This window comes from Mycobacterium sp. NGS29, from assembly GCF_059812965.1.
This window is the reverse complement of the sequence record NZ_JCALDR010000013.1, coordinates 1-56353: the sequence shown is the minus strand read 5'-3', so window position 1 is coordinate 56353 and position 56353 is coordinate 1. Positions and strand designations below refer to the sequence as shown.

Here is a 56353-nt window from a genome sequence, read left to right as displayed (position 1 = left end):
TGTCCCCCAGGTGCTGGGCCACCTCGAGGGTGAGCGTCTTCTTCATCGCCTCGTACTCGATGTCGGCGTGCAGCGCGTTGAAGAGCTCCGGGACCGAACCGCGCGGGAATTCGACGTCGACCACAGGACCGGTGATCCGGACCACGCGTCCGTTGGTGTCGGAGCCGCCCGACTTGGTGTCGTTCTTTTCGTCTGTTGCGGTCATAACTTCTATCGCTTCCTCGTGGGGGCTTACTTGGCGGCGTCGGCGAGCGCGTTTGCGCCACCGACGATTTCGCTGATCTCTTGGGTGATCTGGGCCTGCCGCTCGCGGTTCGCCTGCAGCGTCAGGTCCTTGATCAGGTCGTCGGCATTGTCGGTGGCCGACTTCATCGCACGTTGTCGCGAAGCGAGCTCGGAGGCCGCCGATTCCAGCAGCGCCGCGTACACCCGAGTGGTCAGGTACCGCGGCAGCAACGCGTCGAACAGCGTCGTGGCGTCGGGCTCGAAGGTGTACAGCGTGTGCGGTTCGTCGTCGTCATCTTCGACGTATTCCACCACCAACGGCGCAATCCGGTGTGCCGCAGCCTGTTGCGACATCATCGACTTGAATTCCGAATAGACGATGTGCAATTCGTCGACGCCTTGCACGTCACTGTCGATGTCGGAATCGTCGTCGTCACCGGCGCCTTTCATGAAGGCGTCCACCAGCGTGTCGCCGATCTCGGCGGCATTCTCGTACTGCGGCTGCTCGGAGAAGCCCGTCCAGGACGCCTTGATGTCCCAGTTGCGGAACGAGTAGTAGTTCTGCGCTTTCCGGCCGACCGTGTACAGGATCGGCTCCTTGCCTTCTTCCCGGAGCAGCGAGAACAGTTCCTCGGAGCGACGGAAGATGCTGGAGTTGTAGGCGCCGCACAGTCCGCGGTCCGACGACAACACCAACACGCCGGCCCGCTTCGGGTTCTCCCGCTCGACCAACAGCGGGTGGTCCAGCGCGGCTTCGGCGGACAGCGTGAGCAGCGTCGTGGTGATCTGGAACGCATAGGGCCGTGCGGCCTGCAGCCGGGTCTGCGCCTTGCCGATGCGCGACGTGGCGATCAGTTCCTGGGCCTTGGTGATCTTCTTGATCGACCCGGCCGAGCGGATCCGGCCACGTAGTTCACGAAGAGTGGCAGCCATGGCTAGCTACTTCTCGTTCTTCTTGGCGCTCTTCTTGGAGTCCTTCTTCTCATCCTTCGGCTTTTCCTTCCGGACCTTCACCGACTCCTTCTCGACGTCGTCCTCGTCCATGGCCTCGACGTGCTCGTCGGGCACCACCGACTCGCCGCTGCTGGCCGCGAAACCCTTCTTGAACTTGTTGATGATGCTGGTGAGCTTCTCTTCTTCGTCGTCCCCGAACTTCCCGCTCGAACGGATGGTCTCGAGGAACGACTCCTCCGAAGCCCGCATGTGGTCCAGCAACTCGGCCTCGAAACGCTTCACGTCCTCCACCGGCACGGAGTCGAGTTGACCCCCGGTGCCCAGGAAGATCGAAACCACCTGCTGCTCAACGGGCATCGGCTCGTACTGCGGTTGCTTGAGCAACTCCACCAGGCGCTCGCCACGGGCCAGCTGCTTCTTCGAGGTGTCGTCGAGGTCTGAGGCGAAGGCCGCGAAGGATTCCAGCTCGCGGTACTGCGACAGATCCAGACGCAACGACCCGGCCACCTCTTTCATGGCCTTGATCTGCGCCGCGCCACCGACGCGGGACACCGAGGATCCGACGTTGATGGCCGGGCGCACACCCTGGTTGAACAGGTCGGACTCCAGGAAGCACTGACCGTCGGTGATCGAGATGACGTTGGTGGGAATGTAGGCCGAGATGTCGTTGGCCTTGGTCTCGATGACCGGCAGCGCGGTCAGCGAACCCCCACCGAGATCGTCGGAGAGCTTCGCGCAGCGTTCGAGCAGCCGGGAGTGCAGGTAAAACACGTCACCCGGGAACGCCTCGCGGCCGGGCGGACGACGCAGCAGCAGCGAGATGGCACGGTAGGCGTCGGCGTGCTTGGTCAGGTCGTCGAACACGATCAGCACGTGTTTGCCGGCGTACATCCAGTGCTGCGCGATCGCCGAACCCGTGTACGGGGCAAGCCATTTGAAGCCGGCGGATTCGGAGGCCGGGGCCGCGACGATGGTGGTGTAATCCATCGCCCCACCCTCTTCGAGGGCCTTGTGCACCGCGGCGATGGTGGTGCCCTTCTGCCCGATCGCCACGTACACGCAGCGAACCTGCTGCTTGTCGTCGTCGGTCTCCCAGTTCTTGCGCTGGTTGAGAATCGTGTCGACGCACACCGCGGTCTTGCCGGTCTTGCGGTCGCCGATGATGAGCTGACGCTGTCCGCGACCGATGGGGGTCATCGCGTCGATGGCCTTGATGCCGGTCTGCAGCGGTTCCTTCACCCCCTGCCGCTGCACCACCGAAGGCGCCTGCAGCTCGAGGGCACGCCGATCGTCGGTCTCGATCTCGCCGCCGCCGTCGATGGGATGTCCGAGGGGGTTGACGACGCGGCCCAGGAAAGCGTCGCCGACCGGAACCGACAGCACCTCACCGGTGCGCTTTACCTGCTGGCCCTCTTGGATCCGGTCGAAGTCACCCAGCACCACCGCACCGATCTCGTGCTCGTCGAGGTTCAGCGCGACGCCGAGGACGCCACCCTCGAACTCGAGGAGTTCCTGGGTCATCGTGGACGGCAATCCCTCGACGTGGGCGATACCGTCGCCGGCGTCGACCACGGTGCCGACTTCCTCCCGGGACGTGTCGGACGTAAAGGAACTTACGTACTCCTCGATTGCGCTCTGAATGTCATCAGCGGAGATTGTCAAGTCGGCCATAGCTTTTCGTCTTCCTCGTTCGGGTTCTGCTGGCTAGTTCGTGGTTTCGGTCAGGCTTGGCGGTCAGTCGGGGAGCTGAGCTTCGGCGGCTGCCAGACGAGACTTGAGCGTGCCGTCGATCACCTCGTCGCCGACGGTGATCAACAGTCCGCCGAGCAACCCGGAATCGGTCTGGACCTGTGCGGCCACCGGATGTCCGTAGATGCGGCCGAGTATCTCGACCAGGCGTTCGTGCTGGGCGTCGGTGAGCTCGGCCGCGGCACTGACTTTCGCAACCAATTCGCCGCGGCGCGCCACTGCCACCTCGGCCAGGAACAGCACCGCCTCGTCGGCCGGCTTGCCCCTCAGCAACTCGATGGTGTGCGAGAGCAGCGCGATGGTGACGGGGTTGACGCTGCCGCTGGCGCCGTCGAGCACCTTGCGCAGCAGGTCGACCCGGCCTTCGACCGGCGTGCGCTGATCACCGAGCGTGATGGCCAGCCGGGGTTGGGTGTCCAGGATCCGGGAGAACCGGAACAGCTGGTCTTCGACTTCGTCGATGTTGTCGTCGTTTTCGGCGACGGCCAGCAACGCCTGCCGGGATACATGCTGGATCGCGTCGATGAGATCGCCGTTGGCCGACCACCGTTCCGACACCGCGGTGCGCAGCAGTTCCAGCGTGGGATCGCCCACCTTGCCGTCGAACAGGCGCTCGACCAGCTTGACCCGCGGCGTCGAATCTTCCGATGGCACAGTCAGATACCGGGTGACGACGACTTCGCTGTCGAGCACCTTGGCGACCGAGACGAGCTCGTCGGCCAGCGTCGTCAGACCCTCCGTGTCGAGGTCCTCAGCCAGCGAGTCGAACTTCTCCACCGAGTTTTTCAGTGCCAACCGGCTCGCCGACCGCATCTTGGCCGCCACCGGGGACTCGACGTCGGCCGGCTCAGGAGCCATGTCGTCGAGTTCGTCGAGGAAGCGGTCGACGGTGGCCGACTGTTGTTCCTTGTCGGCGACGAACGTGCGCACCAGTTCCCCGGCCTGGCGCACCGATTCGTGGCCGAGTTCGAAACGGAGCTGCCGGATCAGCTGCGCCCGCAGCACCCCGATCTGACGCGTGCCCTGCGCTCTGACGCGCTCGGCGTCGGACTCGGCCTGCGCCTGCAACTGTTCGGCGATGCGCGCGGAGTCGGCCTTGGCCTCTTCGATGAGACGTTCGGACTCGTCCTTGGCGGATTCCACGGCCCTGCTGTGCGCCCGTTCGGACCGCTCGACCCGCTCGGCCGCCTCTTTGGCGTCCGCGAGTTGCTGACGCACCATCTCTTGTCGAGCGGTCATCATCCGGCGCACCGGGGGCACGACGTACCGCCAGACCAGCAGCACGATGACCGCGAATCCGACCAGCTGACCGATAAATGTCTCCATAGGGTGGCTACCTACTAGTCGCTTCCGAAGTCGTCGCGGTGGGGGTGACGTCGACGCCGAGGATCCGGCTGGCCAGCGTGGCGGACATGGCGCTGATGTTGGCGCGCAGGTCCAACTCCACGGCGTCACGTTCCCGCTTCAGTTGCTCGTTGGCCTTGGCGAGGGTGTCCGCCACGTCCCGGTCCGCCTCGGCCCGCGCCTCTTCGATGACCTTGCGGCCTTCGTTGCGCGCGTCGTCGCGGTAGGAGCCCGCTTTGACCCGGGCTTCCTTCAGGGCTTCCTCGTAGTCGGCCTCCGCAGCGGCGAACTGCTCCGACGACTTCTTGTTGTCGGACTGCGTCTTGGCGACCATGGCGTCGCGTTCCTTGAGCACCTTCAGGATCGGCGGCACGACCCAGGTGCTGATCACCCCCAGCACCACCAGGAAGATGGCCAGCACGAAGAAGAACGTGCCGTTGGGGATGAGGAAGTTCTTTTGGCCTTCTGCTACGAGGTCGACAGCCGAAGCAAGAAGGCGCCCATCGCCTTCAGGACCCATCACAGCGGATTACTGGGCACCCGGAGTGGCGAAGACGAACAGCGCCATGAACGCCAGGTTGATGAAGTAGGCCGCTTCGACCAGACCGACGGTGATGAAGAACGGCGTGAACAGCCGTCCCTGCGCCTCGGGCTGGCGGGCAACACCGGCGATCAGTGCGTTACCGGCGATACCGTCACCGATACCCGCGCCGATCGCGCCGCCGGCCATGATGAGTCCGCCGCCGATGAGAGCGCCTTGAAGAATTTCGGGAGCTGCTGGCATTTCTTATCCTCCTTGATAACTGGTAGCGGTCTACCAGGATTTTTCTAGTGGTGGTCTTCGTCGAGTTCCATCGACTGGCTGAAGTACAAGACGGTCAGCAGCGCGAAGATGAAGGCCTGGATCGCGCCGACGAACAAGTCGAATGATTTCCAGATCGCATTCGGCAGCCACAAGATGTAGGGCGGGAACATTGCGATCAGCCCGACCAGGATGCCGCCGGCGAAGATGTTGCCGAACAGACGCAGCGACAGCGAGATCGGCTTGGCCAGTTCTTCGACGATATTGATCGGCGCCAGGATGGCGACGTGGCCCTTGACCACCTTCATCGGGTGTCCGATGATGCCGCGCCGCCAGATGCCGGCCGCGTGGTAGCAGACGAATACGAACAGGGCCAGCGCCAGTACGTAGTTGATGTCCGCCGCTGCCGAGGAGAGAAATTCGCTTGTCTTGCCGGTCTTTTCGTCCTTGTACTGCAACGGCAGGACTGACAGCCAGTTGGAAATCAGGATGAATACGAAGATGGTCACCGCGAGCGGCAGCACAAAGGGTGCGATGCGCATCCCGATGGCACTTTCGACCTGGTTGCGCATCTGAATGGTGACGGCTTCGAAGAACAGTTGCACGCCGCCCGGCACGTCCGACGAAGTGACCTTCGATTTCAGCCAGAAGGCCAGCGCGAGCACGATCACCGCGGCGATGGCGGTGGAATAGATCGTGTCAGTGTTGACCGTGAGACCGAACCAGGTGGCCTCGTGGTGTTCGCCGACCTCGATTTTGGCGGCAGCAAGGATCGACTCATTCATCGCCGGCTGCTCTCCCTTCCGTCCCCTCCGAACCGGTCAATACCCCGTTTTCCGGAATTTGCGACCCACCGGCCCGCAGTTTCTTCCAGACCGGGAGTGCTGTCGACAACACCAGTAACACCTGGAACAGCGCCAGGCCGAACACCACGCCCAGACCCTGCGGCCGGAACACGTACGCGATGATCAACGCCAGGATGGTGATCACCGCGACGCGCGAGGCGGAATTGAGTGCCATCGAGCTCTTCAAGGGGTGTTCGCGCGCGGTGATCGACTCCACCGAATGCCGGACCAGCAGAGCGTTGAGCAAACCCAACAGCAACCCGACACCGAATAACACCCCGATCATCGGGTGGCCGGCGTAACCGGCGACGGCCGTCACGACCGCGGTCAGCACCAGGCTGATGACGAACAGACGGACGGGTCGGAAAGCAACAGCGGGAAACACCAACGGCGCGTCCTGCGCTGGTGTCGTCACTGCAGCACCTCAATCCCAGATTGTTAGAGCGTGAACCACATCACCTACTGATCGGTGGCCCGCCGAGCGTATCGCAACGGTCATGCTGGAATTACCCAAGGGGTAGCTCCCTGTATCGGTCATCGGTCGGCCCACTGGAAAACGGCTCCGACGGGCCGGTGGTGCGGTAGCCCGCGAGGTTCATTTCGGGGCTCTACCAGGACCGTATCACAAGTCAGCGGTAACTACTACCAACTGTCGTAGTTCCCCGTCAGTCTTCGTCCCAGTAGTCGTCGCGCCGCCGCAGCAACGGAATCGCGGTCGCGATGCCGGCGAACACGATCGCGCCCAACATCACCGCAGCGGTGTGGCGCGGGTCGAAGAAGATCGTGCTGGCCGCGCCGAACGCCACGATCCCCACCCATAAGTAGATGAGCAGGACCACCCGCCGGTGCGAGTGACCGATCTGCAGGAGCCGATGATGCAGGTGCATCTTGTCCGGGGTGAAAGCGCTGCGACCCGCCCGGGTACGACGGACGATCGCCAACAGCAGGTCCAGCATCGGCACGAACATGACGGCCACCACCAGCAGGAACGGCGACAGCAGAGCAAACACATCGCGGGCGCCGTAAGCGTTCTGCGAGATCGGGCCGGCCGCCGTGGTGGACGCCGCGGCGAGCATCAAGCCGATCAGCATCGATCCGGAATCGCCCATGAAGATCCGGGCCCGGTGGAAGTTGTGCGGCAGAAAGCCCAGACAGGCACCGGCCAGGACCACCGAGATCACCGCCGGTGGGTAATAGAGGACATCGCCGCCGTGGTCCCGCAGCAGTCCCACCGAGAACACGCAGATCGCCAGCGCGGTGATCAGACCCAGGCCGGCGGCCAACCCGTCCAGCCCGTCGACGAAGTTCATCGCGTTGACGATCGACACCGTCAGCGCCAGCGTGAGCAGGATGGACGACGCCTGGTCCAGCACGATCGTCCCGACCCCGCCGACCGGGATGTAGAGCACGCTCCAGGCCACCCCCATGGTGACCATGACGCTGGCCGCGGTGATCTGGCCGGCGAACTTGGTCAGCGCATCCAGGCCCCAACGGTCGTCGATCAACCCGATGCCCATGATCGCCGCACCGGCCACCAGCACGGCGGGCATGCCGGTGGAATAGACGAAGCCGCGGGTCAGCGCCGGCAGTTGGGAGGCCAGGAACACCGCGGCGACCACGCCGAGGAACATCGCCAGCCCGCCCATCCGGGGGGTCGGGGTCACGTGCACGTCGCGCTCCCGCGGGTAGGCCACCGCACCCAGCCGGGTGGCCAGCACACGCACCGGTCCGGTCGCGAAATACGTGATGATCGCCGCGGTGAGTCCCACGAGCGCGAGCTCGCGCAGCGGGACGCCGGCACTGCGCGGTGAAAGGGCGAACAAACCACCGGCAAGGCTGGCTACGTCGCTGGACACCACGAGACCGTACGTCACCAACCTGAGTGCCTCACGTGCGCTACGCGGTCAGGCTCGCCGCGTCCACCCCCAGCACCTCCGCGATGCGCTGGGTGCTGATCGGTCCCTCGCGCAGGATGCGAGGGCTGTTGCCGCTCAGGTCGAGGATCGTGGAGGCGGCTTGGCGCGCCGCCGGCCCGCCGTCGAGGTAGACGTCGACCAGATCGCCGAGTTGGCGGCGCGCTTCCGCGGCGTCGACGGCGGCGGGCTGGCCGGAGATATTGGCGCTGGACACCGCCATCGGCCCCACCTCACGCAGCAGCTCGATCGCGACGGGATGCAACGGCATCCGCAGCATCACCGTCCCGTACGCATCGCCGAGATCCCACTGCAGCGACGGCGCTTGGGTGACCACCAGACTCAGTGCCCCCGGCCAGAACGCGCGAACCAGGTCGCGCGCGCCGTCGGGCATCCCGTACACCAAACCCTCGATCGTGTGCCAGGAGCCGACCAGGACACCCACCGGCATATCGCGGCCCCGACCCTTGGCTGCGAGCAGCGCGTCCACCGCCTCGCGGTCGAAGGCATCTGCCCCGATCCCGTAGACGGTGTCGGTCGGCATCACCACGAGTCGGCCGGCTTTGAGCGCCCCGACCGCGGCTGTGAGTCCGCGGGCGCGCCGGTCGGGGTCGGCGCAATCGAAGACGTCAGTCATGCTGCCTCCTGCGGGCCGTCACGAACCGGGGTCGCCCGGCCAGGTCGTTGCGAGCCACGATGTCGTCGAAAAGGCCTGTGCGATGGACACATTCAACCGTCAGGGCCGACGTGGTGTCGTCATGCTCCACCGCGAACAGACCACCGGGACGCAGCCACCGGCCGGCCAGTCCGGCGACGGCAGGGATCAGCGCCATACCGTCCGGGCCGCCGAACACTGCGTGCGGCGGATCGTGCTGGGTCACTTCCGGATCCAGCACAGCCGCGTCGGGAACATACGGCGGGTTGGCCACCATCAGGTCCACCCGCGCGTCGAGTTCGGTGAGCAGACCGGGAGTGCCGACGTCGGCCAGCACCCATTGCACGTCCGCGGAGTTGCGGCGCGCATAGCTCAGGGCGATCTCGGAATCGTCGATGCCGACAACCCGGGCGTCCGGGCGGTGCCGGGCCAGGGCGACGGCCAGTGCCCCCGACCCGGTGCACCCGTCGACGATCAGCGGCTGGGCCGAAAGTGGTTGCGCCATAGCCCATTCCAACATCGCTTCGGTCTCCGGACGCGGGATGAACACACCCGGACCGACGTGCAGCAGCACCGGTCCGAACGCGGCTGTCCCGAGCAGATGCTGCAACGGCACCCGGTGCGCACGCATCGCGACCACCTCGCGATAACGCCCGAAGAAGTCCGCGTCAGGGGCATCGAGCAAGGCCAACCGGCCGCGGTCGGTACCGGCCACGTGCGCGGCGAGTTGCTCGGCATCCCAACGCGCGGAATCGATTCCCGCTTCGGCCAACAGCGCCGCGGCGGAGTTGATCGCGTTGCGCAAAATCATGTCGCCTGTTGCAGCCGGGACTGTTTGTCGGCTTCGCTGAGCGCATCGAACAGTGCGTCGAGGTCGCCGTCGAGCACCTGGTCCAGATTGTGCGATTTGAAACCGATCCGGTGATCGGTGATCCGGTTCTCGGGGAAGTTGTAGGTGCGGATGCGTTCGCTGCGGTCCACCGTGCGGATCTGGCTGGCGCGGTCGGCTGAGGCGTCGGCGAGTGCCTGCTCCTCGGCCAGCACCTGCAGCCGTGCGGCCAGCACCTGCAGCGCGCGGGTCTTGTTCTGCAGCTGGGAACGCTCGTTCTGGCAGGTGACGACGATCCCGGTGGGCAGGTGAGTGATGCGCACCGCGGAGTCGGTGGTGTTGACTCCCTGCCCGCCTTTGCCTGAAGACCGGTAGACGTCGATGCGCAGGTCAGACTCGTCGATCTGCACTTCCCCGACTTCCTCGGGCTCGGGATAGACCAGCACGCCGGCCGCCGAAGTATGCACCCGCCCTTGCGATTCGGTCACCGGCACCCGCTGCACGCGGTGCACGCCGCCCTCGAACTTCAGCCGCGACCACACCCCGTCGGCGCTGTCGCCCTTGCTGGCGATGGCCAGCGTCGCGTCCTTGTAGCCGCCCAGATCCGAGGTGGTCTCCCCCAGCACCGTGACCGTCCAGCCATGCCGTTCGGCGTAGCGGATGTACATCCTGGCCAGGTCTGCGGCGAACAGCGCCGATTCCTCGCCGCCTTCACCGGATTTCACCTCGAGCACGATGTCGTCGGCGTCGTGCGGGTCGCGCGGCGCCAGCATGTCGGTGAGTTGGGTGTCCAGCTCGGCGACCCGGGCCTCCAGTTCGGGGACCTCGTCGGCGAACGACGCATCGTCCGCGGCCAACTCGCGCGCGGTCTCGAGATCTTCGCGCGCCGACACCAACTTGCGGTGGGTCGCGACGATCGGGGCCAACCGGGCGAATCGGCGGCCCACTTTGCGCGCCTCGTCGGCTTTGCTGTGCAGTTCGGGGTCGGCGAGCGCCTGTTCGAGCTCCGCGTGCTCGGCGAGCAGGACGTCGATCGTCTGCACCGGCTGCGTCATCTCACCTCCCTGTCACGGGCTTTACCCCAAACGCGAACCGACGCCCGGCCTGTGCCGATAGTGCACAGGTGACGGGCGTCGGTGATCCAGCTACTTGTCGCCGGTCTCGGTCTTGGTGCGCTTGCCGTACCGCTTCTCGAAGCGGGCCACGCGGCCACCGCTGTCGAGGATCTTCTGCTTGCCGGTGTAGAACGGGTGGCATTGCGAGCAGACCTCGGCGACGATGCGGCCGCCCGGCTTGGTGCTGCGGGTAGTGAAGGAATTCCCGCAACCACACACGACGGTGGTTTCTTCGTAGGCGGGATGGATGTCAGTTTTCATGCTGTCCTCTTCGATCGTCGGCCGCGGCCATTATGCCAGGTCAACCACTATCACCCCAAAACAACCAGGTGCGCGTGGGCATTCCCGGTGCGCTAGTCGTTGTCCATGCCGCCCGGTGTCGTCTTGGACACCTGGACCAGGAATTCGTAGTTGGTCTTCGTCTTGCGCAGCTGCGACATCAGCAGGTCGATGGCCTGGTGGGAATCCAGACCGGACAGCACCCGGCGCAGCTTGTGCACGATCGCGAACTCGTCGGGTGACAACAGCAGCTCGTCCTTGCGGGTGCCCGACGGGTTCACGTCGACCGCGGGGAACACCCGACGCTCGGAGATCTTGCGGTCCAGCTTGAGCTCCGCGTTACCGGTGCCCTTGAATTCCTCGAAGATGACCGTGTCACCGGTCGAGCCGGTCTCCACCATCGCGGTGGCGATGATCGTCAGCGATCCGCCGCCCTCGATGTTGCGGGCGGCTCCCAGGAAGCGCTTCGGCGGGTACAACGCGGTGGAGTCGACACCACCGGACAGGATCCGGCCGGACGCGGGCGAGGCGTTGTTGTACGCGCGGCCCAGCCGGGTGATGGAGTCGAGCAGCACCACGACGTCTTTGCCCTGTTCGACGAGGCGCTTGGCCCGCTCGATCGCCAGCTCCGCGACCGCGGTGTGGTCGGTGGGCGGCCGGTCGAACGTCGAGGCGATGACCTCGCCCTTGACCGAGCGGGTCATGTCGGTGACCTCTTCGGGCCGCTCGTCGACCAGCACGACCATCAGGTGGCATTCCGGGTTGTTGCGGGTGATCGCGTTGGCGATGTCCTGCAGGATCGTCGTCTTACCGGCCTTGGGCGGTGACACGATCAGCGCGCGCTGGCCCTTGCCGATCGGCATGATCAGGTCGATCACGCGCGTGGTCAACCGATCCGGGGTCGTTTCCAGACGCAGTCGCTGGTTGGGGTACAACGGCGTCAGCTTGCTGAAGTCGGGTCGCTTCTTGGCGTCTTCGATCGAGCCGCCGTTGATGGTGTCCAGCCGCACCAGCGGGTTGAACTTCTGCCGCGGGTTCTTGTCGCCGCCTTCACCCTCGCGGGGCACCCGGACGGCACCGGTGACCGCGTCGCCGCGCCGCAGGCCGTTCTTGCGGACCATGTTCATCGAGACGTAGACGTCGTGCGGTCCGGCCAGGTAGCCGGAGGTGCGCACGAACGCGTAGTTGTCCAGCACGTCGAGGATGCCGGCTACCGGCTGGACGACGTCGTCTTCGCGCAGTTCGGTTTCGGTGCCACCGTCGCCAGTCCGCTCACCGCGGCGCCTGCGGTCGCGGAACCGGCGGCCCCGGCGACCCTGCCGGTCGCCGTCGTCGTCCTGCTGATTGGAGTTCTGGTTCGAGTTCTGGTTCGAGCCGCCGCGCTGCTGACCGCCGCCGCCCTGCTGGTCGCCGCTCTGGTCGTTGCCCGAGTCCGCGGAACGCTCATCGTTCTTGGCTGACTTCTGGTCACGCCGTTGGTTGGCGGTGTCGTCAGCACTGTCCTTGGTGTCGGCCGCACCGGATTCCCGGGAAGCACCGCGACGCTCCCGGCGCGGGGCGTCGTTCTTCTGGTTGTCCTGAGCAGCGCCGTCGGCGGGCGGTGCGTCCTGGGCGGGTGCGCTCTGCGCGGCGGCCTCCGGCGCCCGGTCGCTCTGTGCGTCCTGCTGCGGCGGTGCGTCGGCCTTATCGGCCGCTGCCGGCGCCGTGTTCTCTGCTGCTGCTGGAGCCTTCTCGCCGTCCACCTGCGCCGTAGCCTTGCCCGACGCGCCGTTGGCCCGTCCGCGGCTTTCCTGGATCGCGGCGATCAGCTCGCTCTTGCGCATCCCCGAGGTGCCCTTGACTCCGGCCTGGTTGGCCAGGGCCCGCAATTCGGGCAGCACCATGGTGGCCAACGAACCCGCCGGCGCGTTACTTTTCGCGCTCGGGACGTCGGTCTTGACGTCGGAGCCGGCGGGAGAGTCTGTGGTCACGGCGTTCGACAGCTTCTCGCCGTCGGTGCTTTCGCCAGCCGTGATGAGGTCCGTATCAGTCACGGATTTCCTTTCTTGCCCCGCTGATCAGGTCAAACGGGGGTTCCTGCATGGACGAATATTCAGGCAAAATGCCGAGGGCGCCCAATCATCGACTCTGAAACGGTGATCGCCTGGGCGACGAAACTGCGAACCTCGTCTGCGAGAAGAATTGGTGTTGTCTTAGCGTCAAGGCAGTCTATGCAGATGCAGATGCTGCGATTGCTGGACGGCTCCGAGAATAACCCGCTTCCTGACGGGAAGCAAGAAACCTCGCCGCCACCCTGTGGATCATCCTGCGGCGGCGACCCCCGGCCGCCAGCGAACTCCCTCGCCCGGCGTCATCTTCTTGATGGCGAATCCGTTCGCATTCCCGTATTCCACTGCTTCACCTGGCAACTCCGGGTCCGTGACGACCATGATCAGCGACGGCCCGGCCCCGGAAAGCGTTGTCGCAACATTAAGACGCCGCAGGAGCCGCAAATATTCCGCCGACGACGGCATCGCCGCAGCGCGTTGCGGTTGATGCAGAACATCTGCGGTGGCAGCCATCAGCAGATCGGGTCGTTCGGTGAGGGCGACCACCAGCAGCGCAGCGCGACTGATATTGAATCGTGCGTCCGCATGACTGACCTGCGCGGGTAGCAGCACGCGCGTTTCCGCCGTCAACGATCGCTCGTCGGGAATCGCGGCGAACAACTGGATGTCGGGATGCAGGTGCAGCGGGACTGCGGAGTAGACCGGCTGACCACCGTGGTGATCCACCCAGGAAACCACCGCGCCGCCCAGCACAGCGGCCGCAGCATTGTCCGGGTGACCCTCGAACTCCGAAGCGAGTTGAATCAGCTGGGCTTCGCTCAGCGGCACTGAATCCGTTTGCGCGACAAGACCATTCGCCGCGGCAAGGCCGCCCACCACGGCTGCCGCCGAGGAGCCCAGACCGCGGGAGTGCGGAATGTCGTTGCGGCAGCGCACCAACAGACCGGCGGCCCGCACATCCGCCGCCTGCAGACCGCGCTGGATCGCCCGCACCACCAGATGCTCGGGGCCCAGCGGCACTTGTCCGGCGCCTTCGCCCTCGACTATGACGACCAAGCCGGAATCCGTTGTCTGTACTGCGACCTCGTCACACAGCTGCAGCGCCATTCCGAGGCTGTCGAAGCCCGGGCCGAGGTTGGCGCTGGACGCCGAGACCACGGCAGTGGCGGCCAGGCCGGCGGGCAGCGACTGAGTCACCGTGTCACGGCCGTCCGGTAGCGCCCCGCTGCGCTGGCGAACGCAACTTAACCGAGGCCTAGTTGTTCGACCACCAGCACCGGATCGACCGGCAGCGCAGCGACTTCCGGCATACCTTTGAGTGCGGTGTCGGGATCCTTGAGACCGTTACCGGTCACCGTGCACACCACCGTCGAGCCGCGCTGCACGAAGCCGTCCTCGACGGATTTGAGCAGACCGGCGATGCTGGCCGCCGACGCCGGTTCGACGAAGACCCCTTCCAGGCTGGCCACCAACCGGTATGCGGCCAGGATCTCGTCGTCGGTGGCCGCCAGGAACCGGCCGTTGGACTGCTGCTGGGCCTCGACGGCGGCCGTCCAGGAGGCGGGTGCGCCGATACGGATCGCGGTGGCGATGGTCTCCGGATTCTTCACCGGTTCGCCGTGCACCAGCGGCGCGGCGCCGGCGGCCTGGGTGCCCAGCATCCGGGGCAGCTTGTCGATCAGCCCGTCGCGGTAATATTCGCTGTAACCCTTCCAGTACGCGGTGATATTGCCGGCATTGCCGACGGGGAGCGCGTGCACGTCCGGGGCGAAGCCGAGGGCGTCGACGATTTCGAACGCCGCCGTCTTCTGGCCTTCGATGCGGACCGGGTTGACCGAATTGACCAGCGAGATCGTCGGGAAGTCGGCGGTCATCTTGCGGGCCAGTTCCAGGCAGTCGTCGAAGTTGCCGTCGATCTGGATGATCTTGGCGCCGTGCATAACCGCCTGGGCCAGCTTGCCCATCGCGATCTTGCCCTGCGGAATCAACACCGCGCAGGTGATGCCGGCCCGGGCGGCGTACGCCGCGGCCGAGGCCGAGGTGTTTCCGGTCGATGCGCACAACACCGCCTGCTGCCCGCGGGCCAGAGCGTCGGTGACGGCCATCGTCATGCCCCGGTCCTTGAAGGAACCGGTGGGGTTGAGTCCCTCTACCTTCAGATGAATTGTGCAACCGGTCTTTTCGGACAGCCGCGGCGCGGGGATCAGCGGCGTGCCACCCTCGAACAGGGTGACCGGGGTCCAGTCGTCACCCACCGGCAGCCGGTCCCGATATGCCGCGATCAGACCCAGCCAGGGCTGGTGCACGGCTGTCTTCGGGGCACTCATAGATCGGTTCCTTCCAGTCGCAGCACGCTCGCCACACCCAACACCACGTCCAGGTCGGCAAGAGCGTCAACGGTTTCCGCCAGAGCGGCGTCGGTTGCCTGGTGTGTCACCACCACGATGCGGGCGCCGACCCGTTGGCCGCCTTCGCCGGTCACACCTTCCTGCCGGACCTCGGCGATGCTCACCTCGCGTTTCGCGAATTCCGCTGCCACCGCTGACAACACGCCCGGCTTGTCCGCGACGTTCATGCTCACGTAGTAGCGGGTCTCGATGAAACCCATCGGCGCGACCGGGAGTTGCGCATACTTGGACTCGCGCGGACCGCGACTGCCGAGCACCCGGTTCCGCGCAGCCATCACCAGGTCACCGGTGACCGCCGACGCGGTCGGGGCACCGCCGGCGCCCTGCCCGTAGAACATCAGCCGACCGGCCGCCTTTGCCTCCACGACTACCGCGTTGAAGGCGCCGTTGACCGAAGCGAGCGGATGCGACAGCGGCACCAACGCCGGATACACCCGGGCCGAAACGCGTTGTTGACCTTCGTCGGTGGTGATGCGCTCGCAGATGGACAGCAGTTTGATGGTGCAGCCCAAGGATTTCGCGGACTCGAAGTCGGCCGGAGTGATCTTGGTGATGCCCTCGCGGTACACATCGTCGCCGGTCACCCGGGTGTGGAAAGCGATGGATGCCAGGATCGCGGCTTTGGCGGCGGCGTCGTAACCCTCGACGTCGGCGGTCGGGTCGGCCTCGGCGTAGCCGAGCGCACTGGCATCGGCCAGCGCCTGTTCGTAATCGGCTCCGGTGCTGCCCATCTCGGAAAGGATGTAGTTGGTGGTGCCGTTGACGATGCCGGCGACCCGCAACACGGTGTCCCCCGCCAATGACTGGGTGAGCGGGCGGATCACCGGGATTGCGCCGGCTACCGCGGCCTCGAAATAGAGGTCGACGACGGCGTTTTCGGCCGCCTTGGCCAACTCGCCGGTGTAGGTGGAGAGCAGGGCCTTATTAGCGGTGACCACGGACTTGCCGTGCTCGATTGCGGCCAGGATCGCCTTGCGGGCCGGTTCGACCGGTCCCATCACCTCGACCACGATGTCCACGTCGTCGCGCGAAACGAGTTCCTCGATGTCGTCGGTCAGCAGTTCGATCGGCACCCCGCGGTCCGCCGCCACCCGCCGCACCCCGACGCCGCGCAGCACCAACGGTGCGCCGATGCGACCCGCCAGATCCTCGGCGCTCTCCTCGATGATGCGCACGACCTCGCTGCCGACCACACCCAACCCGAGTACCGCTACGCCGACGGCCTTTTCGTCCTTGACGTTATCGGGCACGGTCACCTCACCTCCAGACTCAACAGATCGTCGACCGTTTCGCGGCGCAGGATCAACCGGGACTGTCCCTCGCGCACGGCTACCACGGCGGGACGGCCCACCATGTTGTAACGGCTCGACAGTGAATAGCAGTAGGCGCCGGTCGCGGCCACCGCGACCAGATCGCCGGGCCGGATGTCATCGGGCACCCAGGTATCACGCACGATGATATCGCCGCTCTCGCAATGCTTTCCGACGAGGCGGGCCTGCGCGGCGGGGGCGTCGGACAGGCGCGAAACCAACCGTACGTCGTACTGCGCGTCGTAGAGCGCGGTGCGGATGTTGTCGCTCATACCGCCGTCGACGCTGACGTAGCGTCGGTTCGCAGTCGAGCTGACATCGACATCCTTGACGGTGCCCACCTCATACAGCGTGATCGTGCCCGGCCCGGCGATGGCACGGCCGGGTTCGACCACCAGCCTGGGTGTGGGCAACCCGACGGCAGCCGACTCGTTGCCCACGATCACGCTCAGCTTGGCCGCCAGATCGGCGATCGGCGGTGGATCGTCGGACGGCTGGTACGAAATGCCAAGGCCGCCACCGAGGTCGATGGTGGACACCTGCGAGGTCTTGTCGACCCCGAATTCGGCGACGATTTCCCGCAGCAGGCCGATCACCCGGTGTGCGGCGATCTCGAAGCCCGCGACGTCGAAGATCTGCGACCCGATGTGGCTGTGCAAACCGACCATTCGCAGGTGGTCGGTGGCGAAGACCCGCCGGACCGCGGCCATCGCCGCACCACTGGCCACCGACAGCCCGAACTTCTGGTCTTCGTGTGCGGTGGAGATGAATTCGTGGGTGTGCGCCTCCACACCGACGGTGAGACGCACCAGCACGTCCTGCACGATGCCCGCCTCGCCGGCGATGGCGTCGAGTCGCTCGATCTCGGTCATCGAATCCAACACGATGTGGCCGACACCGGATTTCACCGCGGTAGTCAGTTCGGCCACCGATTTGTTGTTGCCGTGCAAGGTGATTCGCTCGGGCGGGAAGTTGGCGTGCAGGGCTACGGCCAGTTCTCCGCCCGTGCACACGTCCAGACACAGGCCCTCTTCGCCGATCCAGCGGGCGATCTCGCTGCACAGGAACGCTTTGGCGGCGTAGTGCACGTTGGCTCCGCCGCCGAAGGCCGCGGCGGTCTCGCGGCAGCGCGATCGGAAGTCGTCCTCGTCGACGACGAACAGCGGCGTGCCGTACTGCTCAGCCAGGTCGGTGACCGTCACCCCGGCTATCGCGGCCACCCCGCTCTCATCACGAGAGGTACTGCGCGGCCACACGTTCGGCGCCAACCGCAATAGTTCTTCGGCAGACTGCGGACGGGGCGGGCTGCCGGCTTGCCGGGCGTCCTCGGCGTGCCGGGGTCCGGCGGGATGAACGTTCACATTCTCTCCGGGGCGCTGACTCCGAGGATGGCCAATCCGTTGGCGATGACCTGGCGAGCGGCCTGGCACAGCGCGAGCCGGGCCGTGTTCAGGTCGGTTGGTTGTTCGTCACCCTGCGGCAGGATCCGGCAGGCGTCGTAGAAGCGGTGGTAGTCACCGGCGAGGTCTTCGAGGTAGCGGCACACACGGTGCGGTTCCCGCAGGGAGGCTGCAGTTTTCAGCACCCGCGGGAATTCGCCGATGGTGCGCAGCAGGGTGCCCTCTTTGTCGTGGCTGAGCAGCTCGAGATGCCCGGTGTCGGCGATCAGGCCGAGCTCGGCGGCATTCCGCGCCAGCGCCGAAAGCCGAGCGTGCGCGTATTGCACGTAATAGACCGGGTTTTCGTTGGACGCGGATGACCACAATGCCAGGTCGATGTCGATGGGAGTGTCCACCGACGAACGGATCAGACTGTAACGCGCGGCGTCGACCCCCAGGGCCTCGACCAGGTCGTCCAAGGTGATCACGGTGCCCGCCCGCTTGCTCATCTTCACCGGCTGGCCGTCGCGAACCAGGTTGACCATCTGCCCGATCAGCACCTCGACGGTGGCCGGGTCCTCACCGAACGCCGCGGCGGCGGCCTTGAGCCGGGCGATGTAACCGTGGTGGTCGGCACCGAGCATGTAGATGCACAGGTCGAAGCCACGCTCCCGCTTGTCCAGGTAATAGGCCAGGTCACCGGCCACGTAGGCGGGCTTGCCGTCACTCTTGATCACAACGCGGTCTTTATCGTCGCCAAAGGCACTGCTGCGCAACCACGTTGCGCCGTCCTTCTCGTAGATGCTGCCGGTGTCGCGCAGTTTCTCGACGGCCTCGTCGACGCGGCCGCTGGTGTGCATCGAGTCTTCATGGGTGTAGACGTCGAAGTCGGTGCCGAATTCGTGCAGCGACTCTTTGATGTGGGCGAACATCAGGTCCACCCCGATCTCGCGGAACGTCTCGCGCCGCTGCGCCTCGGGCAGGCTGAGGGCATCCGGTTGTTTCTGCAGCACCTGGGCGGCGATATCGACGATGTAGGTGCCCGCGTAGCCGTCCGCGGGAGTGGGCTGCCCGGTGGCGGCAGCCACCAGGGAGTCGGCGAAGCGGTCGATCTGCGCGCCGTGGTCGTTGAAGTAGTACTCGCGGACCACCTCGGCGCCCTGGGTGGCGAGCAACCGACCCAACGCATCACCGACGGCTGCCCAGCGGGTGCCACCGATGTGGATGGGACCGGTGGGGTTGGCCGAGACGAACTCCAGGTTGATCTTCTGCCCGGTGAGCACGTCGGAGTGCCCGAACCCGGCCCCGGCGTCGATCACGTCGTTGATGATCTTGGCCTGCGCAGAAGTCTCCAGGCGCATGTTGATGAAGCCGGGACCGGCCACCTCGGCGGCGGCGATGCCGTCGGCCCGGACCAGTGCGTCCGCAAGCCATCCGGCCAGCTCACGCGGATTGGCGCCGACTTTCTTGCCCAGCTGCAGCGCCAGGTTGGAAGCGTAGTCGCCGTGCTCTGGGTTACGCGGTCGTTCCACGGTGACCGTCTGCGGCAACACCGACACGTCGAGATCATGCTCGGCCAGCACCGCGGTGGCGGTGATTCTGAGCAGCTCAGCGAGGTCGGCGGGGGTCACGAGCGTCCATCCTATTGGCTCGGGCGCGTTCGCCTCGAATCCATTACCGGTGGTCGGGCGGTCACCGGGATGCGCTAGTCTGGCGGGGCTTGTTTATGCCCTATGGCGCACATGGTGTTATGCGCCCCCGTAGCTCAGGGGATAGAGCGTCTGCCTCCGGAGCAGAAGGCCGCAGGTTCGAATCCTGCCGGGGGCACCCTCTGACCAGCATCGTCACCGATGGGCGAATGCCCACCGTGGGGCGCCGGCAAGGCGACTACAAGCACCAGGGGTAACACCGGTTACTCGGCGGAGGGTTCTCGCCGTCCCACACCCACGGCCCGGGTGGTCCGGGAATGCTGCTCGGCACATTGCCCTTGCCGTAGTCGACGAAGTAAAACGTGTGACAGATGTTCATGTCCCACACCATGTCTCGCCCGGGTCCCGGCGGGAACGACATGCTCTCTCCCGGGCACCAGTGATATGGGCCCTGGTTGTCGGCGCGGGCACTCTGCGCGCTCGGACCGATGGCACTCGAAACCAAAGCCGCCGTTGCCAACGCTGCGATGAATAGTTTCTTCATGGTGGTCCCTTCCGCGTGATCCGGACGCCACTGGGTCCGTCGGAAGCCCAGTACACATCCAGGGGCCCGCTACCGATCCCAACTATCGCGATAGTCAGTCCCGCGGCCCATCAAGCACGGAAAACCACTGGTCGGGCGAAATCGATTGCCTTTCAGCATATTCCGGACGGCACCGGCATCCCAGCCACCCAGCTGTGGTACCACCGGGCGCCCGGGTGGCCGACCCGAACACCGCCCGAGCGGTCAGGGCATCTCGGCAACCACTCGACCGACCACGTTGCCGAGTCTGAGTCGCTCGATGGCCTCGGGAATGTCGTCGAAGGTGATCGTTTCGGTGTGGATTTCAAGCTCCCCGGCGGCCATGTGCGCGAGAACCGCTTCGAGAGCCCCGGTATGACCGCCTCGTGCTCCCCGCAGGGTCACCTCTTTGATCACCAGTTCCGAGGTCGGAATCGTTGCTTCGTTCCGTCCGAGACCCACTTGGATCACGCGCCCCTGCACCCGAACCGCGCCGATTGCGCCGGCCGTGGTGGACCCGAATCCGGCGAAATCCACGATCGCATCGAGTTGCAGAGAGGCCAATTCGCGGACGTCCTCAGCGACATCGAGGACGCCCTGCCGTTTGGCGAGTTCCCACACCTCGCGTTTGGGTTCGGCCGCATACACCTGCGCTCCGGCCAACACGGCGATCCGCGCACCGGTCAGACCCAGCCCGCCCAACCCGACGATGCCGACCTTCTCACCGGCGCGCACCGCGCCGACACCCAGCACCGCGCCGTACGCGGTCTGGCCCGCATCGGTGGCGGTAGCCGCCTGGGTGAACTCGATCCGGTCGGGCAGTCTGATCAATGCCTCCGCCGAGGTGAGGCATTTGTCGGCGAAGCCCCCGTCGCTTGACCAACCCGGCGCGCCGGCCTTGCCCAACTCGACCACTACGCGGTCCCCGACATGAAAGTCCGCGACACCGGGACCCACCGCCCCCACCACTCCGGCCACCTCATGGCCCAAAATGATCGGCAACCTGGGCAGCAGCGGGGTCAACGTTCCGTCCAGAAATCCCACATCGCTATGACAGAGGCCCGCGGCACGGACCTCGACGACGACCTGCCCGGGTCCCGGTACCGGGTCGTCGCAGTCCACCAGCTGCAGGGGCTCGTTGGCGGCGACTAGTTGCCAAGCTCTCATCGCATTCTCCCGATTCGACGCCGCCAACTATGCCCGAGTCGGACCCCCGTGCGAAGCACCAACCATCGCCTATCCGCGATCTATCCGGGCGTCGTGAACACTGCCGACACACCTGACACCGCTACCCTGTCGCGCAGCAGCCAGGGTCGGCCGCGTTGCCTAGGAGTCCGGTATGAGTTGCCGAAACACACTATGGCAGCAATGTTTTCGGTTCTAGTGTTCTTGGTGTCCGGGGGGACCCGCGAGCTAAGGCACACCATGAAAATCACAGCAGTCAGCGCGGCGATCGTTATTTTCTCTGGCCTCGGAATCTGTGCGGCTACACCGGCCTGGGCGGAGGACCCGACCACGAACGGGACATTTCTCTATCACGACGAAGACGGCGACACCGGCAGGTGGACCATCACGACCAACTGCGCGCCAGATTGCGTCGCCCACGTGACAACGGCAACCGGACGAGAGTTCGATGCCGCACTGATCGACGGCCGCTACACCAGCACCCGCACCATCGCCGACGCCGTGACCTGTCCGGGATTCACCGCCGGGGACTACGGTCGATGGATCCCCGCGAGCACGCATCCGATCACCGTCACCCAATGGTGGGATCCGCAAACACTGGTCGGTGAGGTGGACTTCTACGACCACTCCGGTCCGTGCGGGCTTGCCGACCACCATGACCGATTTACCCTCACCAGAATCCGGTAACACTGCGCTGCGGTCAGCGGGTACGACAGGCCGCGCTCTCGTCAGATTGGGTACTCAATACCACTGTCCCGCAATGTAATTCACGACCTTGCGGAGCGCCCATCTCGCCGGCCAGAGATCGACGCCGTCCACCTGATCGGCAAGCGAGCAGGACTTGAGGGGCTCGGGCAGGCTGCTGGTAGCGTGACCCGAAGGCGCAATGCGACGCTTGTCGGTGAAAGCCTCGCCAGGAGGACCACGATGAAGACATCGGCCGCGACTCACGTGTTGCAAGTGGGCGTTCTGGCCACTGTCCTCGGCCTCACGTTCACCACCGGCGGTTCCGGAACTGCCGGCGCCGACCCCGCCAACACCAGCCCGTTCGACATCGTGAACAACACCAACGTCGAACTCGTGTTCTGGGACTACAGCAGTACAGCGAAATACCCGGCGTCAGGCCCCAATCACAACGATCACGCCAAGCCCGGACAGAAGTTCCACTTCACCCTGCTCCAGATGGAGGGCAGCCGGTCGGACAAGCGGAGCAAGGGCCGCACCACGATCGTGGCCAACTTCCACTACGACACCAACGGCGTTGACAGCCCGGCCGGCACAGCGACCATGGACATCGCGTTCGACGCGGGCGGCAACGATGTGTGGACAAGCTCGGTGAACTGCTGGGCGAGTCGGGACCGATCCTGCGGTCCGCGGCCGCCGCAACCGGGCAACCAGTTGTTCCCGGGGAATGTCGTCACCTTCACCGGCTGACCATCGCGGGCGCTTGCATCAGCGAGCACGTCGGCCGACGCCGGCCTCTGTGACACCTCACCGGATGCACCATTCGCGGCATAGTTGCAGCGGGCGAACCTATCAGCACGGCATGATGGCGATATGGCCTTGCGGCAACGCGACGACGACGTCGCGGGACAGCGCCCTTCGCGGCGCGCGGTGCTGCGGTGGGTCGCGGCGGCCGGGGCCGTCGCCGGAGCCATGCTCTACTCCAACTGGGTGCTGGAGACTGTTTTCACCCGCACGCTGCCCGACCCCGATCTCTACATCAGTGAACTGGCGGCCGCTGACCAGCCCTACGGCGAATGGTTCCGGGCCGGCGATCTGTGCGCCGCAGCCGCACTCGTCGTGGCAGCCACCGCTGCCCTGCTGAGCCGGCCCGGCAGCCGCTGGAGCATCAAGGGGTGGTTGGCGGTGGTGGTTTTCTCCGCGGCCACGGTGCTGGATAACACCATCTGGACGCTGGTGTGCGCCCCGAGTTCCAACCCCACCTGCGCCGCTCGCGAAGCCTCAGGAACGGTGCCCATCGGCCACCAACTGCATTGGCTGAGTAGTGGCGTGGTGCTCGCCGCGGCGATTGGCTCGCTTCTGGCCTTCGCCATCGCCGACGTGCGCGAGGGTGCTGCACCGAAGGTCCGTCGCTTGGGACTGTTCATGCTGGGGGCGCTCACCGGGACAGCACTTCTGACGGGTCTGGCGATGCTCCTGGACAACGCCGACCACGTAGGCGTCATCGGCATTGCCCAGCGCGCCGAGCTGACGGCTTTCGCCGGCTGGTTGATCTACGTCGCTCTGCGCACCGCTCGCAGCCGACCCGAACGCGCAGAGTAACTGCACACAACCGGACGCGCCGGCCATTTTCGCGCTGGATGAGTTGAAATCGGCACGGCCGGGAGTCACGCCGTGGCGACCGCCCGACATTTTCCCCTGAAGATTCCTGAACAGGTGCCTTGGGCAGCGTTTTTGCTGATACACTTCGGCGATATTGTCCGATGGCAATTAATTCCAGGTAGGTAGGTGGCGACTTGAGGCTCGACTTGCGGCTTGCCGCACTTGCGTTAACATTCGCCGCTTGCTGTAGCACCGGTACACCGCTCGCCCGGGCCGAAGGACCCGCGATGGATGGCACCTACCGCTACCTGGATGAAGACGGTGACGTCGGCACCTGGTCGATCAGGACCACGTGCACCCCGCAGTGCGTCGCTCACGTGACAACAGAGCCGGGCCATGGCTTCAACGCTCCACTGGTCAACGGCCGGCACACAGTGACCCGGATGATTCCGGACGGCGTGACATGCCCCTCCTACTACCTAGGAGACAACGGCTCCCTCTGGGACGGCGGCACGCATCCGGTCACCGTTCATCAATGGTGGGACCCGCGCACGATGTCCGGAGAGGCGCATTTCCTGGAGAGCGCGGCTCCGTGCAACCTTCCCGACCTGCACGACACGTTCACCCTCACCCGTATCGGATAACGATCATCGGTGCCGACCGGCGGACACGGCATGATGTCCTGGTGGGCCTCACCCCGGCCGGATGGAGTACGCCACCGCAGCCCGCCGGCAGCTGCAGCGTCGGATCCGGCCCGTGACCGACCACGTCGTCGAGGTCGGCGGCCGTCAGCTCCGGGTACGCGTGGATGGCAACACCGGCCCGGTCGTGGTGCTGTGCAGCGGCCTGGGGGGCCGGGCACTGCATTGGCGTGACACGGTCACGAACCTGGCCGAGGACCACACCGTCGTGCGGTTCGACCGGCCGGGCATAACGGCGGAAACCATACCGGCGCCCGATGCCCGTCAGATGCTCCGATCAGAGGCCGACCGGATCGGGGCTGCGCTCGAGGTGGTGGGGCGATCGGATCCGGTTGTGGTGGTGGGGCACTCGATCGGCGGCTTCTACGCCGAAGCGTTTGCGCGCCTGTATCCGGAGCGCACCCGCGCGCTGCTACTGCTCGATTCCAGCATCGCTCACCGTCGGCGGCTGACGTTACCGCTGCGGACCAAGCTTGCCGTCGTCGATGGGGCCGTCGCGACGCTCGCCAGGCTGCACCTGCGGGTTCCGCTGGCCCGTGCCGGCCTGATGCTGGTGCAGCGCCGTCGTCCTGACGGACTCGATGCCCCGATGATGTCCGAAATATGCCGCGCCGCATCGACAAACGACATTGAGATCGCGCTGCTCAGCGAATATGCCGCCTACCACGAGATCGCGGAGGCGCTGTGCGACCTACGCGCCAGTCACCCGCTGACGGACGTGCGTTGCACGGTGGCCACTGCCCACACCGGCTGGTACACCCGGCGCTGGCGCGCCCAACAGGTCAAGCTCGCCGAAAACCTTGGTGCAGAACATATTACGCTCGCTCCGGCCAGACACCTGGTGATGATCGACCAGCCGCGTCGCACCGCCAACCTGATCCGCGCGGTCGCACGCTCAGATTCGCCGTCCGCGAATCGATGAAGCTTTGTTTGAGTCGGCAATGAATCCGCTGCGCACGACTTCCCGCCCGCAAATCGGTTGATAGCGTTGCGTTTACGCTCAGCGAGCGCAGTCAACGATGACTAAGGGCAGACACAGATGAAGATCGACTCATTACGTGCAATGCTTGCGATCTCGTGCGGTTTGGGACTTTTTGCCGCAGCACCGACAGCCCGCGCCGAGAATCTGGTGATGACAGATGGTCACTACGCCTACACCGACGAAGACGGGGTGGTAGCGACGTGGAGTATCACGACCACCTGCACACCGGGGTGCGTCGCCCACGTGTCGACGGGACCCGGTGAAGGCTTTGATGCACCGCTGGTCAACGGCCGGTACGCGGTGACACGCGTAGTTCCGGAGGGCGCGTTCTGTCCCCCCTACATCGTTGGCGAAACCATATTCGGCAGCACGCAGCATCCCGTTCACGTGTACCAGTGGTGGGACCCGGCAACGCTGGCCGGCGAAGTGGACTTCCTGGAAACTGCGGCGCCGTGCGGTCTGCATGACCTGCGTGACTCGTTCACCCTCACCAGGATCAACTGAGCAGGGCCGGCCCCCGGACCGTCCTGACAAGAAATCTCCAAGAACTCGCCAAGATCCCCCCGGCACGCTTCTCTGCAATACCCCGCTTACGGCGGAGGAGACGCACACCAGGGAGGGACACCATGTCGAACCGCACCCGCCGCCACCTGCGGCCCGTCCGCGACATCACCGAGCCGAAGCTGCAGTTCCGCACCATCCACGGCCACCGTCGCGCCTACCGGATCGCCGGTTCCGGACCGGTCATCGTGCTGCTGCACGGCGTCGGCGACAACTCCACGACCTGGAGCCCGGTACATGCCAAGCTCGCGCAGCGGTTCACCGTCATCGCCCCTGACATGTTGGGCCACGGCGAATCGGACAAGCCCAACGCCGACTACTCGCTGCCCGCATTCGCCAACGGCCTGCGTGACCTGCTCACCGCACTCGACATCGACCGCGTCACCCTCGTCGGGCATTCCCTGGGCGGCGGCGTCGCGGCGCAGTTCACCTACCAGTACCCGGAGTTCGTGGAGCGCGTCGTGCTGGTCAGCGCCGGCGGCGTAACCAAAGACGTCAGCATCGCGCTGCGGTTCGCGGCCATGCCGATGGGCGCCGAGGCGCTCTCGATGCTGCAACTTCCCGGTGCGCTCTCCGCAGTGGAACTCGTCGGCCGCACCGTCCAAAACGTCGTCGGCTCAACGCGTTTCACCCGCGACGTGTCCAGTCTGCCGCGTCTGGCCCGCGGCTTGAGCAAGCCCGGCGCCGTGGCCGCGTTCGCCCGCACGCTGCGTGCCGTGGTCGACACCCGCGGCCAGTACGTCACGATGCTGGACCGCACGTACCTGATGCAGGACCTTCCATTGCAGATCATCTGGGGCGTGGACGACATGATCATCCCGGTGAGCCACGCTCGGCTGGCGCACCAGCAGATCCCCGGCTCACGCCTGGAGATCTTCAAGGAGTCCGGCCACATGCCGCACGACGACCACCCGGACCGCTTCGTGCGGGTCGTCGAACAGTTCATCGACTCCACCGAGCCGTTCGCCTACCAGCCAGAACTCATGCAGAAGGCATTGCAGACCGGTGTCCGTCAGTACGCCGACTACGAGGCGGAAGAAGACCTCGCCTGACCTCAGGCGGCCGCCGGTCTGATGCACCACCCTGCGCAGGCAGCGCAGCTCGAGGCGCGGCGCCCGCCCACCAACGAATATCCGCCAAGAATCCATCAAGGATCCGACAAGCCCCCTGCGGGACCGTGGTCACTACAGGGGGCCTGGAAAAGGGCCTATACGAAAGGCGACAGAGATCATGCGGTTGTTCTGCTTTCATCACGCCGGCGGTGGCGCACTGGTTTTCAACGCCTGGGTCAAGGCGCTGCGGCCCGCTGTCGAGGTGATTCCCGTCGAGATTCCCAACCGCGAACGCTTCGCCACCATGCGCGACCTCGTCGACGCGGTGATCGAGCAACTCGGCCCGCTGCTCGACGAGCCGCACATGTCCTTCGGCCACAGCTTCGGCGCCATGCTCGCCTACCGGTTGGCCTGCGTGCGGGCCGCCGCCGGCGAGGAGCAGCCCCGGGCGATCTTCCTGTCCGCCTACGCCCCGCCGAACCGTCAGCTGCCGCTGCACGTCGTGGACCAGCTCGACAACAAGCAGCTCGCTGAATTCCTCGCCGAGATGGGGTTGATGCCCTCGGGTCTGACGCGCTGGCCGTCCCTGCACGAGCAGGCCCTGACCATCACCCGGCACGACCTGAAGCTGCTCAAGACGGCGGACCAGGACGGCGACGCACCCGAACTGTCCTGCCCGATCCACGTCTTCGGCGGCAGCGAGGACCCGATCGTCAAGGAAAACGACCTGCAGGAGTGGCGGTCGCGCACCAAGGCCGACTTCTCGGTGCAGATGCTGCGCGGCGGCCACTTCTACCTGCGCAACCGCCAGCCGTTGTTCGATTCGCTGCGTCCGCTGATGTCGACAGCCGCAGCCGCCTGAGCGGTTACCGCAGGCGTCGATCAGACTGGATCGATGCTGTCACTCACTCGATCCCTGGTAGCTGCTGTTGCGTTGACGCTGACCGGTGTGGCCGTCGGCGCACCGGCCGCGGCCGCCCCGGGTGGCTCCGACGAGCCGACCCCGGCCGGTCCGGTGTCCGGGGACACCGCCGGCGGCTGGATCCCGGACGGCCAGCGCCTGAGCCCCTTCGATCTGTCCGACCCCGCGGTCAACCGCCTCGACCCGGCGCTGCTCAACGCACTCGAGCGCGCCACCCGGGCTGCCGCTACCGACGGAGTCACCGTTGGCCTGACGTCGGGATGGCGCTCACCGGCGTTTCAGCAGCGCCTGTTCGACGACGCCGTCGTCACCTACGGCAGCGCCGCCGCCGCCAGTCAGTACGTTGCTTCGCCCCAGGTCTCCAAGCACGTGATCGGCAAAGCCGTCGATGTCGGTCCCGCGGCCGCCGACAGCTGGCTCATTCGCAACGGCGCCGCGTACGGCCTCTGTCAGATCTACGCCAACGAGATCTGGCACTTCGAACTGGCGTCCGACTACGGCGGTGCGTGTCCGCCGTTGCGGCCCAACGCCGCTGGGTGATTGCGAGCTCGTACAGCTGAGATGGCGGTCTCCGATCTGCCAAGAATCTATTGAGAATCCATCAAGACCGCGTGCTGAGGATGGGGTTAACGCAATCCCGCGTCCACCACCACCAGCACGGAGTCACCCATGTTCACTCGCCGCTTCACTGCGTCCCTTGCCGGCACCACCCTGACCGCCGGCGCGCTCGGGCTGGCTGCACTCGGCTTCGCAGGCACCGCCGGCGCCACCGCGGTCGACGACGCGTTCATCGCCCAGATCGAGGCTGACGGAATTCAGCCGCCGAGCGCCTCGCGCGCCATCAGCGAAGCACACACCGTGTGCAACGAACTCAACGCCGGAACCTCGACCAAGCAGGTCATCGCCAATGTTGCGCAACGAACCGGCCTGAGCAACAAAGGTGCGAACACGTTCGCCGTGGACGCCGCGAAGGCCTACTGCCCGCAGTACGTCAAGACCACCACCACGTAGATATCGAAGCCACAGTGCGGGGTCCCGTTGCGGGTCCCCGCATTTGCTTGCGGCGCTCAAGGTTTCACCCGGAACGCCGCTACCGGCATCTCCACGCTGCCCTGGCACGGACCGCTGGTGATGTCGGTGTGCCACACGCCACGCAGCGACCCGTCGGATTGCGGGGTGTAGTACGCCCACGACGTGGCCGGCGCCCACACCTTTGAAACCCCTTCTCCCATATAGCAATCCCACTGGAAGTCGAAGCGTTCCACCCACCTGGATCCATCCCAGGTGTAGTGCGAGGGCACTGAGATGGTCGGGTTGTTCGGGGTGGGACCGTTGTTCGCCGTTGCGACGCAGGTAACAGACGAACAGGCCGTGGCGAAGTCGTAGTCGGCACTGAAGGTACGCTCGGCCTGCCCGGCGGCCACGCTGGTGCCGGATTTCTCGGCGGCGTAGCGCACCAGGGAGTACTTGCCCGTCCACGACGGCGTTGCGGCCGACGTCGCCGGGGCGGCCACCAGCGCCACGGCGGCAAGCATTGCCCATACAGTTCCCGCACGCATCGTGTCGATGATGGCGTACGGAGGACGCAGCCGGGTATCGCGACGGACACGAAGTTTCGTCGACAGGCTCATCAGCCCCGCAGCAGAAACAGTCCATAGGCGGCGATCGACTGGGCGTCGACGATCACTCCCCCACGGATCATGTCCTCGACGTCCTGCCGAGCGAACCAGGCGCTGTGCATGTCCTGTTCTTCATGCTCGCGATCGGCCAGTCCCTCCGAGATCCCGGTCGCGAGAAAAACCCACCCGCGCTGGCTACTCATGCCCGGCGCGACATCGAGCTGACCCAGGGGCTCGAAAGCAGATGCCGCCAAACCGGTTTCCTCACGCAACTCACGCGCGGCCAGGGTGGCCGGTTCGAGGTCGGCCAGATCCGGAGCGGTGCCCTGCGGGAATTCCCAGCGCCGCGCCCCGACCGGATACCGGTACTGCTCTACCAAGCGGAAACGCGTTCCGTCATAGGGCATTACGAGGGCATACGTCGGTTTGTCCACGACAGCGTAGATGCCGGGACTGCCGTCGGACCGGCGGATGTCGTCTTCGCGTAACACCATCCACTGATTGCGGTATATCTCACGGGACGCGACGGACTCTATGTCTGGCACCCGCTCAGTATCGCCGCGCTGGGTCGATGCGCTGTACTTCAGCACCGAGACCGTCGCGACCGTGGGCTACGGGGACTTCAGCTTCATGAACCAGCCCACCTGGTTACGGCTGTTCAGCATTCTGCTGATGTTCGCCGGAGTGATCACCACCGCGGTGCTGGTCGCCTTCCTCGCCGAGCTGATGATCACCCGTCGCCTGCTGAGCTCCGCCGGGCCGCGCAAGGTCCGGTACCTGCGCAACCATGTCATCGTCGTCGGCCTCGGCTCGTTCGGTATTCGGGTGGCGCGAACTGTCCACCCAGACCCGCGTCATCGCCATCGCCGGGCCGAGCGGACGAGTGAAGTTGCATCCGCGTCGCGACGCCCGATTGCAGGGCGGCGACACCGTCTACCTGGTGGCCCCCTACCGGGAGCTGCTGGCGACCTTGCGCAAGGGACAGGTCCTCGAGCCCGATCCCGGGTCCGTTCACAGAGGCGGCCGCAGGCTGACACTCACAGCGCTGCGGCGACGTCGGCCGCGCGGCGGAGTTGCTCGATGTCCGAGCTGGTAGGGATCAGATGCACTTCGTCGGTACCGACATCGGCGAACTTGCGCAGTACCGCGATCAACTCGTCCTCGGTTCCCGCCCAGCCGGTCGTCGGCGCCATAGCGTCGACGAATTCGGCGGGAATCCAGTTCATGTACCGCCGCAGGTGACTATGCACCTGCGCGCGGGCCTGATCGGGTTCGCCGAACGCGAACCAGAACGAGGTCGCCAGCTGCGGTGCGGGTTTGCCGGCCTCGGCCCAGGAGGTGCGCGCGACGTCGAACAGCTCGTTCTGCCGGGTGACGTCGAGGTCCAACGTGGTCCCGGCCAGCCCGTCGGCCCAGGCTGCAGCGCTGCGGATGGTCTTGGGCCCGATGGTGCCGACCAGCAGCCGCGGGCCGCCGACCTGCACCGGCAACGGCCCGACCGGACGCTTGGAGTCGGTGGTCTTCTCCCCGGCCCACACCCGCTTCATCACCGCGACCCGATCGGCCATGCCGCGCATCGTCTGCGTCGCGGTATCCGCGCCGACCGCATGGTAATCCTCGTGCCGGCCGCCGACCCCGAGCCCGACCGTCAGGCGGCCGCCGCTGAGCAGGTCACCCGTTGCCAGCGCCTTGGCCAGCATGACCGGGTCGTGCAGCTGCGGCACGATCACGGTAGTCACCAGCCGCACCCGCTCGGTCCACGCCGACAGGGCTCCGAGCAGGGTCAGGCTGTCCGGGTTGTCGAACGCGATGCGCTCGCCCCAGCACAGCGAGGAGAACGGCCCCTGGTCGATCGCCTGCGCCCAGCGGGTGAGCACGCCCGCGTCGAGGTCGGGTTCCATCACCGGCATGGTCATCCCTATCTGCACTCCACGATTCTGGCAGCATGGGGTGGATGGCCTTCGCGAGCACGTCGATTGCGCATGTCCGGCTCACCGTCACCGACATCGAGCGGTCCCGGCAGTTCTACGAGAGCGTGTTCGGCTGGGCAGTGCTGATCGAGCTCCCCGAGAACGCCGACGTGGCGACCCGGCGCCGACTGGGGTTCCTGTTCGGCGGCGTCATCTATGACATGGGCGGTGCATTGCTGGGGTTGCGGCCGGTAGGCGACGACCCGTTCGACGAGAACCGCACCGGCTTGGACCACGTGGCGTTCCGGGTCGGCAGTAAAGCCGAAATCGATGCGGCTGCTGAGCATTTGGATGAGCTGGACATCGCCCACGAGCCCGTTAAGGATATCGGGCCGTCCTACATTCTGGAGTTCCGCGACCCGGACAACATCGCGCTGGAACTCACCGCGCCGAAATAGGGTTCAGCGAGGCAGGAGTAGCTATGGCCATCAGTTTCAACCACACCATCGTCGCCGCCCGCGACAAGCGGAAGTCCGCGGAGTTTCTGACCGACTTGTTCGGCCTACCCGGTCCGTCGCCGTTTGGACCATTTATGGTCGTCACGCTTGAACATGGTGCATCGCTTGACTTCGCCGACGTGGCTGAGAACGACGACATCCGGTCGCAGCATTACGCATTCCTGGTTTCCGAAGAAGAGTTCGACATGATCTACGGCAAGATCACGTCGCGCGGTCTGGCGCACTGGGCGGATCCCGGCGCGCGACGACCCGGTGAGATCAACACTCGCGACGGCGGCCGCGGGGTCTATTTCAACGACCCGGCCGGGCACTCGCTGGAAATCCTCACCCGCCCTTACGGATCGGGCGGCTAACGCGCCGGGCCGTGCCGGTGGCTTTCCTGGTCGCGATAGTCATTGGCCATCTGGGCGACATGCTCGGGCAGCGCTCCGGCGGCGACGTCGGCCAGCGTCGTCTCCTCCAGCACCGAGCGCATGCTGGCCCGCAATGCGCGCCACACATCGGTGAGGGCGACGGTCGGGCCGGAGTAGGGCAGGTCGCCGAGCCCGATGTCGCGGACACTGGCCAGCGGTCCGTCGATGCAGCGCAACACATCGGCGATGCTGATCTCGGTGCCCGGACGGGCGAGTTCGTAGCCGCCGTCGCGACCCCGCTGGCTACGCACCAGGCGGTCGGTGCGCAGGTTGGTGAGGATGTCGACCAGAAACTGCGACGGGATGCCCTGGGCCTGGGCCAGATCGTCGGTCTTGACCAGGGTGCCGGGGGCAACCGTGGCGAGTTGGACCATCGCCCGCACGGCGTACTCCGCTTTGGCCGACATCCGCATGCTTGCCGATTGTGCCATCCGCCGCGGCGACGGGCTTTCTAGGCGCGCAGCTCGAGCAGGTCGATCACGCTCTGCGCCTGTTCTTCGAGGCTGCGATCGGCGTCGAGCCGTAGGTCGGGATTCTTCGGTCGCTGATACGGACTGTCGATGCCGGTGAAGTGCGTGATCTCCCCGGCCCGGGCCTTGGCGTACAACCCCTTGGGATCGCGTCGCTCGCATTCCTGTAGCGGCGTATCGCAGAAGACCTCGAAGAACTCAAATCCCGCGTCGACGTGTACCTTTCGCGCCATCTCCCGGTGTTCGGCCAGCGGACTGATGGCCGGTACCAGCACGATCTGGCCGGAATCGGCCAGCAGCGTCGCCACATGCGCCAGGCGGCGCAGGTTTTCGGCCCGGTCGGCCATGCTGAAACCCAGATCGGCGTTCAGTCCGTGGCGCAGGTTGTCGCCGTCGAGAACGTAAGCGGGAACACCCTTTTCGAGCAGCTTCTGCTCCACCAGCATCGCCACCGAAGATTTGCCGGCGCCGGACAGCCCGGTGAGCCACACCGTGCGGCCCTGGATCGCGCGGTCCGCGGCGGTGACCAGTGACTTGTGCCGCACCGTGTTCGGGCTGGCCTTCTGCGCCGCCACATCCCGCAACACCATGCCGGCCGCTACGGTCCCGTTCGTATCGGGATCGATCAGGATGAAGGAACCCGTGCTGGCGTTGCGGGAGTATTCGTCGAGCAACAGCGGCACCTGGGTCCGCAGGGTGACGCGGCCGAGTTCGTTGAGTTTCAACGCTGTTGCCGTCTTGTCGCGGTGCAGCGTGTTGACGTCGAGCCGGTAGTCCAGCGCGGTGACCCGGGCGCGCGTGGTCCGGGTGGTGTGCTTGATGACGTAATCTCGGCCCGGTTCGAGTGCCGACCCGTCGGCCATCCAACACACGGTGGCGTCGAACTGCTGGGTGATCCTGGGTTGGTTGTTGGTGCGGGCAATCAGGTCCCCGCGGGAGATGTCGATGTCGTCGGCCAGGCTCACCGCGACAGCCATCGGCGGAAAGGCTTCTGCAACAGGACCATTGGGTCCGTCGATAGCGGTGACCCTGGTGGTCTTGCCGATGGGCAGCACCACCACTTCGTCACCGGGGCGCATCACCCCGCTGGCCACCGTGCCCGCGTAACTGCGGTGGTCCTGATGCTCGTGAGTGTGCGGACGAATCACGTACTGCACCGGGAACCGCACGTCGACCAGGTTGCGGTCGCCGGCGATGAACACCTCTTCCAGGTGGGACAGCAGCGCCGGTCCCTCGTACCAGGGGGTCTTCTCCGATTTGGTCACCACGTTGTCCCCGTGCAGCGCCGACATCGGTATGGTGGCGACGTCCTGCACGTCCAGGCGTGCAGCGAACGCATGGAACTCGTCGCGGATCGCCTCGAATTTCTCTTGGTCCCAACCGATCAGGTCCATCTTGTTCACGGCGAGCACGATGTGCTGAATGCCCAGCAGGGATGCCAGGAAGGCATGCCGGCGGGACTGCTCCAGCAGACCGTGGCGCGCATCGACGAGCACGATCACCAGGTGCGCCGTTGACGCACCCGTCACCATATTGCGGGTGTACTGGATGTGACCCGGGGTGTCGGCGATGATGAATTTGCGCTTGGGCGTAGCGAAATAGCGGTAAGCGACGTCGATGGTAATGCCCTGCTCGCGTTCGGCGCGTAGGCCGTCAGTGACCAGCGCAAGGTCGGTGTACTCGTGGCCGCGGTCCTTGGAGGTCTGCTCGACGGCCACCCACTGGTCCTCCATGACGGCCTTGGAGTCATAGAGCAGGCGACCGATCAGAGTGGACTTGCCGTCATCGACGGAACCGGCGGTAGCCAGCCGTAGCAATGTAGAAGATCCAGCCATCAGAAGTACCCCTGCCGTTTGCGGTCTTCCATGCCCGCCTCCGAGATCCGGTCGTCGGCCCGGGTCGCGCCGCGCTCGGTGAGTCGCGACACCGCAGTTTCGGCGATCACTTCCGACACCGTGCGCGCCTGGGACTCCACGCAGCCGGTACAGGTGACATCGCCGACGGTGCGAAACCGTACCGAGGCCTCGAACACCTTTTCCTCGGCCCGCGGCTGCAGGTGCCGATGCACCGCCAGCAGCATGCCGTCGCGTTGAAAAACCTTGCGCCGATGGGCGAAATAGATCGACGGCAACTTGATCCGCTCGGCTCCGATGTAGGACCAGATGTCGAACTCGGTCCAGTTGGACAACGGGAACACCCGGATGTGCTCACCCTTGTGGTGGCGGCCGTTGTAGAGGTTCCACAGCTCAGGTCGTTGGCCTTTGGGGTCCCACTGGCCGAATTCGTCGCGGAAGCTGAACACCCGTTCCTTAGCGCGTGCCTTCTCCTCGTCGCGCCGGGCGCCGCCGAACGCGGCGTCGAATCGGTTCTCCCGGATGGCGCGCAACAGCGTCACCGTCTGCAGCGGATTCCGGGACGGGATGGTCTCGACCACGCGGCCGGCATCGATGTCGTCCTGGACCGAGGCCACTACCAGACGCACCCCGTGTTCGGCGACCAGCTCATCACGGGTGGCAAGCACCTCGTCGAAATTGTGGCCGGTATCGACATGCATGACCGGGAACGGCAACCGCCCGGGCCGAAATGCCTTCAGCGCCAGGTGCAGCATGACGATCGAGTCTTTGCCTCCGGAGAACAGCAGCACGGGACGCTCGAATTCGGCGGCGACTTCACGGATGATGTGGATCGCCTCGGCCTCGAGCGAACGCAGGTGGCTCAGTTCGTACTGGCCGGCAGTGGGCCCGGCAACCAGATCGGTCGTCATAGATGTTTCCCGGTTAAGTTGGTTGGATTGACCATATTTAAGGTATTAATTGACATGAAAGCAGTCGGAATTCATCGTGTCAACGGGTCGACCGGCACAAACAGCCGCACCGGCCCCCATTTCGGTAAGAAGTAGGGGCCGGTGCGGCTGTTAACTCGGCAGCTACAGGGTGACTTCTTCGAGCTTTCCGGTCGCCACGTCGAAGACGAACCCGCGCAGCGAGTTGTGCTTGGTGACGAACGGACTGTTCTCGATGCGGCGCAGCGATTGCCGCACATCCTCGGCCAGATCCCCGAAGGCCTCCGCCGCCCACGGCGGCTTCACCCCGGTTTCCTCCTGGATACTGCGCTTGAACTCGTCGTCGGTAAAGGTGAGCATCCCGCAGTCGGTGTGGTGGATCAGGATGATTTCCCGGGTGCCCAGCAGGCGCTGGCTGATCGCCAACGACCGGATGGCATCGTCGGTGGCCACCCCGCCGGCGTTCCGGATGACGTGCGACTCCCCCTCTTTGAGGCCGAGCACGCGGTACACATCCAGCCGCGCATCCATGCACGCCAACACGGCGACGTGTTTGCTCGGCGGTAGCGGCAGCGGACCTTTGAAGTCGCTTGCATAGTTGGCGTTGTTGGCCAGGTAGTCGTCGGTTACCGTCACGCACGTCTCCTCGAGTTTGCTACGCGGATCGCTGCCGGGCTGGATCCTAACAATCGAGCCGCGGGAACACACCCCTGCGGATCATCGGGATCGCAAAGATCGAACGCCCCACCGGCGTTTCCCCGTCCTGCTCGCTACCCTGTCCCAATGCGGCACGGTGGTCGGGCATGACGCGGTTCCTGTTGCGTCGGTTGCTGAACTACATCGTGCTACTGGCGCTGGCGTCCTTCCTGACGTACTGCCTGGCCGCGGTGGTGTTCTCTCCGTTGGAGAGCCTGATGCAACGCAGCCCCCGGCCACCGCAGTCCGTCATCGATGCCAAGGCCCACGATCTGGGCCTGGACCGGCCCATCCCGATTCGCTATGCGAACTGGGTTTCGCACGCGGTGCAGGGCGATTTCGGGAAGACGATCACCGGCCAGCCGGTGGGCACCGAACTCGGGCGGCGGGTCGGCGTCACCCTGCGGTTGGTGGTGATCGGTTCGGTGGTGGGCACGCTGCTCGGCGTGACACTGGGGGCGTGGGGCGCGATCCGTCAGTACCGACTCAGCGACCGGGTCGTCACGGTGTTCGCCTTCCTCGTCATGAGCACGCCGTCGTTCGTCATCTCCTACCTCCTGATCATTGCGGCACTGCGGGTCAACTGGGCACTGGGATATCAGCTGTTCGACTACACCGGGGAGACCGCGCCGGGCATTGAGGGCGGGACCTGGGCCGCGGTCGGCGACCGGCTCAAACACCTGGTGCTGCCGACCTTCACCCTGGCGCTGATGGCAGCCGCGGGGTACAGCCGCTTTCAGCGCAACGCGATGCTCGACGTCCTGGGCCAGGACTTCATTCGCACGGCCCGAGCCAAGGGACTGACCCGTAGGCGCGCACTCGTCAAGCACGGCCTGCGCACGGCGCTGATACCGATGGCGACTCTGTTCGCGTACAGCGTGGCCGGGCTGGTCGGCGGGGCGGTTTTCGTCGAGAAGATCTTCGGTTGGCATGGCATGGGCGAATGGGTGCTCAGGGGGATCTCTACCCAGGACATCAACATCGTGGTCGCAATCACGTTGTTCTCCGGCACCGTGGTGTTGCTCGCGGGTCTGCTCTCCGACATTTTCTACGCTGCGCTGGACCCTAGGGTGCGGGTGTCGTGACGGCTGTCGAGATGGAGGCAGCCGAATTCACCTCGCGTCGCACCCTGGTGCTGCGACGGTTTCTGCGTAACCGATCCGCAGTGGCGGCGCTGGTGATCTTGGTGTTGCTGTTCGTCGGGTGCTTCGCGCTGCCCCCGTTGCTGCCGTATTCGTATCAGGACCTGGATTTCGATGCACTGATGCAACCGCCGAATTCGCGACACTGGCTGGGCACCAACGGGTTGGGGCAGGACCTGCTCGCGCAGACCTTGCGTGGCATGCAGAAGTCGATGCTGATCGGTGCCTGCGTGGCAGTGATCTCCACCGGGATCGCTGCGACCGTCGGCTCGATCGCCGGATATTTCGGCGGCCTGCGAGATCGCGCCCTGATGTGGGTGGTCGATCTGATGCTGGTCGTGCCCTCCATCCTGCTGATCGCTATCGCCTCGATGAAAACCAGGAACTCGGCCAACATCGCGTCGCTGATCGTGCTGTTGGCGCTGTTCGGCTGGATGGTCAGCTCCCGCATCGTGCGCGGTCTGACCAAGGGCTTGCGTGAGCTCGAATTCATCCGGGCCGCACGCTATATGGGCGTATCCAGTCGTCGCATCATCACCCGGCATGTGTTGCCCAATGTGGCGTCCATTCTGATCATCGACGCCACCATCAACGTGGGGTCGGCCATCATGGCCGAAACGGGATTGAGCTTTCTCGGCTTCGGGGTTCAGCCTCCGGATGTGTCGCTGGGCACGCTGATCGCCGACGGCACCCAGTCCGCGACCACGTTCCCGTGGGTGTTCCTGTTTCCGGCCGGGGCGCTGGTGCTGATTGTGTTGTGCACCAATCTGACTGGCGACGGGCTACGCGATGCGTTCGATCCCGGCGCCAAGACCTTGCGGCGTGGCGCCGCATGAGTCCGCTGCTGGAAGTGACCGACCTGGCAGTCTCCTTCCCCACCGACGGCGCACCGGTGACCGCGGTGCGAGGCATCAGTTATCGCGTCGACCCCGGTGAAGTGGTCGCGATGGTCGGCGAATCGGGCTCGGGCAAGTCCGCGGCGGCAATGGCGGTGATCGGCCTGCTTCCCGAGTATGCGACGGTAGGTGGATCGGTTCGACTGCACGGCACCGAACTGCTCGGACTCGACGACGCCGCGATGTCGCAGTTCCGCGGGAAGTCGATCGGCACGGTGTTCCAGGACCCGATGTCCGCGCTGACTCCGGTCTATACCGTCGGTACCCAGATCGCGGAGGCGATCCGGGTGCACCACCCGGACATCGGCAAGAAGGCCGCCCGGGTGCGCGCGGTGGAACTACTTGACCTGGTTGGGATTTCACAGCCCGAACAACGTGCCCGCGCCTTCCCGCACGAGCTCTCCGGCGGTGAACGACAACGCGTGGTCATCGCCATCGCGATCGCCAACGATCCCGACCTGCTGATCTGCGACGAGCCCACCACGGCGCTCGATGTGACCGTGCAGGCGCAGATCCTCGACGTGCTGAAGAAAGCCCGCGACGTCACCGGCGCCGGGGTGCTGATCATCACCCATGACCTCGGCGTGGTCGCCGAGTTCGCCGACCGGGCACTGGTGATGTACGCGGGTCGGGTCGCCGAAACAGCACCCGTGGCCGATCTGTACCGCGACCGCCAAATGCCGTACACGATAGGCCTGTTGGGTTCAGTGCCGCGCTTGGACGCCGCTCAGGGCACCCGCCTGGTCCCGATTCCCGGGGCACCCCCGTCGTTGATCGGGCTGGATCCGGGGTGCCCGTTCGCGCCGCGCTGTCCCCTCGCCATCGACGAATGCCTTGCGGCGGAACCGGAATTGATCGAAGTCGGCCCCGATCACCGCGCGGCCTGCATTCGCACCCACGAGGTCGTCGGACGTAGCGCCGCCGAGATCTACGGCGTCGAGACGGCTCGGAGCTCAGGGGTTTCCGACGATTCAACTGTCGTGGTGCGGGTGCGTGACCTGGTCAAAACCTACCCCCTGACCAAGGGCGTGCTGCTGCGCCGCACCGTCGGCGAGGTCCGAGCGGTCGACGGTGTGAGCTTCGATCTGCCGCAGGGTCAGACACTGGGTATCGTCGGCGAATCCGGTTCGGGCAAGTCCACCACCTTGCACCAGATTCTGGAACTCGTTGCCCCACAGTCCGGTTCGATCGAAGTCTTCGGTTCGGACGTCGCCACCCTGAGTCCCGCCGGGCGACGGGAGCTGCGACGCGATATCCAGGTGGTCTTCCAGGATCCGGTGGCATCGCTGGATCCGCGACTGCCGGTCTCCGATTTGCTGGCAGAACCATTGCAGGCCAACGGGTTCGACCAGCGCGACACCAACGCCAAAGTGGCCGAATTGCTGGATCTGGTGGGACTGCGCCGAGCCGATGCCAGCCGCTATCCGGCTGAATTCTCCGGCGGGCAGAAACAGCGCATCGGCATCGCGCGGGCATTGGCGTTGCGGCCCAAGGTCCTTGCCCTCGACGAACCGGTCTCGGCACTCGACGTCTCGATCCAGGCTGGAATCCTCAACCTGCTGCTGGACCTCCAGGATCAGTTTGGAATGTCGTATTTGTTTGTCTCCCACGACCTTTCGGTGATCAAGCATCTTGCGCACCAGGTGGTCGTGATGTATCGCGGTGCGGTGGTCGAGCAGGGTGACAGCCGGGACGTATTCGGCGATCCGCAACACGAATACACGCGACGTCTGCTCGCCGCGGTACCGCAACCGGGAGCCGGACAGTGATTGGACGCAGAATGGCGGCTGTTTTGCTGGTCGGGGCACTGTTGGTGTCCGGATGTGCGGCCGGTGCCTCGACCACCGCCGAAAGAGGCGTTGCGGTCGGAGCGAGCAGCGAACTCAACCCGCAGGATCCCGCGACGCTGCGCGAGGGCGGCAACCTACGTCTGGGGCTCAGCGACCTGCCGGCCAACTTCAACGTGCTGCACATCGACGGCAACAGCGCCGAAACCGCAAACATGCTCAAGGCCACCCTGCCGAGCGCGTTCCGGATCGGCGCCGACGGCTCGACGACGGTCAATACGGACTACTTCACCAGCGTCGAACTGACCGGCACCAACCCGCAGGTGGTCACCTACACGATCAACCCCAAAGCGGTGTGGTCCGACGGCACACCGATCACCTGGCAGGACATCGCCAGTCAGATTCACGCCACCAGTGGAGCCGACAAAGCGTTCGAGATCGCCTCGACCGGTGGGGCCGAGCGTGTCGCCTCGGTGACCCGCGGGGTCAACGATCGCCAGGCGGTCATGACCTTTGCGAAGCCGTACGCCGAGTGGAAAGGCATGTTCGCCGGCAATGGCATGCTGCTGCCGGCCAGTGTGACCGCCACCCCGGAGGCGTTCAACACGGGATGGCTCGATGCGCCCGGCGCGTCCGCAGGCCCGTTCATCCTGTCCACATTGGACCGGGCCAAGCAGCGAATCACCTTGACCCGCAACCCCAAATGGTGGGGCAAGCGTCCGCGTCTGGACTCGATCACCTATTTGGTCCTGGACACTGCCGCGGCGCTGCCGGCGCTGCAGAACAATGCGATCGACGCGACCGGGGTCGGGACACTTGACCAACTGATCATTGCCGAGCACACCAAGGGGATAGCGATCCGGCGCGCGCCCGGACCGAGCTGGACCCACTTCACCATGAACGGCTCGAAGGGCTCGATGCTCCACGATCCCGGCGTACGTCTGGCCGTATGCAAGGGCATAGATCGGCAGACCATCGCCAAGGTGGCATTGAACGGGTTGACCGGTGCCCCGGTACCTCTGAACAACCATATTTTCGTGGCAGGGCAAGAGGGTTATCAAGACAACAGCATCCCTTACGATCCCGCACAGGCGAAGCGGGAACTCGACGCGCAGGGATGGTCGCTCAACGGCGAGTTCCGGGAAAAGGGCGGCCGCCAACTGGTGGTCCGGTTGTTGTACTACGACTCACCGAGCGCCAAGGTCTTCACCCAAGTCGCCCAGCACAGCCTCGCCGAGATCGGCGTGAAGTTGCAGCTTCAGGCGCGCTCCGGCAGCAGATTCTTCAGCGACTACGTCAACGTCGGGGACTTCGACATCGCCCTGTTCGGTTGGCAGGGCGATGCGTTCCCGTTGTCCGGGCTGACCCAGATTTACGCCTCCCACGGGGAAAGCAACTTCGGCAAGATCGGCAGTCCGCAGATCGACGACGTGATCGAGCAGACGCTGGCCGAACTCGATCCGGGAAAGGCGCGCGCACTGGCCAACGAAGTCGACCGGCTCATCTGGCAAGAAGGTTTCAGCCTGCCGCTGATTCAATCCGTCGGCACCGTGGCGGCCCGCAGCGATCTGGCCAACTTCGGCGCTCGCGGGTTGGCCGACCTGGACTACACCGCGATCGGCTTCATGCGCTGACCGGCGCCGGGTGACTGGGCCGAAGGACCGCGACCAGAAAGTCGGAGTCGCCGTCCTGGAACGGGCGGAGATCCCACGTGGACAGCAGCAGTTCGGAGGCCAACCCGCCGGCTGCCGCGTCGTCGAAGAAATCGGTGAACTCATAGCCGCGACCGGCACCGAAGCCGACCACCAATCGGCCGTCGCCGGCCAGGTGGGCGCGCAGCCGGCGCAGCACCTGGGCGCGGGTGCTGGGGGCCAGGAACGCCATCACGTTGCCCGCCGACACGATCACGTCGAACGGCTCGGCGATGCCTTGCGCGGGCAGGTCGAGCTCGGCGAGGTCGCCGACGATCCAGCGCGGGCCGGGATGGTCTTGCTCAGCCGCTTCGATGAGCACCGGGTCGGCGTCGACACCGACGACGTGGTGGCCGAGCGTGGCCAGGTGACCACCCAACCGGCCGGGACCGCACCCGGCGTCGAGAATGTGGGCGGCCCGGGGCGCCATCGCATCCACCAGGCGCGCTTCGCCGTGCAGATCCTCGCCGGCGCGCGCCAGGGAGCGGAAACGTTCGACATACCAATGTGAATGCCCCGGATCGGCTGCGACCTTTTGCATCCACAGGCTCTGCTCGACCATGGATGCATTGTCGCAAGGGCGGTCTGCTCAGCCGCGAATGAGGTCCGCGGCCTTCTCCCCGATCAGCACCGACGGCGCGTGCGTATGGCCACGGATCGTGCTGGGCATCACCGATGCGTCGGCGACACGCAGCCCTTCGACGCCGCGGACCCGCAGCTGGGGATCTACCACACTGGACTCGTCCCGGCCCATTCGGCAGGTGCCCATCGGGTGGTACAGGGTGTGCGAGCACTGGTTCAGGGCCAGCGCGAAGGTGGCTTCGTCGAGCTCGGTGCAACTGCGCGGGCGCACCACAGCGCCGAGCACGTCGCGCAGCGACGGCGCCTGGGCGATCTCGGCGCACATCCGTAGCCCCGCCAGCATCGCGGCGCGGTCGGCGCCGGCGGGGTCGGTGAGGTAGCGGGGGTCGATGACAGGCTTGTCGTGCGGGTCGGCGGAGCGCAATGTGATCTGCCCCCGGCTCTGCGGGGCCACCAGGATGGGGCCGAACACCACCCCGTGCCCGGCCGCGGGTTGCAGCGCCTCGTCGTAGAAGGGCGCCGGTGCGAAGATCAGCTCCAGGTCGGGCAACTCGAGGTCGGGCCGGCTGCGGACGAATCCGTAGGCCTCGCCGACGTTGGAGGTGAGCATGCCGCGCCGCCGCAGCAGGTAATTGATCAGCTGCTTGGGTTTTTCGGCGGCGAACAACGTGTCGTCGTTGACGTCGAAACCCATGGGTGCCACCAGATGGTCGATCAGGTTCTGGCCGACCTGCGGGGCGTGGTGGACGGTTTCGATGCCGTGCTCGGCGAGTTGGTCGCGGTCGCCGATGCCGGACAGCATGAGCAGTTGCGGGCTGTTGACGGCACCGCCGCAAAGCAGCACCTCCTTACGGGCGTGCACCACGGAGGTGTGGTCACCGCGCTGGAACTCGACACCCACCGCCCGGGTGCCGTCGAAGACGATCCGCGTCGCCGTGGCTTCGGTGATGAGGGTGAGATTCTTGCGGCTCATCGCCGGCGTCAGGTAAGCGTCGGCGGTGCTGCACCGGGCGCCGCGGCGCTGCGTCACAACTGTTTCGCAGAAACCTTCCGGTGCAATGGAATTCGGCCGTGCGGCCGGGTATCCGCATTCACGGGCCGCGGCCAGCCAGGCTGCGGTCAGCGGGCGCGGGCTGCGTTGGCGGGAGATGTGCAACGGGCCGGTGACCCCGCTGTCGTCACCGCTGACGAAGTGCCAGGCCGCAGTGACATTCTCGATGCGGCGGTAGTACTCGAGGATTTCCGCAGCAGACCAGTGCGAGTCGGCCAACCTGGCCCACTCGTCGTAATCCGCTCCGAATCCGCGCACCCACATCATGGCGTTCATCGACGAACTACCGCCGAGCACTTTGCCTCGGGGCCAATAGATTTGGCGTCCGTCGAGCTCGGGCTGCGGCTCGGTGAGGTAGTCCCAGTCGACCTCGGTCCGGAACAGCTTGGAGAAGGCCGCCGGTATGCCGATGAACCTGTTGGTGTTGCCGGGGCCGGCTTCCAGCGCCGCCACCTCGGTGCCCGGATCGGCGCTGAGCCTGTCGATCAGGACGGCACCGGCCGAGCCGGTGCCGATCACTACGTAGTCGCGCTGAATGTCCATCGCGTACCCCCGTTTTCGGCCCGTGGCGATCGCAAGCGCGGCGTGAGCCGGGCGCAGCGGGTCGCCACCATCAGCACAGGCGATCGCAAGCGCGGCGTGAGCCGGGCGCAGCGGGTCACCACCATCAGCACAGGCGATCGCAAGCGCGGCGTGGGCCGGGCGCAGCGGGTCGCCACCATGTGCTGAGTTTATGCCTACCGGCCCGCAGCACTAAGCACTGAGATCGATGCGGTGCGCGCCCGTGACACCGCTGTACCTCGTGGGACTGCACGTCAACACGATGACCTGCCCATGGGTTCCCAGCGCGTCGAACACCTGGCTCATCTTGGCCAGCCGATCCGGGTCGGTGAATCCCAGCGCGTCGTCGACGACGACAGGCACGGAATCCTCTTTGGCGACCAGGCCGGCGCCGGCCAGGCGCGCCAGAATGCCGAGTTGCTCCTTGGCCCCACCCGACAGCGACTCGTAAGGCACAGTGATGCCGTCCAGAGTGCGGTTCACGATGCATAGGTCGCTGTCGACGTCGACCTCGAAGGTCGGCCCAAAGACCGGGCGGCCAAGCCGTTGCAGTTCCTCGCGATACGGCTCGACATAACGCAGGCGGGTGTTGTCGCGATGGCGCGCCATTACCGAACGCAGCAATTGCGCAGCTCGGGCACGGTCACCGACCCGGGCATGCTGGCTGGTGGCATGCACGAGTTCGGTCTCCGCGGCGTCGAGCCGACCCTTCCGCCCCTCGCTGCGCAACACCGCAAGTTCGACGCTGATCTCTCTCAGCGCGGCAGCGGCGTCGGCGTGGCACTCCCCTAATAGTCGCGATGCCTCCGCTGCCTCGGCCAGTTCGGCGGCGATGGTCTCGGGCGCCTCGGCGGCCAGCGCCTGAGCGAGTTCACTCACGCGTAGCTCGGCGGCCCGCGCCGTGTGCCGGGCATCTTCGTATTCGGATGCGACGGCCTCGTCAATGGCAGACGCCCGCTCGCCCGCCAGCCGGGCGACAACTGCTTCGAGTTCGCCGCGTTGCGTCGCCGCGTCCTTCTGCAGAACCGTTGCCCGGGTGACTGTCTCGGCATATCGGCGGGTGGCAGCTACGGCGGCGCTGCGGCGGGCTTCACAGTCGACCTGTGCGGCCGCGCGGGCGGTCTCAGCCGCGTCGCGTTCGGCTCGGGCGGTGGCGGCATCTGTTTCGAACAGATCGGGTTCTGCCGGTTGACCGGCTTGCAGCTGCGCCAGCCTGGCTCGAAGACCTTCGGGTGACTCGTCGTCACACAATCCGGTCAGTGTCGCTGTCAACCGGTCGCGGTTGTTGTGCAATTCACGACGCCTCAGGTCGAGCGAGCGTGCCGCTGCCACGTCCGCGACTCCGACGACACGCAATGCGTCGGCTAATTCTTGTTGTGCTGCAACATGTTCAGCGTGAATGTCGAGTGCGGTCGCGCCCGGAGTGATACGCGCCGCCAACACGCCCGGGACGGTGACATCGGTGGGACCGGTAGCCGTGATCGACCAACTCTGACCCGACGACAGCGTGACCCGTTGGCCGGCAACATCAAACTCGATGTCAGACAGAGCAGTGAACTGCACCGCCGACGAGAGCAACTCCAACCGCCCGCCGATGCGATCGACGGCCGCCGCCGCGGTTTCAATGCGGCGCAGCAACTCCTCGGTCAGCAGGATTGCCGACAACTCGTCGCTGATGCCCTCGATGGCGCGCTGGGCGTCGTCGATCTTGGCAAGCCGCGCGCGTAACCGGTCGGCTTCTTCACGGTCGGCGATGCGGTCAAGATCGCGCTGCGCGGATTCAGCACGGTGCTGCGCCGCCGCCAGTGCCTGAACTGCATTTTCGGCGGCGGCCTCATGCGCCGCAGCCGTGGTGGCCGCCACCGCCTGCTCAGCAGCGGCTTCCTGCGACTCGGCATCGATGCCGGCGATAGCCTTTGTGCGACTGTCTATCTCGGCGACCAGCGCCAGCCGCCCGTTGTGAGCGTCACGGGCACGTGCGCTGGTGGCCACCGCGGCAGCGGCGACCAGCTTGGCTTCCTTGACCTGTTCGGTGAGCGCGGCGACGCGGCGGGCAGCAGCCTCCGCTGCAGCCAAACGGGGCGCAGCGGCAGCGCATTCCTGCGACAAACTGGAAACCTGCCGGGTCAGGTCGGCGTGACGCCGCACCCGATCATCGACCTCAGTCATGGCCTTCACGCACTCGTCCATGCTGTCGCGCGCGGCTGCCAGCCGAGACATCGCGGCGGCCCACTCACCGGTCGGCCGACCGGTGGGGGTGAAGTATCGCGCGTACTCGGCATCGATGCGCTCGACAAGCAGCGGTTCGGTGCCGGACACCATCGCGTTGTCACCGGCAGCAACATCCAGCGCCCGCGCCAGCGCATCGCATCCCGACAGCTTCACCGCTGCCGTGGATGCCGCTTGCAGAACTCTTTGGGCACGCCACAACTCGGTATCGACCGTCTCGGCAAGTATCTTCCGGACGCGGTCGTGCGCTTCATCGCCGGTCAGTTGTTCGCGGCGCGGCGCCAACACCGTCAGCTCCGTCTCGGGCCGTTTGTGGAATCGTTTCCGATAGACGAAACGATTAGGGCCACTGGTGATTTCCGCGGTTATCTCCGATCCGACGTCCGCGTTCGTCGGCTTGACCTGTTTGACGTCCTTCTTGGTCGAACGGTCCTTGGAATCCAACAACAGGTCCAACGCCTCGATCATCGACGACTTGCCGATTTCGTTGGCGCCGTGGACGATCACCACGCCCTGGTCAGGAAATTCGATCTCCCGATGCGAGACACCGCGATAGTTCGTCATGACAAGTCGATGCAACTTCATGCCGCACCCCGATCAGCCAGGCGCAATAGGAGTGCCAGCGCGGCCTGAGCGTCGCCGGCGGTCGCCGAGTCTCCCGAACGGGCGGTCGCGACCAGTTCGTCGACCGCGGCGGCAGCAAACCCTCCGATACCCAGATCGGCAAATTCGCCGTCAGCGGGGACGACCGCTAGGTCAGTGTGACGCTCCCAGGGTTGCAGCCACGCGAACAAACGTGAGTATCGGTCCAGGCAGAGGTCGAGATTCGCGCGGTCAGTGACGGTCAACGAACCGGTGAGCGCCACGCGCACCACGGTGCGCTCCTTATCGGTCATCAGGTCCAGATTCATGTCCAGATCAGCGATGTCACGGCTGTTGTCGACCTGGTTGTGCAACGTGATGAATCGCCACCGGCCGACGCGGCGGGCCTCGACGTTGACAGGGCGTCGCGTGTCGTCTTCATCAATGTCAACGACCAGCACATGACCCGGGTCGGACTCGACGTCGTCGTAATTGGTGACTTCCGGTGACCCCGAGTACCAGACTCGACCGCTGTCTCCGACCTTGGTGAGCGAATGCTTATCGCCAAGGGCGACATAGTGAATCATGCCGTCGGACACTGCTTGCTCGACGTTGGCGAGTCGAATGAGAGCCGCCTTTTCGCGGTCGGGATCGAGCACGTCCACACCGCCGTGCGCGACCAGCACACGGGTGACATCGCCCGGGGACAGTCCGCCGAGTACCTCAGCGACCAGATCGGTAGTCGGTACTTTCGACCGCCACGGCGCCGCCACGATTTCAAGACCCGGCCGTACTTGGTGAATGCCGGCCCGGTCGAGCACCACTACGTTGTCTGGGCACTCGGCGGTGAACAATGCGCCGGTGTAGACAGACGAAGCATCCAATGGGTCGTGGTTTCCCGGCAGCAGAAAAACCGGAATTCCGATGGCGCGCATCGCTTCCAAGGACTGGCCGATGACTTGCGGAGCGAGCTGATTGTGCTCGAAGACGTCACCCGCTACGACGACGAACTCCGCGCCCACTTCGGCAGCAAGGGCGCCGAGGCCCGCCACCGCGTCGCGGCGCGCCGCCGAGTAGCGCGGTTGGGCGTCGCCGGCAAGGAAGTGCCGGGTCATGCCCAACTGCCAGTCGGCGGTGTGCAGGAAACGCATGTCGGGAACCCCCTTCCGAAAGTGTGATTTTCAAGGCACCGCGAGTGTATGGCCGGGGACCGACAAGTCCGGGGACGCAGATCGGCAGTTCTATTCAAAACCCCACAACGACTCGCAGCGCCGAGCCCGTTGACCTCAGTTATCCACAGTCGAGCGCCTATCCACAGATCCGTCCGCGGCACCGGATCATGTCAGCCCGAAGGCATAGAATTCGAACATGCTTTCGAGTACCCGGGATGAGATCGTGGCGGTCTTCGACGCGCTCGATGCTGGGTTGGATCGGTTGTGTGGGTTGTCGTTTGAGGTGTTGACCACCCCGGAGCGGTTGCGGGCCTTGCAGCGACTGGAACAGATGGCGCGCCGGTTACGGGTCCCGCAGCACCCGTTGATCAATCAGCTCGGCGCCCAGGCCGACAAAACCGAGTTGGGGGGCACGTTGTGTGAGGCGCTGGCCACCGGGTTGGGCATCACCAAACCCTGCGCCGGGCGCCGCATCGCCGAGGCCGCGGATCTGGGTCCGCGTCGGGCGTTGACCGGGCAACCGTTGGAGCCGGTGCTGAGCGCGACCGCGGCCGGCCAGCGCGCCGGGCGCATCGGCGACGGGCAGATCGCGGTGATCCGTGACTTCTTCAAACATCTGCCCGCGGCGGTCGATGTGTTGACCCGCGAGGCCGCCGAAGCCGACCTGGCCGACAAAGCCGCCTGGCAGCGCCCCGATGAGCTGGCCGGCTACGCCCAGCACATGATGAACTGCCTGCATCCTGACGGGGACTTCTCCGAGGAGGAACGCACCCGATCGCGCGGGATCACCCTGGGTGCCCAGCAGCGGGACGGCATGTCCACGATCAGCGGGCTGATCACCCCCGAGCTGCGGGCGGCGATCGAGGCACTGTGGGCGAAACTGGCCGCCCCGGGCATGGCCAACCCCGCCGACGACGCCCCGGTCATCGACGGTGAACCCGACTCCGAGGTCGCCGGTGGGGATCGGCGCAGCACCTGCCAGCGTCAGCACGACGCGACGCTGGCCGCCCTGCGCGCGTTGTTCGCCTCCGGGGACCTGGGCACCCACCGCGGGCTGCCGGTCACCATCATCGTCACCACCACCCTGCACGACCTCGAAGCTGGTAGCGGCACCGGCCGCACCAGCGGCGGCACAGTACTGCCGATCACCGATGTCATCCGCATGGCCAGCCACGCCCACCACTACCTGGCTCTATTCGACAGAGCCAAACCCCTGGCGCTGTACCACACCCAACGCCTGGCCTCACCGGCCCAACGCATCATGCTGCACGCCAAAGACCGCGGCTGCACCAAACCCGGCTGCAACGCCCCCGCCTACCACAGCGAAGTCCACCACATCACCGGCTGGACCAAAACCCAGCGCACCGACATCACCGACCTCACCCTGGCCTGCGGCACCCACAACCGCCTCGCCGAACACGGCTGGACCACCCGCACCAACACCCACGGCCACACCGAATGGCTCCCCCCACCCCACCAAGACCACGGCCAACCCCGAACCAACACCTACCACCACCCCGAAAAACTCCTCAACCCCGAACACGACGATGCACCGTAGCGCCGCCGGTGCCGCACTGGCTAACGTGTGTCCGATGGACGGACGGCGCCTCACCCTTGTGCTGATGCGGCACGCGAAATCCGACTACCCCAGCGGCGTGGCGGACCATGACCGACCGCTGGCGGCCCGGGGCGTCCGGGAGGCAGCGCTGGGTGGCGACTGGTTGCGCGCCAACGTTCCGCCGATCGAGACCGTGCTCTGTTCGACGGCCACGCGGGCGCGAGAAACGTTGCATCGCACCGGGATCGATGCTCCGGTCAGCTATGTCGCACAGCTTTACGGTGCCGTGCCCGGCACGGTGATAGCAGAACTCAACAAAGTCCAGGACGACGTCACCACTGCGTTGGTCGTCGGACACGAACCGACGATCTCCTCGGTGGCGCTCATCCTCGCCGATCAGGAAACATCCAATGTCGATGCCGCGGAGAGCATTTCGGCAAAGTACCCGACGTCGGGCATTGCTGTCCTGCACGTGCCCGGGTGCTGGGCAGGCCTCGAACCGGGCGGCGCTGCGTTAGTCGATTTCCACGTCCCGCGTTAGGCGTTGGTGGCCAGCGTCAGTTCCATCAACTTGAGCGCCTGTCCGCAGGCATCGATCCCCGGCGCCTGTGGATTCACCCACCAGCCGACAACGCCCGCGGCGTCACTGGCGACACCGCATGCGCCGTTCGGATCGTTCGGCCGCATCACGATGGATTCGATGCCCTGGATCGAACGGTTCTCGATCTGGTATTTCAGCCCCTCGGCAACCTTGCGCTCGTTGCTCAGACTGCCCTGTTCGAACCAGAACCGGGTGATGTCGATCAAGCCGGCCGGATTGGCGGCCTGCCACCGGCAGATCGCGCCGACGAACGTGCTCTGGATGTCGAGCGGATCGGCACCGACCGTCTTGGCCAGGATGTCGGTGGTCAGAACCTCACATTCCTTGAGCAGGTTCGGGTACTGCTTTTCGGAATTGTCGTTGCGCGGCACACCGCCGCCGCCTGCCTTCACCGCCGTACCACCCACCGACCGGGAACAACCGGTCAGCACCATCAGCACGGCAACCAATGCCGCAACGCACCGCATCGACCTACTCATTTCGAATTCGCAATCGATTGCCGGGCCAGTTCCTTGGCGATATCGCACGGCGGCGGAAAAGGCTTCTGGCTGAAGCTCACCGACCATTCGATGAAGTCGTCCTGGAACTGGATGCCCACCTCACACAGCGAGTCGCCCAGGGTGGGCTCGTTGCCGACAGCGATGAACCCGCCATGACCGTTGATGTTGATGTCCTCGACACTCGCGCGGGAGAGTTCCTCGGTCTTGCGCTCACGTCCGATCGGGCTGCCGCGATACCAGGAGAAGGAAAAGTGCGGACCTGAGATGCCGCCGCCGGCCAGCCACTGGCATCCCACGGAATTCTTCGCGGTGTTGATCAGGCCGCCGATCTTGGTCAGTTGCGTCACCGTTTCGTCGGTCACGCCGCCGCACTGCGGAAAGAAAGGCCCGTGCTTGCCGTCGGCAGACCCCGATGTCGACGAAACCGTCCCGCCCGGTTTGTTGTCGTTGGAACCACCACAGGCGGCCACACCCAGGATCAACGCCAGCACCATCACGACCCGCGTCGCCAGATTACGCCGCACGACTACCTATCCGTTTCTCAAGCTCCTGCCGTTCCACACGATGCACTGTAGCGGCACCCCCGCAGGTCGAGCACCGACACGCCACCTGATCAGGCACTTTGGTCATACTCCCGACGGCGGGACTCGCATGCTGCCGGTGTGCGACAGTTACCCCATGCTCCTGGCCTTGCTGCGCCAGTACATCCGGCCGTACCACCGGCCGGTCGCGGCGTTGATGTTGCTGCAGTCGATCAGCACCATGGCCTCGCTGTACCTGCCCACCGTCAACGCCGCGATCATCGACGACGGTGTCGCCAGAGGCGATACGGCCACCATCGCCCGGCTGGGCATGCTGATGCTGATGGTGACCGGCCTGCAGGCACTCTGCGCGGTGGGGGCGACATACTTCGGCTCCCGCACCGGCACGGGTTTCGGTCGTGACCTGCGGGCGGCGATGTTCGACCACATCATCACCTTCTCCGAGCACGAGACGGCCCGATTCGGCGCAGCGACGTTGCTGACCCGCAGCACCAACGACGTCAGGCAGATCGTGTTCCTGGTGCAGACGACCGCCACCGTGCTGGTCACCGCACCGATCATGTGCGTCGGCGGCGTCGTCATGGCCATCCATCAGGAGGCCGCGCTGACCTGGCTGCTGCTGATCAGTGTCCCCGTCATGGCGGTGGCCAATTACTGGATCATCGGTCACATGCTGCCGCTGTTCCGCAGCATGCAGCGGTTGATCGACGGCATCAACAGGGTGTTGCGCGACCAGCTCTCCGGCGTGCGGGTGGTGCGGGCGTTCACCCGCGAAGACTTCGAGCGGGGCCGGTTCGAGCGGGCCAACACGGCGCTGTCGGGCGCCGCGCTCGAAGCCGGCAACTGGCAGGCGCTGATGCTGCCGGTCACCACGTTGACGATCAACCTGTCCAGTGTGGCGCTGATCTGGTTCGGCGGCTGGCGCATCGACCAGGGACAGATGCAGGTGGGGTCGCTCATTGCCTTCCTGTCCTACTTCGCTCAGATCCTGATGGCCGTCCTGATGGCGACCATGACGCTGGTCGTGTTGCCGCGTGCTTCGGTGTGCGCCGAGCGCATCACCGAGGTGCTGTCCACCACCGCGGCCGTCGCCAGCCCGGAGCATCCCGTCTTCCCACCACGGGGAATCACCGGCGTGGTGCGGCTGGACAACGTGACCTTCACCTACCCGGGTGCGGATTGCCCTGTGTTGCAGAACATCTCGTTGTCCGCCGAGCCGGGCACCAGCACCGCGATCGTGGGCAGTACCGGTTCGGGGAAGTCGACGCTGGTGTCGCTGATCTGCCGGCTCTACGACGTCACCACCGGCGCGGTCACTGTCGACGGCCTCGACGTCCGCGACTACCAAACCGAGCGGCTCTGGTCGGCGATCGGGCTGGTTCCCCAGCGCGGATATCTGTTCAGCGGCACGGTGGCCGACAACCTGCGCTACGGCGCGGCCGACGCGACCGACGAACAGATGTGGGAAGCGCTGCGTATCGCCGCCGCCGACGACTTCGTCCGTCCGCACGGGTTGCAGATGCGGGTGGCGCAGGGTGGGATCAACTTCTCCGGTGGCCAGCGCCAGCGCCTGGCGATCGCGCGTGCCGTCATCCGTCGCCCGGCCGTCTACCTGTTCGACGACGCGTTCTCCGCACTCGATGTGCACACCGAGGCAAAGGTGCGCAGCGCGCTGCTCGAAGAAGCGGGCAACGCCACCATTGTCATTGTCACGCAGCGGATTTCAACGGCATCTCGGGCCGGGCAGGTGATCGTCGTCGACAACGGCAGGATCGTCGGCGTCGGCAGCCACGATTCGCTGCTCACCGACTGTCCCACGTACGCCGAATTCGCCTCCTCCCAAGCGGTCAGCGCCGACGTGGGAGACCACCGGTGACGGCACCGATGAACGCCCGGCCCCGCGGCGCCGCGCCGGCACCACCCAACCTGCGCTCACGCGACTTCTGGGGATCGGCGGGGCGACTGGTCAGGCGACTAACTCCGCATCGCCGACTGAGCATCGCCGTCATCCTGCTGGGTGTGACCGGCACCGCCGTGGGCGTCGCGGTGCCGCGCATCCTCGGCCACGCCACCGACCTGCTGTTCAACGGTGTGATCGGACGGCACCTGCCGGCGGGCACCAGCAAGGCGCAGGCGATCGCCGCCGCGCGGGCCCGCGGCGACAACGCCTTCGCCGACCTGCTGTCCGGCATGAACGTGGTGCCCGGCCGCGGTGTGGACTTCGGTGCGGTAGCCCGCACGCTCGCGCTGGCGCTGATCTTGTATCTCATTGCCGCGGTGCTGATTTGGGGCCAGGCCCGGCTGCTCAACCGCACCGTGCAGCGGACCATCACCAGCCTGCGGGCCGACGTCGAGGACAAGCTGCACCGGCTGCCGCTGTCCTACTTCGACCGCCATCAGCGTGGCGAACTGCTCAGCCGCGTCACCAACGACATTGACAACATGCAGTCGTCGCTGTCGATGACGATCAGCCAGCTGGTCACGTCGCTGCTGACCGTGGTGGGCGTGCTGGCCATGATGGTGTGGATCTCGCCGCTGCTGGCCCTGGTGACCGTGCTCACCGTTCCCCTCTCGCTGTTGGCGACGCGGGCGATCACCCGTCGTTCGCGGCGCTTGTTCCTGGCGCACTGGACCAGCACCGGGCGGCTCAATGCTCATATTGAGGAGACCTACAGCGGATTCACCGTGGTCAAGACGTTCGGCCACCAGGCGGCAGCGCGCCAACAGTTCCGCCAGCTCAACGACGACGTCTATCAGGCCAGTTTCGGCGCTCAGTTCTGCTCCGGCCTGGTCGGGCCGGCGACCGGATTCATCGGCAACCTCGGCTACGTCGCGGTCGCGGTGCTCGGCGGCCTGCAGGTGGCCACTGGGCAGATCACCCTGGGCAGCATCCAGGCGTTCATCCAATACGTCCGCCAGTTCAACAATCCGATCGGCCAGGTCGCCGGCATGTACAACACCCTGCAGTCCGGGGTGGCCAGCGCCGAGCGGGTGTTCGATCTGCTCGACGAGCCCGAAGAGACCCGGGACCCCACCGCCCTGCCGGCACCCGTCGCGACCGGGCGGGTCGAGTTCGAGCACGTGAGTTTCGCTTACCAGCCCGGTCACCCGGTGATCCACGATCTGTCGCTGGTCGCCGAACCGGGCAGCACGGTGGCCATCGTCGGGCCGACCGGCGCCGGCAAGACCACTCTGGTGAACTTGCTGATGAGGTTCTACGACGTCGAATCCGGCCGGATTCTGCTCGATGGCGCGGACATCGCCGCGTTGGACAGGCACGCGCTGCGTTCGCGCATCGGCATGGTGTTGCAGGACACCTGGCTGTTCGACGGGACGATCGAGGAGAACATCGCCTACGGTCGTCCGGACGCGGGACCTGAGGAAGTTGTCGCGGCCGCCAAGGCGGCCTACGTCGACCGATTCGTGCACACCTTGCCCGCCGGCTACCAGACCCGGGTCAGCGGCGACGGCGGCAACCTCAGCGTCGGGGAGAAGCAGCTCATCACGATCGCGCGCGCGTTCCTGGCCCGACCGCAATTGTTGATCTTGGACGAGGCCACCAGCTCGGTGGACACCCGCACCGAGCTGCTGATCGCCCGCGCCACCCGTGAACTACGCCGGGCTCGTACGAGTTTCATTATCGCGCATCGTCTTTCGACGATCCGCGATGCCGACCGCATCATCGTCGTCGAAGCCGGCCGAGTCGTGGAACACGGCAGCCACGCCGAACTGCTCGCCCGTCGCGGCGCGTATTACGAGATGACGCGCGCCTGACGACCACCCGTCAGCCGGGGATGCGCGAACTTCGCACCGCGATACCCCACAATGACAGGACCACAATGAAACAATGCCCAAAGGCCACGGAGGACCCGGGATGGCTGGTAACGCGATGGTGGACACCCGTCTCGAGTTCGGTGTGCTCGGACCGTTGGAGATGAAGATCGACGGCGTGCTGGTGCCGTTGGGCACCCCGAAGCAGCGCGCGGTGCTCGCGACATTGGTCATCAACCGCAACAGGCCCGTCGGGGTCGACGCTCTGATCACGGCGCTGTGGGAGGAGTGGCCACCGTCAGGGGCGCGGGCAAGCATCCACTCCTATGTGTCCAATCTGCGCAAGCTGGTCGGCGGCGCGGGGGTCGACCCCCGGGTGGTGCTGGCCGCCGCCCCGCCGGGCTACCGGCTGACGATCCCCGAGAACACCTGCGATCTGGGCCGATTCATTGCCGAGAAGACCGCGGGTGTACATGCGGCAGCCGGCAGTAGGTTCGAAGAGGCAAGCCGTCACCTTTCGGCGGCACTGGGCGAATGGCGCGGGGCGGTGCTCGACGACCTGCGCGACTTCCAGTTCGTCGACTCCTTCGCCACTGCTCTGGTCGAGGACAAGATTCTGGCGCACACCGCCAAGGCTGAAGCCGAGATCGCCTGCGGACGGGCGTCCGGGGTGATCGCCGAACTGGAAGCGCTGACCACCGAGCACCCCTACCGGGAGCCGTTGTGGGCGCAGCTGATCACCGCCTACTACCTGACCGACCGTCAGTCCGACGCGTTGAATGCCTACCGGAGGGTCAAGACGACGCTCGCCGACGACCTGGGCATCGACCCGGGCCCCACGTTGCGCGCGCTCAACGACCGGATCCTGCGCCAGGAGTCCCTGGACACGAAGCAGAACGCCAAGGTCACTGCCGCGGCAACCGTGACCGCGCTCGGTCAGCGCACCGTGGCGGCTGGTCAGCGGGTCACCGCGTACCTGCACGACGTCGCCACCGGTCACGACTATCAATTGCGCTCCGCGGCAACCAGGATCGGCCGGTTGAGCGACAACGACATCGTGCTGGACAGCGCCAACGTCAGCCGCCACCACGCCGTCATCGTCGACACCGGCACCAACTTCATCATCAACGACCTGCGGTCGTCGAACGGTGTACATGTGCGGCACCAACGGATTCGAATCGCCGCGACGATCAACGACGGCGACCACATCCGGATCTGCGACCACGAGTTCACTTTCCGGATCGCCGCGAATACTCAGGCCTGAGTCGCGGCATCGATGAATGTCATTGTCGCACAATATCTTTTGCGGTCAGAACAGGCCGAACACCGACACCGGCGAAGCTGTCGGAGCCACCCGGTAGGGTCTGCAACGATCGCGCCGGCCGCCGGTTCGACAGATCCTGTGGTCGCCGTCGGGCAGGCACGTTAGCTGAGGGCTGTTGATAGGGTCGGCGGAATTCGGGTCGGTTGAGGAGGATTGACAATGAGCGAGCCAGCATCGCGGGTGGGGTCGACGTTCGGGCCC

The 56353-nt window shown here is 65.8% G+C and carries 54 protein-coding genes, 1 tRNA gene and 2 pseudogenes (1 of these 57 cut by a window edge); 23 read left to right on the top strand and 34 right to left on the bottom strand.

The features are described 5' to 3' along the window. The 19 genes from atpD to argS all read right to left on the bottom strand — a co-directional run. On the bottom strand, nt 1-205 hold the start of the coding sequence (gene atpD / locus AC5Y5Z_RS17855; protein ID WP_463826613.1) for a F0F1 ATP synthase subunit beta. 1250 nt of this gene lie to the left of the window's left edge; the window shows 205 of its 1455 coding nt (coding positions 1-205); the start codon lies at nt 203-205; its stop codon lies off the left edge, out of view. Nucleotides 206-231: 26 nt separating this feature from the next. Continuing rightward, nucleotides 232-1158 (bottom strand): F0F1 ATP synthase subunit gamma, encoded by a 927-nt coding sequence (locus tag AC5Y5Z_RS17850; RefSeq protein ID WP_463826614.1) that lies wholly within the window; start codon nt 1156-1158, stop codon nt 232-234. A gap of 6 nt (nt 1159-1164) precedes the next feature. Beyond that, nucleotides 1165-2850 (bottom strand): F0F1 ATP synthase subunit alpha, encoded by a 1686-nt coding sequence (atpA, locus tag AC5Y5Z_RS17845; protein WP_463826615.1) that lies wholly within the window; start codon nt 2848-2850, stop codon nt 1165-1167. 63 nt (nt 2851-2913) lie between these two features. Beyond that, complete coding sequence (locus AC5Y5Z_RS17840; RefSeq protein WP_499926631.1) at nt 2914-4254, bottom strand: F0F1 ATP synthase subunit B/delta; 1341 nt, start codon at nt 4252-4254, stop codon at nt 2914-2916. A 7-nt stretch (nt 4255-4261) separates the two neighbouring features. Next, a complete protein-coding gene (locus tag AC5Y5Z_RS17835) occupies nt 4262-4792 on the bottom strand; it encodes a F0F1 ATP synthase subunit B (protein WP_463826617.1) in 531 nt (176 codons plus the stop codon). A gap of 9 nt (nt 4793-4801) precedes the next feature. Continuing rightward, complete coding sequence (locus AC5Y5Z_RS17830) at nt 4802-5056, bottom strand: F0F1 ATP synthase subunit C (protein ID WP_463826618.1); 255 nt, start codon at nt 5054-5056, stop codon at nt 4802-4804. Nucleotides 5057-5100: 44 nt separating this feature from the next. Beyond that, entirely contained in the window at nt 5101-5859 is a 759-nt protein-coding gene (gene atpB, locus AC5Y5Z_RS17825) for a F0F1 ATP synthase subunit A (RefSeq protein ID WP_463826619.1), read from the bottom strand. After that, nucleotides 5852-6334 carry an ATP synthase subunit I gene (locus AC5Y5Z_RS17820; protein WP_463826620.1) on the bottom strand — a complete coding sequence of 161 codons (483 nt, stop codon included), beginning with the start codon at nt 6332-6334 and terminating at the stop codon, nt 5852-5854. The genes atpB and AC5Y5Z_RS17820 overlap by 8 nt, the downstream gene beginning before the upstream one ends. 250 nt (nt 6335-6584) lie before the next feature. After that, nucleotides 6585-7793, bottom strand: a complete 1209-nt coding sequence (locus AC5Y5Z_RS17815; protein WP_463826621.1) for a glycosyltransferase family 4 protein — start codon at nt 7791-7793, stop codon at nt 6585-6587. Nucleotides 7794-7815: 22 nt separating this feature from the next. Then, nucleotides 7816-8469 carry an L-threonylcarbamoyladenylate synthase gene (locus AC5Y5Z_RS17810; RefSeq protein ID WP_499926627.1) on the bottom strand — a complete coding sequence of 218 codons (654 nt, stop codon included), beginning with the start codon at nt 8467-8469 and terminating at the stop codon, nt 7816-7818. Continuing rightward, nucleotides 8462-9298, bottom strand: a complete 837-nt coding sequence (locus AC5Y5Z_RS17805; protein WP_499926625.1) for a N5-glutamine methyltransferase family protein — start codon at nt 9296-9298, stop codon at nt 8462-8464. The genes AC5Y5Z_RS17810 and AC5Y5Z_RS17805 overlap by 8 nt, the downstream gene beginning before the upstream one ends. Beyond that, nucleotides 9295-10371, bottom strand: coding sequence for a peptide chain release factor 1 (gene prfA, locus AC5Y5Z_RS17800; protein WP_499926624.1), 1077 nt, complete (start codon nt 10369-10371; stop codon nt 9295-9297). The genes AC5Y5Z_RS17805 and prfA overlap by 4 nt, the downstream gene beginning before the upstream one ends. A gap of 90 nt (nt 10372-10461) precedes the next feature. Next, nucleotides 10462-10692 (bottom strand): 50S ribosomal protein L31, encoded by a 231-nt coding sequence (gene rpmE, locus AC5Y5Z_RS17795; protein WP_463826625.1) that lies wholly within the window; start codon nt 10690-10692, stop codon nt 10462-10464. 92 nt (nt 10693-10784) lie between these two features. Beyond that, on the bottom strand, nt 10785-12743 hold the full coding sequence (gene rho / locus AC5Y5Z_RS17790; RefSeq protein WP_499926622.1) for a transcription termination factor Rho: 1959 nt from the start codon (nt 12741-12743) through the stop codon (nt 10785-10787). A 267-nt stretch (nt 12744-13010) separates the two neighbouring features. Then, nucleotides 13011-13955 carry a homoserine kinase gene (gene thrB, locus AC5Y5Z_RS17785; protein ID WP_499926620.1) on the bottom strand — a complete coding sequence of 315 codons (945 nt, stop codon included), beginning with the start codon at nt 13953-13955 and terminating at the stop codon, nt 13011-13013. 47 nt (nt 13956-14002) lie between these two features. Further along, complete coding sequence (gene thrC, locus AC5Y5Z_RS17780; protein ID WP_499926618.1) at nt 14003-15085, bottom strand: threonine synthase; 1083 nt, start codon at nt 15083-15085, stop codon at nt 14003-14005. Then, complete coding sequence (locus tag AC5Y5Z_RS17775) at nt 15082-16416, bottom strand: homoserine dehydrogenase (protein ID WP_463826803.1); 1335 nt, start codon at nt 16414-16416, stop codon at nt 15082-15084. The genes thrC and AC5Y5Z_RS17775 overlap by 4 nt, the downstream gene beginning before the upstream one ends. Nucleotides 16417-16418: 2 nt before the next feature. Next, entirely contained in the window at nt 16419-17750 is a 1332-nt protein-coding gene (lysA, locus tag AC5Y5Z_RS17770; RefSeq protein ID WP_499926737.1) for a diaminopimelate decarboxylase, read from the bottom strand. An 83-nt stretch (nt 17751-17833) separates the two neighbouring features. Continuing rightward, the gene (gene argS, locus AC5Y5Z_RS17765) at nt 17834-19486 is read right to left on the bottom strand and encodes an arginine--tRNA ligase (protein WP_499926616.1); all 1653 of its coding nucleotides are present in this window, start codon (nt 19484-19486) and stop codon (nt 17834-17836) included. Nucleotides 19487-19609: 123 nt separating this feature from the next. Here argS and AC5Y5Z_RS17760 point away from each other — a divergent pair. Then, a tRNA-Arg gene (locus AC5Y5Z_RS17760) sits at nt 19610-19682 on the top strand. Between the two features lie 60 nt (nt 19683-19742). Here AC5Y5Z_RS17760 and AC5Y5Z_RS17755 read toward each other — a convergent pair. Both AC5Y5Z_RS17755 and AC5Y5Z_RS17750 read right to left on the bottom strand, forming a co-directional pair. Then, on the bottom strand, nt 19743-20048 hold the full coding sequence (locus AC5Y5Z_RS17755; RefSeq protein ID WP_499926614.1) for a hypothetical protein: 306 nt from the start codon (nt 20046-20048) through the stop codon (nt 19743-19745). 243 nt (nt 20049-20291) lie between these two features. Then, a complete protein-coding gene (locus tag AC5Y5Z_RS17750) occupies nt 20292-21233 on the bottom strand; it encodes an alcohol dehydrogenase catalytic domain-containing protein (RefSeq protein ID WP_499926612.1) in 942 nt (313 codons plus the stop codon). A 258-nt stretch (nt 21234-21491) separates the two neighbouring features. Here AC5Y5Z_RS17750 and AC5Y5Z_RS17745 point away from each other — a divergent pair, with 258 nt between their 5' ends. The 10 genes from AC5Y5Z_RS17745 to AC5Y5Z_RS17700 all read left to right on the top strand — a co-directional run bounded on the left by AC5Y5Z_RS17745 (nt 21492) and on the right by AC5Y5Z_RS17700 (nt 28766). Further along, nucleotides 21492-21938 carry a hypothetical protein gene (locus AC5Y5Z_RS17745; RefSeq protein ID WP_499926610.1) on the top strand — a complete coding sequence of 149 codons (447 nt, stop codon included), beginning with the start codon at nt 21492-21494 and terminating at the stop codon, nt 21936-21938. A gap of 240 nt (nt 21939-22178) precedes the next feature. Next, the gene (locus AC5Y5Z_RS17740) at nt 22179-22685 is read left to right on the top strand and encodes a hypothetical protein (protein WP_499926608.1); all 507 of its coding nucleotides are present in this window, start codon (nt 22179-22181) and stop codon (nt 22683-22685) included. Between the two features lie 123 nt (nt 22686-22808). Continuing rightward, nucleotides 22809-23537: a DUF998 domain-containing protein gene (locus AC5Y5Z_RS17735; RefSeq protein ID WP_463826643.1), complete on the top strand. Its 729-nt coding sequence runs from the start codon at nt 22809-22811 to the stop codon at nt 23535-23537. Nucleotides 23538-23824: 287 nt separating this feature from the next. Continuing rightward, nucleotides 23825-24181, top strand: coding sequence for a hypothetical protein (locus tag AC5Y5Z_RS17730; protein ID WP_499926606.1), 357 nt, complete (start codon nt 23825-23827; stop codon nt 24179-24181). A gap of 112 nt (nt 24182-24293) precedes the next feature. Further along, the gene (locus AC5Y5Z_RS17725; RefSeq protein WP_499926604.1) at nt 24294-25160 is read left to right on the top strand and encodes an alpha/beta fold hydrolase; all 867 of its coding nucleotides are present in this window, start codon (nt 24294-24296) and stop codon (nt 25158-25160) included. A 210-nt stretch (nt 25161-25370) separates the two neighbouring features. After that, complete coding sequence (locus tag AC5Y5Z_RS17720; protein ID WP_499926602.1) at nt 25371-25724, top strand: hypothetical protein; 354 nt, start codon at nt 25371-25373, stop codon at nt 25722-25724. Between the two features lie 122 nt (nt 25725-25846). Continuing rightward, nucleotides 25847-26833: an alpha/beta fold hydrolase gene (locus AC5Y5Z_RS17715; protein WP_499926600.1), complete on the top strand. Its 987-nt coding sequence runs from the start codon at nt 25847-25849 to the stop codon at nt 26831-26833. A 178-nt stretch (nt 26834-27011) separates the two neighbouring features. Next, on the top strand, nt 27012-27695 hold the full coding sequence (locus tag AC5Y5Z_RS17710; RefSeq protein ID WP_499926599.1) for a thioesterase II family protein: 684 nt from the start codon (nt 27012-27014) through the stop codon (nt 27693-27695). A 33-nt stretch (nt 27696-27728) separates the two neighbouring features. After that, the gene (locus AC5Y5Z_RS17705) at nt 27729-28295 is read left to right on the top strand and encodes a M15 family metallopeptidase (protein WP_463826649.1); all 567 of its coding nucleotides are present in this window, start codon (nt 27729-27731) and stop codon (nt 28293-28295) included. A gap of 129 nt (nt 28296-28424) precedes the next feature. Then, on the top strand, nt 28425-28766 hold the full coding sequence (locus tag AC5Y5Z_RS17700) for a DUF732 domain-containing protein (protein WP_463826650.1): 342 nt from the start codon (nt 28425-28427) through the stop codon (nt 28764-28766). Between the two features lie 56 nt (nt 28767-28822). Here AC5Y5Z_RS17700 and AC5Y5Z_RS17695 read toward each other — a convergent pair whose 3' ends face one another. Both AC5Y5Z_RS17695 and AC5Y5Z_RS17690 read right to left on the bottom strand, forming a co-directional pair. Beyond that, nucleotides 28823-29290, bottom strand: coding sequence for an Rv2253 family sensor-like surface protein (locus tag AC5Y5Z_RS17695; protein ID WP_499926596.1), 468 nt, complete (start codon nt 29288-29290; stop codon nt 28823-28825). A 95-nt stretch (nt 29291-29385) separates the two neighbouring features. After that, nucleotides 29386-29919 carry an NUDIX domain-containing protein gene (locus AC5Y5Z_RS17690; protein WP_499926594.1) on the bottom strand — a complete coding sequence of 178 codons (534 nt, stop codon included), beginning with the start codon at nt 29917-29919 and terminating at the stop codon, nt 29386-29388. Between the two features lie 19 nt (nt 29920-29938). Here AC5Y5Z_RS17690 and AC5Y5Z_RS17685 point away from each other — a divergent pair. After that, nucleotides 29939-30470, top strand: a pseudogene (locus AC5Y5Z_RS17685) (potassium channel family protein); the annotation flags it as partial. Here AC5Y5Z_RS17685 and AC5Y5Z_RS17680 read toward each other — a convergent pair. Then, on the bottom strand, nt 30412-31290 hold the full coding sequence (locus AC5Y5Z_RS17680; RefSeq protein ID WP_499926735.1) for an LLM class flavin-dependent oxidoreductase: 879 nt from the start codon (nt 31288-31290) through the stop codon (nt 30412-30414). The pseudogene AC5Y5Z_RS17685 and the gene AC5Y5Z_RS17680 overlap by 59 nt on opposite strands. Before the next feature lie 38 nt (nt 31291-31328). On the opposite strand from AC5Y5Z_RS17680, the gene AC5Y5Z_RS17675 reads away from it, so the two are divergent. Both AC5Y5Z_RS17675 and AC5Y5Z_RS17670 read left to right on the top strand, forming a co-directional pair. Then, a complete protein-coding gene (locus AC5Y5Z_RS17675) occupies nt 31329-31742 on the top strand; it encodes a VOC family protein (RefSeq protein WP_499926592.1) in 414 nt (137 codons plus the stop codon). 23 nt (nt 31743-31765) lie between these two features. Then, on the top strand, nt 31766-32155 hold the full coding sequence (locus AC5Y5Z_RS17670) for a VOC family protein (RefSeq protein WP_499926590.1): 390 nt from the start codon (nt 31766-31768) through the stop codon (nt 32153-32155). Here AC5Y5Z_RS17670 and AC5Y5Z_RS17665 read toward each other — a convergent pair. From AC5Y5Z_RS17665 to AC5Y5Z_RS17650, 4 genes and pseudogenes are all read right to left on the bottom strand, one after another. Further along, nucleotides 32152-32628: an Rrf2 family transcriptional regulator gene (locus AC5Y5Z_RS17665; RefSeq protein WP_463826654.1), complete on the bottom strand. Its 477-nt coding sequence runs from the start codon at nt 32626-32628 to the stop codon at nt 32152-32154. The genes AC5Y5Z_RS17670 and AC5Y5Z_RS17665 overlap by 4 nt on opposite strands. Before the next feature lie 38 nt (nt 32629-32666). Further along, nucleotides 32667-34520, bottom strand: a complete 1854-nt coding sequence (gene cysC / locus AC5Y5Z_RS17660; protein WP_499926587.1) for an adenylyl-sulfate kinase — start codon at nt 34518-34520, stop codon at nt 32667-32669. Continuing rightward, nucleotides 34520-35505, bottom strand: a pseudogene (gene cysD / locus AC5Y5Z_RS17655) (sulfate adenylyltransferase subunit CysD). Before cysD ends, cysC begins: the two are co-directional and overlap by 1 nt. Before the next feature lie 106 nt (nt 35506-35611). Continuing rightward, the gene (locus AC5Y5Z_RS17650; protein ID WP_463826656.1) at nt 35612-36103 is read right to left on the bottom strand and encodes a beta-class carbonic anhydrase; all 492 of its coding nucleotides are present in this window, start codon (nt 36101-36103) and stop codon (nt 35612-35614) included. 167 nt (nt 36104-36270) lie between these two features. Between AC5Y5Z_RS17650 and AC5Y5Z_RS17645 the strand changes: the two genes are divergently transcribed. The 4 genes from AC5Y5Z_RS17645 to AC5Y5Z_RS17630 are packed head-to-tail and all read left to right on the top strand — an operon-like array spanning nt 36271 to nt 41622. Further along, nucleotides 36271-37248, top strand: a complete 978-nt coding sequence (locus AC5Y5Z_RS17645; protein WP_463826657.1) for an ABC transporter permease — start codon at nt 36271-36273, stop codon at nt 37246-37248. 11 nt (nt 37249-37259) lie between these two features. Further along, nucleotides 37260-38141, top strand: a complete 882-nt coding sequence (locus AC5Y5Z_RS17640) for an ABC transporter permease (protein ID WP_463826807.1) — start codon at nt 37260-37262, stop codon at nt 38139-38141. Continuing rightward, nucleotides 38138-39970 (top strand): dipeptide ABC transporter ATP-binding protein, encoded by a 1833-nt coding sequence (locus AC5Y5Z_RS17635; RefSeq protein WP_499926584.1) that lies wholly within the window; start codon nt 38138-38140, stop codon nt 39968-39970. The genes AC5Y5Z_RS17640 and AC5Y5Z_RS17635 overlap by 4 nt, the downstream gene beginning before the upstream one ends. 11 nt (nt 39971-39981) lie before the next feature. After that, a complete protein-coding gene (locus AC5Y5Z_RS17630) occupies nt 39982-41622 on the top strand; it encodes an ABC transporter family substrate-binding protein (RefSeq protein ID WP_499926582.1) in 1641 nt (546 codons plus the stop codon). On the opposite strand, the gene AC5Y5Z_RS17625 is transcribed toward AC5Y5Z_RS17630, so the two are convergent. The 4 genes from AC5Y5Z_RS17625 to AC5Y5Z_RS17610 form a co-directional block, all read right to left on the bottom strand. Then, the gene (locus tag AC5Y5Z_RS17625) at nt 41612-42241 is read right to left on the bottom strand and encodes a class I SAM-dependent methyltransferase (protein WP_463826659.1); all 630 of its coding nucleotides are present in this window, start codon (nt 42239-42241) and stop codon (nt 41612-41614) included. The two genes, AC5Y5Z_RS17630 and AC5Y5Z_RS17625, sit on opposite strands and share 11 nt — an antisense overlap. A 27-nt stretch (nt 42242-42268) precedes the next feature. Further along, nucleotides 42269-43855, bottom strand: a complete 1587-nt coding sequence (locus AC5Y5Z_RS17620) for a GMC family oxidoreductase (RefSeq protein WP_499926579.1) — start codon at nt 43853-43855, stop codon at nt 42269-42271. Between the two features lie 210 nt (nt 43856-44065). After that, nucleotides 44066-46687, bottom strand: a complete 2622-nt coding sequence (locus AC5Y5Z_RS17615) for an AAA family ATPase (RefSeq protein ID WP_499926577.1) — start codon at nt 46685-46687, stop codon at nt 44066-44068. Then, nucleotides 46684-47835 (bottom strand): metallophosphoesterase family protein, encoded by a 1152-nt coding sequence (locus AC5Y5Z_RS17610; protein ID WP_463826661.1) that lies wholly within the window; start codon nt 47833-47835, stop codon nt 46684-46686. The genes AC5Y5Z_RS17615 and AC5Y5Z_RS17610 overlap by 4 nt, the downstream gene beginning before the upstream one ends. 217 nt (nt 47836-48052) lie before the next feature. Between AC5Y5Z_RS17610 and AC5Y5Z_RS17605 the strand changes: the two genes are divergently transcribed. After that, nucleotides 48053-49414, top strand: a complete 1362-nt coding sequence (locus tag AC5Y5Z_RS17605; protein WP_499926575.1) for an HNH endonuclease signature motif containing protein — start codon at nt 48053-48055, stop codon at nt 49412-49414. A 34-nt stretch (nt 49415-49448) separates the two neighbouring features. After that, nucleotides 49449-49955 (top strand): SixA phosphatase family protein, encoded by a 507-nt coding sequence (locus tag AC5Y5Z_RS17600; protein ID WP_499926573.1) that lies wholly within the window; start codon nt 49449-49451, stop codon nt 49953-49955. Here AC5Y5Z_RS17600 and AC5Y5Z_RS17595 read toward each other — a convergent pair. Next, nucleotides 49952-50494 carry a DUF3558 domain-containing protein gene (locus AC5Y5Z_RS17595; RefSeq protein ID WP_463826810.1) on the bottom strand — a complete coding sequence of 181 codons (543 nt, stop codon included), beginning with the start codon at nt 50492-50494 and terminating at the stop codon, nt 49952-49954. The genes AC5Y5Z_RS17600 and AC5Y5Z_RS17595 overlap by 4 nt on opposite strands. After that, entirely contained in the window at nt 50491-51009 is a 519-nt protein-coding gene (locus tag AC5Y5Z_RS17590; protein ID WP_499926733.1) for a DUF3558 domain-containing protein, read from the bottom strand. The genes AC5Y5Z_RS17595 and AC5Y5Z_RS17590 overlap by 4 nt, the downstream gene beginning before the upstream one ends. 184 nt (nt 51010-51193) lie before the next feature. Here AC5Y5Z_RS17590 and AC5Y5Z_RS17585 point away from each other — a divergent pair, with 184 nt between their 5' ends. From AC5Y5Z_RS17585 to embR, 3 genes are all read left to right on the top strand, one after another. Continuing rightward, on the top strand, nt 51194-52933 hold the full coding sequence (locus AC5Y5Z_RS17585; RefSeq protein ID WP_499926572.1) for an ABC transporter ATP-binding protein: 1740 nt from the start codon (nt 51194-51196) through the stop codon (nt 52931-52933). After that, nucleotides 52930-54831 carry an ABC transporter ATP-binding protein gene (locus tag AC5Y5Z_RS17580; protein WP_499926571.1) on the top strand — a complete coding sequence of 634 codons (1902 nt, stop codon included), beginning with the start codon at nt 52930-52932 and terminating at the stop codon, nt 54829-54831. Before AC5Y5Z_RS17585 ends, AC5Y5Z_RS17580 begins: the two co-directional genes overlap by 4 nt. Nucleotides 54832-54931: 100 nt before the next feature. Next, nucleotides 54932-56092, top strand: a complete 1161-nt coding sequence (gene embR, locus AC5Y5Z_RS17575) for an ATPase/transcriptional regulator EmbR (protein WP_463826666.1) — start codon at nt 54932-54934, stop codon at nt 56090-56092. Nucleotides 56093-56353 lie beyond the last annotated feature (261 nt).

Bases quoted from the DNA above. Each gene is read 5' to 3' on its own strand.
- AC5Y5Z_RS17850 (WP_463826614.1), bottom strand. From the start codon at position 1,158: ATGGCTGCCACTCTTCGTGAACTACGTGGCCGGATCCGCTCGGCCGGG.
- atpA (WP_463826615.1), bottom strand. From the start codon at position 2,850: ATGGCCGACTTGACAATCTCCGCTGATGACATTCAGAGCGCAATCGAG.
- AC5Y5Z_RS17840 (WP_499926631.1), bottom strand. From the start codon at position 4,254: ATGGAGACATTTATCGGTCAGCTGGTCGGATTCGCGGTCATCGTGCTG.
- AC5Y5Z_RS17835 (WP_463826617.1), bottom strand. From the start codon at position 4,792: ATGGGTCCTGAAGGCGATGGGCGCCTTCTTGCTTCGGCTGTCGACCTC.
- AC5Y5Z_RS17830 (WP_463826618.1), bottom strand. From the start codon at position 5,056: ATGCCAGCAGCTCCCGAAATTCTTCAAGGCGCTCTCATCGGCGGCGGA.
- atpB (WP_463826619.1), bottom strand. From the start codon at position 5,859: ATGAATGAGTCGATCCTTGCTGCCGCCAAAATCGAGGTCGGCGAACAC.
- AC5Y5Z_RS17810 (WP_499926627.1), bottom strand. From the start codon at position 8,469: ATGACTGACGTCTTCGATTGCGCCGACCCCGACCGGCGCGCCCGCGGA.
- AC5Y5Z_RS17805 (WP_499926625.1), bottom strand. From the start codon at position 9,298: ATGATTTTGCGCAACGCGATCAACTCCGCCGCGGCGCTGTTGGCCGAA.
- prfA (WP_499926624.1), bottom strand. From the start codon at position 10,371: ATGACGCAGCCGGTGCAGACGATCGACGTCCTGCTCGCCGAGCACGCG.
- rpmE (WP_463826625.1), bottom strand. From the start codon at position 10,692: ATGAAAACTGACATCCATCCCGCCTACGAAGAAACCACCGTCGTGTGT.
- thrC (WP_499926618.1), bottom strand. From the start codon at position 15,085: ATGAGTGCCCCGAAGACAGCCGTGCACCAGCCCTGGCTGGGTCTGATC.
- AC5Y5Z_RS17755 (WP_499926614.1), bottom strand. From the start codon at position 20,048: ATGAAGAAACTATTCATCGCAGCGTTGGCAACGGCGGCTTTGGTTTCG.
- AC5Y5Z_RS17750 (WP_499926612.1), bottom strand. From the start codon at position 21,233: ATGAGAGCTTGGCAACTAGTCGCCGCCAACGAGCCCCTGCAGCTGGTG.
- AC5Y5Z_RS17745 (WP_499926610.1), top strand. From the start codon at position 21,492: ATGAAAATCACAGCAGTCAGCGCGGCGATCGTTATTTTCTCTGGCCTC.
- AC5Y5Z_RS17740 (WP_499926608.1), top strand. From the start codon at position 22,179: ATGAAGACATCGGCCGCGACTCACGTGTTGCAAGTGGGCGTTCTGGCC.
- AC5Y5Z_RS17735 (WP_463826643.1), top strand. From the start codon at position 22,809: ATGGCCTTGCGGCAACGCGACGACGACGTCGCGGGACAGCGCCCTTCG.
- AC5Y5Z_RS17730 (WP_499926606.1), top strand. From the start codon at position 23,825: ATGGATGGCACCTACCGCTACCTGGATGAAGACGGTGACGTCGGCACC.
- AC5Y5Z_RS17720 (WP_499926602.1), top strand. From the start codon at position 25,371: ATGACAGATGGTCACTACGCCTACACCGACGAAGACGGGGTGGTAGCG.
- AC5Y5Z_RS17715 (WP_499926600.1), top strand. From the start codon at position 25,847: ATGTCGAACCGCACCCGCCGCCACCTGCGGCCCGTCCGCGACATCACC.
- AC5Y5Z_RS17710 (WP_499926599.1), top strand. From the start codon at position 27,012: ATGCGGTTGTTCTGCTTTCATCACGCCGGCGGTGGCGCACTGGTTTTC.
- AC5Y5Z_RS17705 (WP_463826649.1), top strand. From the start codon at position 27,729: ATGCTGTCACTCACTCGATCCCTGGTAGCTGCTGTTGCGTTGACGCTG.
- AC5Y5Z_RS17700 (WP_463826650.1), top strand. From the start codon at position 28,425: ATGTTCACTCGCCGCTTCACTGCGTCCCTTGCCGGCACCACCCTGACC.
- AC5Y5Z_RS17695 (WP_499926596.1), bottom strand. From the start codon at position 29,290: ATGCTTGCCGCCGTGGCGCTGGTGGCCGCCCCGGCGACGTCGGCCGCA.
- AC5Y5Z_RS17680 (WP_499926735.1), bottom strand. From the start codon at position 31,290: ATGACCATGCCGGTGATGGAACCCGACCTCGACGCGGGCGTGCTCACC.
- AC5Y5Z_RS17675 (WP_499926592.1), top strand. From the start codon at position 31,329: ATGGCCTTCGCGAGCACGTCGATTGCGCATGTCCGGCTCACCGTCACC.
- AC5Y5Z_RS17670 (WP_499926590.1), top strand. From the start codon at position 31,766: ATGGCCATCAGTTTCAACCACACCATCGTCGCCGCCCGCGACAAGCGG.
- AC5Y5Z_RS17665 (WP_463826654.1), bottom strand. From the start codon at position 32,628: ATGCGGATGTCGGCCAAAGCGGAGTACGCCGTGCGGGCGATGGTCCAA.
- cysC (WP_499926587.1), bottom strand. From the start codon at position 34,520: ATGGCTGGATCTTCTACATTGCTACGGCTGGCTACCGCCGGTTCCGTC.
- AC5Y5Z_RS17645 (WP_463826657.1), top strand. From the start codon at position 36,271: ATGACGCGGTTCCTGTTGCGTCGGTTGCTGAACTACATCGTGCTACTG.
- AC5Y5Z_RS17640 (WP_463826807.1), top strand. From the start codon at position 37,260: ATGGAGGCAGCCGAATTCACCTCGCGTCGCACCCTGGTGCTGCGACGG.
- AC5Y5Z_RS17635 (WP_499926584.1), top strand. From the start codon at position 38,138: ATGAGTCCGCTGCTGGAAGTGACCGACCTGGCAGTCTCCTTCCCCACC.
- AC5Y5Z_RS17630 (WP_499926582.1), top strand. From the start codon at position 39,982: ATGGCGGCTGTTTTGCTGGTCGGGGCACTGTTGGTGTCCGGATGTGCG.
- AC5Y5Z_RS17625 (WP_463826659.1), bottom strand. From the start codon at position 42,241: ATGGTCGAGCAGAGCCTGTGGATGCAAAAGGTCGCAGCCGATCCGGGG.
- AC5Y5Z_RS17620 (WP_499926579.1), bottom strand. From the start codon at position 43,855: ATGGACATTCAGCGCGACTACGTAGTGATCGGCACCGGCTCGGCCGGT.
- AC5Y5Z_RS17615 (WP_499926577.1), bottom strand. From the start codon at position 46,687: ATGAAGTTGCATCGACTTGTCATGACGAACTATCGCGGTGTCTCGCAT.
- AC5Y5Z_RS17610 (WP_463826661.1), bottom strand. From the start codon at position 47,835: ATGCGTTTCCTGCACACCGCCGACTGGCAGTTGGGCATGACCCGGCAC.
- AC5Y5Z_RS17605 (WP_499926575.1), top strand. From the start codon at position 48,053: ATGCTTTCGAGTACCCGGGATGAGATCGTGGCGGTCTTCGACGCGCTC.
- AC5Y5Z_RS17600 (WP_499926573.1), top strand. From the start codon at position 49,449: ATGGACGGACGGCGCCTCACCCTTGTGCTGATGCGGCACGCGAAATCC.
- AC5Y5Z_RS17595 (WP_463826810.1), bottom strand. From the start codon at position 50,494: ATGAGTAGGTCGATGCGGTGCGTTGCGGCATTGGTTGCCGTGCTGATG.
- AC5Y5Z_RS17590 (WP_499926733.1), bottom strand. From the start codon at position 51,009: ATGGTGCTGGCGTTGATCCTGGGTGTGGCCGCCTGTGGTGGTTCCAAC.
- AC5Y5Z_RS17585 (WP_499926572.1), top strand. From the start codon at position 51,194: ATGCTCCTGGCCTTGCTGCGCCAGTACATCCGGCCGTACCACCGGCCG.
- embR (WP_463826666.1), top strand. From the start codon at position 54,932: ATGGCTGGTAACGCGATGGTGGACACCCGTCTCGAGTTCGGTGTGCTC.